The sequence below is a fragment of the Allobosea sp. WAO genome (genome assembly GCF_001509835.1).
In the GTDB taxonomy this organism is placed as follows: domain Bacteria; phylum Pseudomonadota; class Alphaproteobacteria; order Rhizobiales; family Beijerinckiaceae; genus Allobosea.
Map to the genome: position 1 here is coordinate 511244 of NZ_JXTJ01000004.1, position 57671 is coordinate 568914.

The following is a 57671-nucleotide window of genomic DNA, read 5'->3' on the forward strand; positions in this document are numbered from 1 at the left end:
CCCGACCTCTCCGTATCGCCGGCAGCTAAGCTGACCAAACGTTGAGTATTCGCAAATGCCAGCGGTATTTCTGCCGCCGGCCAGGCTGTCAGTCTGGTGTAAGCGGCCTTCGCTAGGATCTCCTCATCGAAACGGCGGGCACGGAGCCCGAACGATGCGGAGAGACCATGAACAGCCCGATCAACGGCGCCGCCCTGAACGACGAAGCCCTCGAGACCGTCGCCGGTGGCGGCCTGAAGAACGCAATCACTTTCGGCATGGCCGGCTCTCAGACCGGCGTAATGGGCGGCGGTTTGGTCGGCGGCCCGGCCGGAGCGTTGATCGGCGGGGTGGTCGGTGGCCTCGGCGGCGTGATCGGCGGTGCGCTGACCAATGACGATCCGAAGGGCACCATCCACGTCATGTATTGAGTGACCGGCAGGGCAAGCGGCCTGTGCCCGATCTACATTCGCGGCGCGGAAGGGACGGTCCGCCAATGCGATCCTCAAGCCCGCGCCGTGCCGCGTCCGGGCCTTTACCATCACGCTCTGGCCGGGCCAGCCACACCGGCTGCCGGATCCTATTCGTGCGCCTGCTTTTCTGGGACCGTGCAGCCAGAGCTAGAACAAAACTCTGGCTGCCAGGAGCAGAACTTTGGGTCCCGCATGTGATGAGGCGCGAAGTTCGCCGCACGAATCGGCGTAAGTCATTGAACTATTTGTCAAGCGATTCGCGATCCTAAGGCCGAACTGCCGATATTTGAATCAATGTTGTTCCGCAAACCCTGGGTTGGCGCTCGAAACGACTTGCCAGGGCGCATAAAAAAAGCCCGACAGGAGGTCGGGCTTTTCTTCGACGCTGAACGAGTTTCCGCCTACAAGTCGGTCGGAATATCCGCCCGTCGATAGAATGTAGCCGGGATCGTTGGCTTCCCAAATGCGGGCGCGATGCCGCGTGAGGTCATTTCTTTTTTGAAGCGGCTGAAATGCATATGCCTTTCAGCCGCGAGCTCATTGAGCGAGCCGTACATTTCACGAAAAGCAGCGAGGTCTTGGGCTCGAACAGCCGTGAAGGGGCACCTGTTCATCGGGCTGATCGCTCGTTCGGTTGGCAGTATCCCTGACCGGATCAATGACTTAACGACGGGGTACGTCGTCTTGAGGGACGACAGCACAACGTGCACTGGAAGCCAATTGCCGTACTCGCCTCGAACTAATTTTCGAACTTCGGCTACGTCGACGAGAACGGACATATACCCAGTCTCACCAGCAATCTGGCCAACCCACTTCAAATCGCCGTTCAAGATCGCGCGTACGATTTCTATAGCCGTGCAGTTTGAGCCCTTCGCCGCCTCGGGAATCCGACAGACCGGCTTTACGTGACCTGTTACGATCTCCGCTCTAGCCGTCAGGAGAACAAGAAACGCGTCGAGCTCGCGGGTATCATAGACAGCATTTCCGATGCTCTCCGGTTCGAGGTCAGTAAATGGCCGGATCAGGCCCTCACTGGCGAGCAACTTCGTATGGACGCGGCCAGCATTAAGGTAATCCTCGGCTTCTCGTCCGCTGATTGCATGCTTGGCCTTCAGAAGGATCTCCTCTGCGTCGGGCGCTGAAAAAAGGACCCTGTCGTCAGACAGACCACCATGATCCGGTCGGATCTTTTCACAGGCCGCCAGAATGCGCCGAAGGCGTTTCGGATGAAGACCTGTTTCGAGTGCGGCCGTTCGGATCGAGTGGAGCCGCCGGCGTTCGATGATCTGACGGCCGAATAGCCGATCCTCTGGACTGACAGGTGCGATATCTCGAACCATATCCACGACGATTTCGCGCAACGGGTCCAACCCCGGCGCGTTCGTGCCGGCAAGCCAAGTATGAAGGCGGCCAAACCAAGCCTGCGGCCCGCTCGGGTCGGTGCGGCTTTCGGGATATGTCGACCGCAGTTTATCGAGGCATGCGCGGATTCCGACTCCGCCATTAGCCGCGATCTCGAAGCCCGCCTCGCCGGCCTCCCGCCACTGCTCGTCCGTCATCCTCCTGATAGGCGCCTTTCGTCCGAAGACCACGACGGCGCCGACCATCTCGCAGGTCTTAGCCGCAGCATGCCAAGGCAAATTGTCCAGCCATGCTGGGCCCTTGTGACCATCGAGCCGGTCGAGGAGATATTCCTCTAGCGGTGATGGTGCCAGCTCGACCAATTGGTCAGCCAGCCAGCCGATCCGCTCGATCGCAGGAGTCACCAGACGAGCGAAGTCGTGCAGCATGCCGGGAGCATTCGCGTTTGAGACCTCGGTCAGCGCCACCCGATGGTGGCGGCAGGTTCGGATCGGATCAAGCGACCAAGAAACGCGTCCGCTTACCATCCATGGCTTCCGATCTTCGCTGAGATCGTTAGCGAGACAATGGGGGCAGACGACCACCCGAGCGCGGCGAAGCGTCGGCTTGACGAGTCCCTGACCGCGCAACGAAAATTCGCCGTCTTTTCTTACGATGGCGGCGTCCGAGATCGGCCCTAGGGACAGGTTGGCCAGGCTAGCGAGCCGGTCGAGCGCTTCTGCTTCTCCGTCTACGAGAGCTTGAAAGCCGATGTCCATATCCAGGCAGAATGTCCGAGCCGTCTGCGCCCGATGGAGGAGAGCCAGCCTGGAGACCAAGCTGGTAGGCGTTTCATCGGCGCGATGAGAGAGTGAGGGAAAAAGCGTCATTTCACGCCTTGCTCTTCCGCGCGCGCCTCTTCCGTGGCTTCGGATCCTCTGGCAAAACGGGTTCGACAGGCATCTCGTTGACCAATACGGCAGTGGCGTCGATATCCGGCCAGTCGGGTGCGATGAATGGGTTCATCCTATCCCCGCAGCCTGTGCGACCGGTATAGGCTGTCGCGAAATGCGCGATATCCAAGGTGTCGGCTCTATGAAGCAGAGCCGCTTCGATCGCTTCGTGGATGAGCTCTACAACTATTCCGTAGCGCTGGAGTCCAGCATGTGACAGGCGCGAGCCGGCATACTCGGTGAAGCCATCAGGCACCCGAATATCCGCGATCTTGCAGCATCGATTGAGCGCTTCATCGACGAGATCGGAATCCGTCGGCATCGACAACAGCGGGATGCGAATGAACCGCCCCCGACGGCGGACCTCATCAATTTCACGCATTGCTGGAACGAGGCTCGGGAGTCCGCTTATCACCAGACCGACCGGCCACTCGTGGGATACCAGGAGCGTCTTCAGCGATTTCCTGATAGCATCCAGTTCCAAGATGTTGGCCTTGTCGGTCAGATTATGCATCTCATCGAGATGTAGAACGATCTTTCCAGACGTCTGCAGAGCCTCGTGAACACGCCTCCAAATCGTGTGCTCCTTCAGATCTCGCGAGAGCGGATATCCAAGCGCATGCAGGATGGCGACACCAAGCGCCTTCAAGGTGCACGGTGCGGGGACGACGATGCGAGCAACCGGGCATCCCGAGTCGAGGATGTCGTAATTTCCCAAAGTGGGATGGGTCCGGAACATGCGATCGAGCGAAGAAGTCTTGCCGGTTCCCGCCTCGCCGACAACGACGAGCGCGAGCGTTTCGTCACGGCGCCTATTTTTCTCCGGCGCTCGGCGGCCGATCAGAGTCCGGAGCATGGCATCGATCGAATCGCGAAGGCGATCGTCGAGATCGGTTTCGATATATTCGGCGCGAATGAGCGCCATCTTGTCGGCGAGAGCAAGTTCCGCCGACGGCATGGACGCGCGAATTCGTTCAATGATGGAGCTATCGAGCACTTCACTGACTCCTCGGCTTGATGACGCGGGAGGGCTTGGTTGGCGCGATCGGCGAGATTTCGGCCGTTCGAGCACCTGATGGGATGGCCTGTGCCATGAGATCGGGTGCGGAAGGCGAGTTCAGCCGTTCGTCAGGCGCAGGGAAACCGATGCCGAGATGACGCTCGATGCGATCGAGTTCCTCAGTCGTCGGTCGTGTCGAAAGAATCCCAGTCCTCTGCTGGGCCTTGCGGGCCATGTCCCAGGCGTCGCGGACCGCCGCTGCTATGACCGCATCGTTCAATTTCGCCTCGGCGACAAAGCGACGCCTCAGGTCAGCAGTGGCAGCCTGCCAGATCGATGAGGGCAGGCCATCGGTGCCTGGCCGCATGCACCGCACCGGGATCCATCCGTGGTCACCCACGCGGGCAGAAATGTACCCGAGATCGTTTGGATCCAGCTTGATGTCGATTGCAACACCACCGACCTTTCGCCGATATTGCTGCAGCTCCAGGTTATTGAAAAAGAGCCCTAAGACGCGGACTCCCCGCGAAGACATCACTCGCCGCAGATCAATCCCGAAGATGGCCCTTCGGACGTGACGGTCTGGCGGCGGAATGATGCCGTATTTGCCAACCAGCCGTTGCCAAGCATTTGCGGGCGTTTCCCCGCCTAAGCCAGCATGTTGAGAGTTGTGGTAGATATCAACGACCCAGCGGACGAGAACGCGGCAGAGTTCGTCGACAGTGAGGCTCGCTCGGGCGGCCGGGTCATAGTCGCCTTTCTCGACGACATTCGAGAAGGATCTTCCGGTGAACGGCGCCAACGCCTGCTGGTCGATGGTGCGGAAGAACCTTTCGATGGTACCGCGCAGCCACGGCATCCCAGCCGGAGGAGCATCGGCGTTGCATCCCAAGTCGATGATCGCTCGCCTGAACGCGGAAGACATAAACGTTGCCCCCTGGTCGTGGCAGACCTCCTCCGGGGTGCCGTGCTGATACCAGCCACGCGAAGCATCCGCTCCGGCAGCAAACGCGTCCTTGGAGGTTACAACCATCTCAAGGGTCTCAAGCGCGAGGTTTGCACTGACGCTGGGAGCTATGCGCATCCCGAGGATGCAGCGTGTGCCGACATCGATGGCGACGCAGGCCCAGAAGCGCCGCCGGCGGAGCTCGTCCTGCTGCTCTGATGACAACGTCTCAAAGAGGCCGATGCCCTGGATGATGGTCATGAGGTTGATGCGCCATTCGTCAATCTCGACGCGTTGAAGGGGGCGCTCGATCTGGGTTCCGCTGCCGACGATCGCGAATTTCCGAACAGCTGCTGCCGTGCCATGCCGACCCGCATAGACCTCGAAATCCGGAATGGATCGGATCTCCCGAAGCACGCGGTCATAGCTGGGCTTGGGGAGAGGAGGCATACCCGCGAGCACTCGGTCGCGATTGATTGCCTCGATGTCCGCCACAAGGCGTCTGTGAACATCTATAGCCGACGGACGCGTTTCCGACGCATACTGGAGGGCGGCGAGCTGCAGCATCTTCCGCACCTCACCCGGAAACCGCTGGGTGTGACGGTCCCCGCAATGCCGGAACGCGGGCCGCAACCCGGTTGCGCGGAGCCCCGCCTGCTGAAACATTGTGAGCCAGGTCCGCAAAGTACGGGGGCTTGGAGGCTTCCGAACGCTCATTATGAAGCCGGCGCGAGCGACCGGAATTGTCCCGTTACTGCGTGGAAGCTGGATAAGCGCCGCCTCCTGCTCAAGGAGTTCGCCCTGCAGCTTCGCTATGGCTCGCTTCATTGATTTGTCGGAGCGCGACGCATTGCCTTCGGCCTCCATCTTCATGAAGCCCGCGCAAAAATAGCGGCGCCAGAGGACAATCTCCTGCTCGTTCAGCGATAGGTCGGACACAAAATTGGCGTCGCTGGCCAAGCGAGTTGCGACGGCTCTCACGTCGAAAGCGCCACGCTCGAACCGGAAATCCGGTTGCTGCGACAATTCATGCAGTTGTTCGTGCGTCACCTCCTCGACGATCTGCGGATCGTCGAGCCTAGCGAAAATGTAGCCTTTCGGCAGATGACGGCGGACGCGGTATTCGACGCCCCGCAGCACCAGCTTGTCTTCGGGAGCGATGCGGAAAGAGGGAGCAAGCTGGTTCATCGCGCGGTCTCCGCAACGTTAGAGGGAGTTGGAGCTACGCGGGTGGCGTAGCCAATGCGCGCGCCATCGAGCCTCTTCAGCATGCCGACGGAGATCATCCGCACGATAGAGCGAAAGGCGACGCCGCCGAGACCGCTCACACGGACCAGCTCGCCGATTGAAACGGTATGATGCTGCGTCGCGAGAGACAGCATGAGGTTATCGACCTCGGGATCCGGTGCTCGCCGGGCCTGGTGCATCAGAGCGGCGTCCGCAACGAGATCACGCGGAAGATCCGCGTCGGTCAGAAGCAGGATTCCATCGGCGAAAGTGACCGGAACCTGAGCCGCTATCATCGACAGCTGCTCGCTGAACCGTTTGCGCTCGGCAATGGCTTGCGGTTTGACCGCCACGGCGAGCCTGCGCCCATCCTTGAGGTCGGCAAGGAAGTCGAAGGTGTGCCGATGCCGAACACCAGCCATGTCGAGCCATTCGACCGGAGGCGGCTGTTCTCGGAGGCCGGTCACATGAGGATGCGTCAGAAGAAAGAGCGCCGCCTTTTTCTCCAAGCCGCTCTCACAGCGGATTTCGCGGGCACGGGCGCCACCTACGACGGACGGGCGGCAGGCGCCCTTGCTTGCCGCATGCACCTCCCGAGAGGCCGCCGATGGAAGAGGTGGAATCCAAGCGGCTCCCGCGGAGGCGGAGATTGCAGTGTCATGTTGCACGTTTGGTTTGTCCTGATCTGAAGAGCGAGCATCTATTCGGCGCGTGAAGACGTCGCGGTGCGCGCGGCTTCCAGTTGCCGCGAAAAGACGGCAGCATGGATGCTACGCAGCCACGAATGACTCGCTCGGTGAGTTGCTATGGGGAAGAATAGGGGCGTCGTGCCTATGACTTGGGCATTGGCGCCCCTACCGCCTCACTTGGCGCGCGGCGCAATATCGTGCCGGCTAGCTTTCATGCGCGGGGTACAGCGCGAATTTCCGCGATCGCGTTGCGTGATCGGCGGAATCGATGAACAGGACGAGTTCCTCGATATCGTACAGTTCCCCGGCATCTTCGAATTCGAGTTCAGGAATCGGCGTTTGCATATGTCTAACGTCGCCGGCGCTAGCGGGCATGGACCGATAAGCGCACGTACGTCGAAGCGCCGTGGTACCAATAAGGGCGTGAGTCATCGCTTCCTCCGACGAAAATCGGTTGAATTTCGAGGTGGACCCGTGTATAGCTCAAGCAGGTTCGTCGATTAATTCGACGTCCCTTTTGAACTTGGCGTTGTGTAGAAGATTTGGTTCTTCAGTGCTTCGTGTTCATGCTCGTCTCCGGGTTTGATTGCGAACGAAGCATTTGCTGCAGAGCAACGCCTCGTGGCCCTTGAGGGGCCGACGCGGTTGAGAGGTTGGCCCCTCTCAGCCGCGTTTCTTTTTGTTCGTGCCTTTAATCGCTAACGGGAGGTGATTGAAACATCGAACCCGAAGAATGTTATGGTGATTCTTGAAAATTTGCAATACAATCCTTGTGCACCATCGGATGAAGCTCCATAAAATCACGATCTTAAGAATTATTACTTCAATTCTTGTCGTGATGATGGATTGTATGCTTGATTCAACAACGAGCTATGGATTGAGGCGCGAAGTCCTTCAACCGGTCCTTGCAGGGACGGCCGATCGGCAAAATCAACGACTAGGACGGAGCTAACATTCCTTTTGAGAAACGGTCTTTTTTAGGATCCGAGGGGCACGCGAACCAGGTGTCTTCCGGCCCGTCAACGGCTGGCGAAATGATCATGCAGGTACGCCTGCAGACGAAGGAGCGGGCCAAGGTTACCTGTTATCATGAGGTCCAAAGGGCGCCGGCCGTCGAAAGCTGCATTTGGCGCCTTGACCCATCTGTAGCCCCGGCTCGGATCCTTGAAGAAGAGACGCAGCCCCGTGTGGATGGAGATCAATATCGACAGTCGAACTCCAAGTTCGTGATCGACTGCGTCCATTTCGTCACGCTTCCACCGTCGGTACGCAGCGCGGGGTAGTGGCCGCAGGATCCGGAGCGCATCCCTGTCAGAAACTTCCCATCTCTTGAAAAGGCGGATCACGGCACGGGCCGCGGCTTGGAGCTCAGTCCGCGTGAATGAGACCGATCCAAAGCCAGCGGCTTGCAGGTGCGGACCGGTCGTTGCGATATGACGCCGAATTCCTGTCGCTGGTCCTCTCCGAGCGGTCAGAGTTGTCCGGTTTCGCGATAGCTTTCTCGCCAGGAAGGCGCTCGGACGCGGGACCATGACGATGGCGAGTTCATTTTGAGCGATGCGTTCCTGGTCAACTCTTAGGATGTGGTCGGAAGGGCCGGGATGTTCCAGGTGAGGTCCTTCACCCTCGACGATGCAAGCGGGCGGGCTACGGGTGACTAGAAATCGAGAAAGATTGGGTATCCGGGCGCGTCTCTTTGTCGACAGCCTCACAACGATGACGTCTGCGCCGATGGCCAGAATTACGGGTAACGCATTTGCCGGGCTTAACAGGACGACCGTGCTGCGGCCGAGAACGACAAAAGACCTCATGGCCCGCCTGCCTCCGGCTCCGGCGAGGGCGCGTCAGTGGGCGGCGACGTGCATTTACCAAGGCGATACCAGCGACTCAGAGTGCGAGCGATCGTTCGATCCTCGCTGACCCAGATGAGCGGGCTTGTTGTGATCAGCCTATCGCCGAGGATCGGATGCCCGGTCGATCGGCCCCAGAACACCGTTTGACCGGTGAGCGGATCGCGCCCGATCATCCAGTCCTCGAGGATCACGGCGTCACGTAGGTCTGCGTCGGATGGAAGCCAGCCTTCTTCGAGCCGCCGGAGATCCGCAGCAGCGTCGGTAATCTTCTGCACCAATTCCCGCATGGACTATTCTCCCAGTGCGCGCGAGCAACCAGCCGGCCTCGTCGATCGGCCACAACGGCGTTGCAGTGACGGGGAAGCGGGGTTCAGGTCAGCGCGAGCGGGCGGTCATCTGCGTCTTGCCTATTCCTCTGAGCCGCTCGAAGTCGGCGCGCCGTTCGACGACCGATGCCAGGGCGCACAGTGCGTCCACGGGATCGACCCCCAACGTGGCTGCGAGATCATGGGTCGCCTTGAGGAGCCGGGTTTCAACTTCGGGCAAAGATTCAGCCGATGGGTCGTTTTTGAGCACTTCGTCCGGGTGGGTCACGCGCACCTCCCAAATTCGTCCTGAGCCTCACTGAGTTCGACAGGACCGACCTCGACAATGGATTTGATGTCGTCGCCGGACAGATAGCCCTGGGCAGCAAGCGCGTTGGCGAGCGCGATCAATCTGCCTCGCTTTCGATCCAGTAGGAGCCGAGCTTTGTCCTCGGCGTCGTTCAGGTGCTCGTTGACCGCTTTATGCAGCTCAGGATGCTGGGCAAGATTTCTGATCTCGGCGAGATAAGCGCTGCCCGAGATGCCCAGCCCGCACTGAGTCTCGACGAGCATCGCGAAACCGGTGGCTCGCGCCAGATCGGAAGAGATGCTCATTCCGGCACCTGCACTCGCATCCCCCAGGATGAGACGCTCGGCAGCTCGCCCGGCCATGAGGACGATTATCTCGCTTTGAAAGCGATCATAAGTTGCAGACCCCGTCAGGTTGCTTTCGAACTCGAAGAACCCACCCCGAGAATGGAGAGAGATGCCGCAGACCGACCCGGCCTCCAGCTCGTGAGCAGCCAAGGCATGGCCGCTCTCATGGACCGCGATGCGCCAACGTGCGTCCGGCGAGAGGGCCGGTGCGTTTGCAGCAATGGCAGACAGCAGCTCGTCGAGCGTGAGATCGCGCCTGGCGCGCCGGGCAGTGCCTTTGGCGCCACGAACGAGCGCCTCGACATCGGCGCCGGTCGCGCCACGAGAAGCCAACGCCAGCGGTGTGAGATTGGTGGATGGGGGAAGTGCAGCCCCGATGTAGTACCGGAAGATCTCGACCAGCGCCGCGGTATCCGGTCGATCGATCTGGATTTCTCGATCAAGCCGTCCAGCCCGCTTTATCGCGGCATCAATCCTATCGGGATGGTTCGTAGCGGCGATAACGACGACGCCAGGGCGTTCCTCGATGCCCGCGAGCTGTTCGAGCAGCAGGTTGACGATTTGCGTCCAGTACTCGACGTAATCGCCCTGGAGCTTCGATCGGTCAGAAATGCCGTCCAGCTCGTCGATGAACAAGATGCTCGGCGCCTGCCTGCGCGCTTGCGAGAAGGCATCGCGGATAGCCTGCAATGTGCCCGAAAGAAAAGGCGCAGCATTCCACTGAGCCACCGACGTCGAGACGAGCGGAACCCGCGCGGATTTGGCCAAAGCGCGCGCAAATTGGGTTTTGCCCACCCCAGGAGGTCCCGACAGGAGAAGGCCCTTGTGATCAAGATCAGCCCAGCTGAGTTTCCCCGCGCGATACTCGCTCAGATCGTCGGCCAGCTGCAGGCCCCACTCTCGGGCCGCTCCGTATCCCGCTAGCTCACTGAGAGAGGGTCCCTGGATCAGGTACTCACCCTTCTTCCTAACGACATCTTCGATCGCAGCGAGGCATGCGTCGCCGGCTCGTCCGAAGCGGAATGCCAATGGGAGATCATCGACATCAAGCAGCCGGATTAGGTCCGGGTCCATTGCGCGTGACGGTGCACGTCCCGTCACCACGTCAATGACCAAGGCCAGGGCGGTTTGATCCAGCGTGGGAAGAACAAGGCGAAACTCTGCCGTCCGCATAAGCGCCTGTGGCAGGTGCCGAGTCGGGTCGGGTGCGATACCCATCACCGGAATCCGACGCTGGAGCGCCGCTGTGATCTCCTTATTACCCTTCTCGGGGCGATCCTCTCTCGCCGAACCATCCCGGGCCACGAGGACAGCGCGGGTCTGCGAGCCGACAATTGAGCCGGCCTCCATCACTCGCGAGTGCGACGGCAGCACGCAGCTCTGCGCAACTTCCTTGGCCATTTCGACGAGGTTCGGGCTATGAGTAGTCAGCACGACGATCGGAGCGTCCCGGCGGATGCGACGCGCCAGGCCAGAGACGCCCTCAATTGCACGGGCTATCAGGACCGCGACAGCCGCCAGATCGGGCCTGAGGATCGAGACACCACCACCGTCGAAGCTATCCTCGAGGTCGTCGATCAGGCGCTCTAAAGCCTCATCAGTGCAATCGGCGCGGAGCATAGGCTGGATTTTTGCTCCCGCCTCGCGGGCAAGGATTTCGATGTAAGCCCGCGCTAGCAGGTCCTTTCGGGCTGGAATGGAGTGGCGGTCAGCTACAGACGGTTTTCCACGCGGCATGAATCCTCCCGTGCGATGTTGGCCAGAGAAGTCGATTGGAACGTGAGTGCCGACGGGGCAGCCGCTGAGCAGCCGTACGCCCGCTCAGTCGATCAGGGTTGGTTCGCCAGCCTCAACAGTCGCTCAGGCTCGCAAGAGAGCTCATCGAACTCTTCGTCTAGCAGCGCCGAGCTATCGTCGCCGCCGAAGAGGCCGGCGGCGCAATATATGCTCTTCGCCCAGGGGCGGACCCTAGAATGCGCTCCTCCGAGCGCGAAGCCGCCCGCCGCGGCAAAACTGCGAGATCCTCGGTAGGCCGAACCCAAGCGCTTCTGTTCCACCATGAATGGCTCCGCGATGTGGTCGAAGACAGCAGTCCTGGCACCTAAGATGTGGAAGGGGCTGCTTGGTCGATTGGATGGAGCGATGGCGGTAACCGGCCAGCAGTCGCGAGGCCGCATATGGACATCGGCAATCGCTGCCGCTGGTCGCCATCAGCGCGGCATTGCCATCAATTCGCGCTGAACGGAATATAATATACCAGGGGTATAAAAAATTTGATACAATTTGAGTGAAATATGGTTAACGCGACCCCGCCTTGTCGCGGTCGAACAATCAGCGGCGTTCGTCGCTCCTGGTCGTGTACACCACGACGCCAACGATATCCTCGCCGTGCACAAACTGCGCACCGGCCTGTTCGAGGGCTCGCCTGATCCTCAAAGTCAATGCAGTTTTTGGGGCGGCATAGCCATTTTCGAAGTCGTTGATCGTCTTTTTAGACACTTGCGCGTGCTCTCGCAGCCAAGACTGCGTCACATCCAGCAGCTCCCGGGCGGCCTGAGAGAGAAAACCTGGGAGCACACGATCCGGTGGCATCGGCATGAAACCTGTGGCGCTGATAGGAGAAGGAGGACCGTCTCCAAAGTGGAAAATCTTCATACCGCTGGTGTAATTCCATTCTCTGATTGCGTCAGATTTCCTGGCGTTGGGGCTAACGTGCTCGACAGCGCGGGCGCCGGGCTTCGCGCTCCGCACTTCCTTCAGATCCGCACGATTCGAAGCCGGATGCTGCGACTCATTAGTGACGGCTGGCTTGACCGGCATTAGGGGCGCCTACACGACCATTGGTGGCCGGTTAAATGGACTGACGCCTTGGATTGTAGGATTGCACAATCAGTTCTTGCAAACGGCAAAAATGCCGACACTCAGGGTGCCTTTGCCCAGCGGTTATCACGCTGAGCCCCAACGCATGGCAATAGCGCTCAAAATCGGGGGTACTTGGATTGATATCTTTCTTGAGGAGCTAGCCATTCCGAGAGAAATCGAAGGGGATCTTGCTCCCCAAGCATTGATCTGGCCAACGCTAGGCGGCCTTCAATATCGGGCCGCCGCTCGTCATCGATCTTTGCTAGGCGCGTTTCGGCTTCCTGAAAGAAACGTTCGACTGCGGTAGCGGCCGCCCACTTCTCCATGATCTCAGCGAGTTGCCCTTTGCTGTCCGCCAGCGCTCTCTCGACGGCCTTGCGATCCTCTTCACGGAGGTATCGTTCATGCGCCTCTGCCCACTCCTTGCGCCGTTGGGCAGCCGCCTTCTCCTCAGCCACGATCAACGCGCTAAGCTCCGCTTCGGAGCCTTGAAGCCGTGCGACTATCGAGGGTACGAGCGACTTGAGGTCTGCAGCTTGCGTGTCCTGCCAGTTCGCTGACCAGTCGATGTTCGCGAGGGGGCAGTAAGCGACGAACCGAAAGCGGCCGCAGGGTAGGTCTTGCTCCGTGGTCCAGGAGTGCGTGAGTTGCCAAGGCCGGGCGGAGCGGACCAGCTTGCTGTCCTCGCGCACATAGGAGCCGTCGAGGTACCGCATTGTCACGCGCTCGGTCATCTCGGTCAGCACGAGACCGACGGGGATCGAGCCGACGTAGGTGACCGTGGGACGGCGCGGCGACCAGATGCTGCCCGTCTGATACCGCCCATACTTGCGGTCTTTGCGCGGAACCTCCTGCTCGTCGACGTGTATGCGCCGCATCTCCTGGTCTACGGGCGCAAACATGACGCGATGCCCTCTCTGGTCGAGGGCGTTGTAAATCTCGTTTGCGATGTCGAGTGCGGCAGGCAAGTGGTCGGCCGAAGCCACGATATCGGGCAGGAGATACTTGTAGGGCCGCAGGAACTCGTTCTTTTCGTCGGTGCGCGACTTCCGGAAGGACTCGTCGACGCCGATCAGCATGGGGTGGCGCGTCGGCCTTCGAGGGCGATCGGCCGCTTTCGGCTCCACACGGCGGTACGCGCGCTTCGGCGGAGGTGCTGAGAGGGGTGTGCCTTTATCCCAACGGACTTGGTATCCAGGTAATGCGGCGGGCAGGTCGGGACGGGGCGCTTGTTTCCCAACCGCCTTCTTCTGCCAGTATCCAGCAGGTGGCCTCGGCACATTGAGCGCCTCGCAGACGCGCGCGAGATAGTAGTGAGTCACACCGAGTTCTTCGGCGAGCCGGTTGATGGGCTCGGCCCAAACGCGCTCATACAGGTCGTCGCGCGCGATGCTAGAGAAAGCAACTGGTGTGGTTTCCGTATCCATTTTCAGCTCGCTGCCGCACTAACGCCCCGCTCCGGTTGCGACATTGGCCTTGCTTGCACCTGAACGAAAGCGTCGTCGTACACTGCAACATGATTTCGGTGAGGGCGGCTTCGCTCAGCTTCAACGAAGCAATTAGTTCTTTAATGTGCGCGTCGGAACGGCAGCAAGTGAACGGCAAGGCCTACGCCGCGAAGAATTCGCGCCGCCGCCGCGATCGGCAATGCGACCGCGCGGACGGCTGAGCAACTCCACCCCTTCGTCGTCTGCGCTGGCCTCGAGGCCAGCCGGCACTCGCTAGGAGCGAGCAGACGACTGCGCATCCTCTCCCGCTAGTTGCGGTCGATTCTGGAGGATGTAAGTATAGATGTGCTCGTCCGTGCCGGACGCCTGACCGTTGCACGATCGAAGCCATTCAATGGACGGGTATGAAGTAGGCTTTGAGCCTGCATCGTACAATTATTATATAGAAGCACACGTTATTCGGGTAGTGGGCGCTAGCGCTTCGATTTAACGGAAGGTAACATTTCAACAGCCGCAACACTCCTTGATTCCCCAGCGGCGGGCGGACCAGAGTCGATCACGCGGTGGAAACGAAGCTGCTTTACGCGCATGTCAGGCTCCCGCGCCACGGGGGCGCGCACATGATTTACTTGGACGCTAACGCCACAACTTCTTGTTCGGAAGCGGTCACCGCGGAAATTGCGCGTGCTTTGGTGGCTGCGCCCGCCAATCCATCGAGCATCCACGCCGCAGGCTCGGAAGCTCGTTTTGCATTGGAGCGCGCGAGAGACAACATTTGCACCTTGATCGCGGGTGCCACGCCGGAGGGGGTTGTTTTCAATTCGGGGGGTACTGAGGGCAACAACGCGATTCTCAAGGGAATCGTTGGTGCCGCGATCGTCACGAGCAATGTTGAACACCCGTCGATCGCTTACCCAGCCCATGCCAGCGGCCGGCATATAAAGATACCTGTCAACAAGAATGGCTTGGTGGAGCCGCTCCAAGTTGCAGAGGCGATCCCTCACGACGGTCCTGTCATCGTCAGCATTCAATGGGCGAACAGCGAGACGGGCATCATTCAACCTATTGAAGCGATTGTCTCGGAAGTAAGGTCGAGGCGGTCGGATGTGTTCGTTCATGTCGACGCGGCTCAGGCAGTTGGTCGAGTGCGCGCCGATATGGATAGTGTGGATGCGCTGACGTGCTCAGGCCATAAACTCCACGGGCCGGCAGGCACCGGCGTCATTGTCTTTAGAGATCCTGACGAGGAGCGAATCGCGCCCTTTTTGCTAGGCGGAGGGCAGGAGCGCCGGCGTCGTTCGGGGACCGAAAACGTTCCAGGCGCGATCGGTCTTGGCTTGGCTTTCCAAGAGAGAGCCGCGTCCTTCGAACGGGATGTATCAGCAATGCGCGCGATGAGAGACGCATTCGAAGACCACATCCTGCGGAAATTCAAAGGCGTAAGGATCAACGGCGCTGATACCCTGCGTGTCGCCAACACTTCGAACATCATGTTCCCTTCGATCGAGGCGGCGGCGCTCGTTGCGCGTCTGGATCAGGAAGGGATTGCATGTTCGGTGGGGTCGGCTTGTTCGAGCGGCCGCCCGGAGCCCTCGCATGTCCTTCTTGCGATGGGGCTCACCGAAAAGGAGGCCTACCAAAGCGCCCGTTTTTCGTTCTCCGTGATGAATACTATGGACGAAGCACTGCGCGCAGCAGATGTGGTTGTCCGGACCGCGAGTGCCTTGAATTGACCCCTGCCAATGGCGCTTCCCGCATCCGGTTCGAATACAGCCGGCATGAGACCTTTGCGATCCGCGAAGGATGGATCCCGAAGGGGCTCGCTCTGCTTGAAGAACGCGATGGGGACTTCAGGCCCGATCTCGAAACGGCCGACGCGCTCGGGCTCGGCAGCAAGATGGTGAAGTCGCTCGGCTATTGGCTCGAAGCGGTAGGGATGTCCGAGACGACCGGTGTCAGGAAGGAGCGGGCAATTCGGCTGACCCCGCTTGCGCAGATGATTAGCATGCATGACTCCTACCTCGAATTCCCAGTGTCGTGGTGGATTATGCACATAATGCTGGCCCGCCGGGAGGGCAGCGTCTGGAACTGGTTCTTCAACGACTTCAACGAGCGTGTTTTCGATCGAACGACCTGCGTCGAGGCCTTTCTCAAGCACGTCCGAGATCGAGCGCTTAATCCTACTTCGCCCACCACCGCCCATCGCGACGTGGCTTGCCTCCTAAGCTCCTATGCCCTTGTCTCAGGGGGAGAGCAGCCGGACCCTGAGGACGCAACGACCTGCCCCTTCCGGTCGCTTTCGCTGGTGGTTAAGCATTCCGACACCGGGCGTTTTGAGAAGACGCGCTCGCTTGACCTGATTCCGGTCGAGGCATTTCTCGCTTGTGCCGGTCTTGTTGCGAGAGACATTGGCAACGATAGCATCACCTTTGTCGATCTCATGCGCCAACGGAACGCGCCGGCGCGGCTGCTGGGCCTCGATGGCGATGCAATTGATGAGCTCGCCACGGCGGCGGCGGCTCTTTATCGCAAGCACGGTGTCAGCATCTCGATGCTCGGTACCAACCGAACGCTCACGATTCCACGTCTGGAGCCAAGTGAATGGCTTTCCAGGCACTTTGCCAGGATCGGGGGAGCAGCGTGAGCCGCGCGATCCTGCGATCAGTCAATCTACGCGAAGACATCTCCGTCCCATCGCGCCTCGACCATTATCAGCCGACGAGCAGGTCGCTTCCGGTTGCTGCTGCCGTCCTGCAGGGCAATGCCAACATGGTCATCGCGGCCTATGGCAGTGGCAAATCACTCGCCGCTGGTATTGGGGCGATGGCCGTCGACAACGATCCGGTGAATAGGGACGTTCTTCGCGAGGTCGCGCATCGGATCTCGCAAGTCGATCGCGAGTTCGCGGCCGCCTATAGGGATCGAGTGGAGGACGGCCACAGAGGCCGCGTCGTGGTGCTCTCGGGCTATGTCCGGGACGTTGCCGCCTCGCTTGCGGCCGCATTGGAACTTGGACAGAAGGAAGATCTCGAAGAAGTAGTCGCCGCGATACGCAAGCGGCGCGATTTCGACCAACTCGCCATCATCTGGGACGAGTTCGGGCGGCATCTTGAAGGCCTGATCACGGAAGGCCGATCGCGCGACCTTGATCTAGTGCAACGCCTGGCCGAATTCGCCGTTCGCGCAAAGGCCCCGTCGGTTGGGCTGACTGTGCTGCTTCACCAGAATCTGCTGGCCTATGCCGGCAGCCTCAACCAGACGACCCGGAACGAGTGGCGCAAGGTCGAGGGTCGCTTTCGCCAGATCCGGTTCATCGAGGACAGTCGAGAGCTTTATGCGCTCGTCGCAGCGGTAGTCGATGCCAGCCGGCCCCGCCGCAAGGGCAATTTGGCAAGTATCTTGCCGATCGCGCATGGGGCGATCGAAGCGCGCTGGTTCGACGGCATGGAAGACCCGCAACGCGTCAGCACGATGTTGTCGATGGCGCATCCGATCAGTGGGGGCGCCTTGCAGGTCCTACCGAAGCTGGTTGCTCGGGTGGGACAGAATGAGCGAAGCCTGTTCGCCTTTCTGGAGACCATGGACACTTCAGCCCCGGTTGGGCTCGACGAGATCTACCTGTCGTTCTCCGAGTCCCTGCGATCCGATGTAGGCGTAGGTGGGCTACACCGGCGTTGGGTCGAAGTTGAAAGCGCGCGGAGCAAAGTGACGGATCCCGTCGAACGCGAGGCTTTGTCGTCTGCGTTCATGCTCCAGATCGGAGCTCATGGCGAGCGGCGCCACCTGCCGAGATCAGTGCTGGAATTAGCGATCCGCTCGAAGGGGTATTCGGAGTCCGCAGCCAAGAGTGCTGTCGATAATCTCGTAGATCGAAAGCTGCTGCTCTATCGCAAGCTCAACGACGATGTGTCGGTCTGGCATGGGGCCGACCTCGACGTTGCATCCCGGCTTCGTGATGAGCGGATGCGCCGCATCAATTCGTTCAACCTGTCCGCCTTCCTCGAGGCGCAGCACCCCGCACCGTTCCTGAGACCTGTGCGCCACAATTCGGAGCGAGGTACGTCGCGCTACCTGAAGGGCAGCTACATCCAGTTCGCGTCGCTACAGGATATCGAACCGAGAATCGAAGCCGGGGTTTGGGGCCGCGTCCTCTATGTCATCTGCAATTCTAACGACGATGTCCGCCAGGCTAGGCAGTTTGCCGAAGATGCGAAGTTGGAGCGCACAATCCTCGTCGTTCCGACCGAGCCGGTTCCTGCATTCGATGCCGCTCTTGAGATCGACTGCCTCGTGGCGTTGCGCCGTGATGCCGGCCTTCTGAGCGAGGACCCGCTCGTCGGCCAGGAATTGGACGAGCTCCTTGCCGTCGCTCGCCGGCAGTTGACGCTCGCCTTGCACCGGTTGACCAGCGACCGGACGGCCAATGCGAGCTGGTACTATCAGGGCAAGGTACAGGCGGTCACACCTGAGCGTCCGGCAGGCATCGTCGTGTCCGGCCTCATGGACGAGTGGTTCCCGCTTACGCCGCGCATCGTCAACGATCAGATCATGCGCGGGCAGCTCTCTCGACAGATGCAGACTGCGCGCATCAGGTCAGTGCTGAGACTCATGGAGCATTCCATGAAGCCGATGCTCGGATATAGCGACGACGATACGCAGCCTGAATCGTCGATCTACCGGACTATCTTCGCCAGGACAGGGCTTCACGTCCGGGACGGCGAGCTTGGGCGATTTGCGGACCCTAGTGAGCTCCACGATCCGGGTCTGAGTAAGGTCTGGGTCTTGGTTCGGGCCTTCTTCACTACGCCGGGCCGCAAGTCCCTCCGCGAGATTGTCGAGCTTCTGTCGAGCTCACCGTATGGTCTGGCGGCGGGCGTGATCCCGTTGATCGTCATGGGCGGATATCGTGCCTTTGGCCGAGCAGTTTCGCTCTGGACGGACGAGAAATATGTGCCCGACGTGCTAGGTTTCGACGCGGTCCGGATGTTCTTGGAACCCGACCGGCACGTCGTCGAGGTCCATTCGAACGATCCCGCGGTCCTGGCCTACCTGGCAGAGATCGCGGATCTTTTTGCCCACAAGCGGCCCGGCCCGCATGACGAGCTGGTGCGCTTTGCCCGGGACGCCCTACGCGTCTGGCGCTCCGGGATTGCCGATGGAGCCACCCGCTCGCGGCGGATGACCGATGATGCGCGGCTGTTCCTGCGGCGCTTCTCGGAGGCGTCGGACCCGGCAACATTCCTGATCTCGACGCTTCCGGAGACGCTAGGCGGCTCGCACAAAGGCGAGAAGCGTTACGCGCAGACGATCAAGTCGTTGGAGCGAGCTCGAAACGTCATCGACGGGCTCGTCGACGGCTATCTCCGGGATGCTGTCGAGGTGTTGACGGATGTCCTACGGGTCGGCGAAACCGGCCACGTCGTCGAAGGCGTCAGGGCCTGGATCGCGTGCCTTGATGTTACGGAACTGATGAAGCGCGAGGACCTGAAGTTAACAGACAAGGCGGTTCTGCGGACCGCGCGCGACACGCTGGGAGGTCGCTTCTCGCCGGAGACCCTCGCAAGGACGGTGAGCTCGGTCTTGCTCCAACGCGGAATCGAGAAGTGGCAGGACGACACCAAGGAGCAGCTTCGCAAGGAGCTGCGTGAATGCAAGCTGAGGATCGAGGCGGCCGCGATGGATGTCGAACATCCCTCGGAGAAGCTCGCGCCGGTCATCGAAGCGCGGATCCTACACCTTCAGCGGCAGCTGGAGCGTATCCGCAGCGGGCAAGTTTCAGGGGGCATTGAACGATGAGCACTACACCAACCCGGATGGTCGATGCAGCGCTCGATCGTGCCGCGCGTCACGTCGTCCCGTTGTCGGGAGGCAAAGACAGCACCGCGATGGCGATCTACCTCGCGAAGTCCTATCCGGACATGGAGTTCGAGTATGTATTCTCGGATACTGGCGCCGAGTTGCCTGAGACATACGAGTACTTCGAACGCCTGGAGCACGTCCTCGGCAAGCCCGTGACCCGAATCACGGCCTTGGAGATGCTCGGCGTCGAAGAGCGTGCCGGCCGCTCGCCATTTGACGTCGTGCTCTATGAGCACTTTGCTGGTTTCCTGCCAAGTCCGCGAACGCGGTGGTGCACCAGGATGCTCAAGATCCATCCCTATGAGAGGTACATCGGATCGGACAGGGCCTTTTCCTACATCGCGATCCGCGCCGACGAGAATCGTTCGGGCTATCTTGGGAAGGGCAAGCCCGTCTTGCTATCCGAAGAGCCGAACATCACGCCGGTTTATCCATTCAAGGATGACGGCATCACCATCGGCGACGTGCAGCGCCTGTTAGATGATTCCGGTATAGGTCTGCCGAAATACTATGAATGGCGGTCCCGCAGCGGCTGCTATTTCTGTTTCTATCAGCAGATCGCTGAGTGGCAGGGGCTGAAGGAGCGTCACCCCGACTTGTACGAGCTGGCCAAAACGTACGAGCAGGGCAAGAATGGCCGCAAGTACTCTTGGGTCGATGGCCGTACCCTCGACGATGTTGAGAAGATGTCCCGCCGGACAGTCAAGGCCAAGTCGGACGACGACGGCTGCGTGATCTGTCACCTCTAATGCCCGGGACCCAAGCAATGAAAAAGGGCAGTTCCTTCGTTGATTTCCTCAGAACCTATGGGCCTAGCGCTTCCTCGAAGGCGATGTACGACGAGCACGTCCATCAATCGTCGGTGGAGCACGGGGTCGAGCCGATCTACGTGGAAAGTGACCTAGTTCCACAGCTCATAACGAATTTCGAGAGCCAGAACCCTCGCAACGTCATCCTGACCGGAACGGCCGGCGACGGGAAAACGTGGCATAGCCGCCAGGTTTTTCTCGGGCTCGGGGGGGATATTGGCGCCTGGAACGCCAGCGACGGCATCGTCGAGCTGGTGTTACCTTCCGGGCAGCGTCTTTCGATAATCAAAGATCTCAGTCAGTTCCATGAGGATCCTAGGCAGGAGGCCATCCTGGGGGAGATGCTCGCGGCGATCCTGCGTCGGAACAATACGACCGCCTTTCTCCTCTGTGCCAATGACGGACAGCTCCTGAGGTTCTTCAGAACCTATATGACCCGCCATCCGGATGCGGTTGGGGTCGAAGAGACGCTCCGGACGATGCTGAAGGAGGACAAAGAGAGCGATCCATCGCTTCACCTCGACATGTTCAATCTGAGCCGGCGGCCACAGGATGATCTCTTCGACCGCCTTGTCGACGCCGTGGCGAGCCATTCGGGTTGGGAGGATTGTGACACGTGCCCCTCACGCTATCCGGAGCGTGATCCGATCCGTCGCAACTTGCATGTCCTGTCGAAGACGTCGATGCGTGACCGGCTGCGCGACCTGATCAGGATCGCCGCGGCCAATGACACGCATCTTCCGATGCGCCACCTTCTACTCCTGATCGTCAACATCATCCTTGGCGTGTCGGGCCAGAAGAAGACAGGCCTCATGACCTGCAAGCTTTCAGGCATTCTCGCTGACGATGACGAGGCGCATCTTTCTAACCCCTATGACAATGCGCTCGGGCTTAATCTCAAGCTCGACGGCAATCGCGACTACCTCGCCTTCACGGTTTTCCGGAATTTCGGCATCGGGCAAGAGACCAACAACCCGATCGACAGCATGCTGATCGAGGGCACCCCTGATGACCTCTATCAGCGCTATGTCGGCAGTGACGAACTGCATGGCTCGAAGCGCTTCGAACAGACCCGCCTTCAGTATCGACGCGGCGAGGCCGATAGCTTCAGTCGTTTTCAGCAGGCGTTGGAATCGCAACGCCGGCGTCTCTTTTTCGTCCTGCCTAATGACGCCAAAGGCAGTGAGTTGGATCCCTGGCGACTGTCCGTGTTCATGCACGGTGGCGCCTATGTCGAGTTCTGCGAAGCACTGCAGAATGGACAGCGAGCTGATCGAACCGTTGGCCGGCTCGTGATTGGCTTGAATCGCAGCTATTCTGGCGTGATGTGCGATGACGCCGATCGCGTCTGGTTCACAGCGCCAGCTGCAAACACCCAAAGCCGTGTCGGACGTGTGCTCGACATCGAGCTCCCGCTCGGCGACGCCCCCCGCAACATGATTTCTGTCAACTTCGATGCGGAAGGCCCTTATCGGCGTCCAAGGATCGTTGTGACGATGCGCGAAAGCATGGGGGCACCAGCCACCGTCGTTGAATCGAACCCTCTGCAACCGCTCCTCTTCGAGTATCTGCTCCGGGTTCAAGGCGGCAGCCTTCCAGGGAGCTTCTCCCGCCAATGCTTCGAGGAGCTTCGGCAGTTCCGACTGCGCGTCGTTGCCAAGCTCTCGCAACTCAAACTGATCGAGCTCGACAACCTGAGCCATATGATGATCGTCAAGCTCGGGATGGATGGGCGTCTCCAACAAGACAGCATCGGCGTGACGAGGACCGTCTGACATGCCAGCCAACGTCCTGCCAGGCTCAATGCCGCTGCCGGAGCAGCTCGAAATCCGCAATATCGAGATCTGGATCGAGCAACAGGTCTGGGGCCACCGCCTCATAGCCGACCAGACACCTTGGTTCCTCCTGCTGGAGGCACTTGGCGTCATGGCTTCGCGTGCTTCCGATAGGAACCACGACCGAATTTTCCCGGGCAAACCTGTCGACGGTAAACACGAAGACTTCAGCTACTCCATGGCGACGAGAAGCGCGCTTCGGATGCTGCTCTTCAAGGATCGCTACATCGACGAGATCGCCGATTCACAGGCTGTCTCGGATTCCTCGATGTGGACGAGATGGTTTGACCTGGTGCCTGGTGGCGAGGAGAAGTTCGGCTATCTGCGCGACCGCTTCACCCGCTTCTCCAGCTTCCGCAACGCGGTAGCATTACTGCGTGGCGCTGAGATCGAGAGCGAGCGTAAGCGCCGTCCAAACTCGAGGCATCTGGCGCCGCGCGGGCCGGACATGCTAGCCGCGGATTTCGGCGAACAGGCTAATGGAGGAGTGAACAAGGATCGGCGCTTCTTTGCCCGGGGCGGCGAGCTGCTCTATCTGATGCTCAACCGCAGCAACCTCAAAGACGCTCTCGAAGAGGCTGTGCGCGATCGCCTCTTGACGCCTGGCAGTCGTTGGAACGCCTTGGCCAGAATCCTGCAGCCCGACAGCCCCCAACCCGTAGCTACCTTCGAAAACGGCTATCTGCCTCTCGGCTATCACCGCGTCTACGACGTGCTCGCAGAAGACTGGCTCGCGCTGCTCTCCCTCAGAGGCCTTCCCGACGACAATCTCCCCGAACCCCTGATGCGCATCTCGGGGCTCGCGATCATCAATTACATGACGCTTCGCTCGGCTGAGATCCTTGGTGTCCCGCCGACTGAGTTCCCCGTCGACATGGTTAGCCTCGACACCCTTAGCGTACAGAAGATCTCGAAAGATTGCTTCCGGCGCCATCGAGACCAGTCCAGGCTCGCCATCTCCAAGATCGTGGACGATTTCTCAAAGAGCCCAGAATTCGCGGAGGCCTCGGGGCAAGCGAACCCGTTCCGGGCTGTGAAGGAACTCGTCAGCTCTCGGTTCAACTATGAGCTGGACGACACCCCGCTCGCCAAGATCCCGGCCGAGCTCAAGGAGCAGGCGATCTCGAACCACGATCAGCATCTTGGTCGTGTCGTCGGCTTCTATGCTGAGCAGATCGGGTTTGCCGTCGCCCGACGCGGCAACGGTCGTTGGTATGCGGCAAGCGACGGCCTGATCGAGGCGCTGGTGCTTGCCAATGTCAAACATCCCATGGAGTTCGAGACCTTCCTCGAAACACTTTGGACACGGTACCGGATGGTCGTAGGGAGCGAGGTAGGATGCCGCGAGTTCCAGACAGTCAATTATGCGCATCTGAAGGCCAATCAGCGGCTCCTGGAAGATCGTCTCCGGGTGCTGGGTTTGCTGAAACGCCTGTCTGACGATTGCGCCTTCGTCACCAATCCGTTCGTGGAGTGAGCTGATGGACGCCCGAGTGACTCATGCGGCCATCGAGCCCGATCTCGCCCTCATCGCCTCGGTTGCTGTGGTTCGCGCGCAGTTGGAAATTGGGGATTCCCTAGATCAGAAGTCTTTGTTCCGGATCGTCGGGTTCGACGCGAAGGTGACATCTGCCATTGCGAAAGCGCTCGCTGCCCTGCCAGGAGCAGAAGTTCACGTCCACAATGCCCTCGACGATGGAACTTTGCCGCCAGAGATGTTGACGACCAAGAGCGCGACGCATTTCCGGAATGCCGAGCGCAGCAGCGGTGGCGGGCTTATCGTCTTTGCCGTTCCGACGGACCATCTCGACGTCGTCGGCGCCACCGTAGGAGAGATCAAGCAGATCTCCCAGGAATCGCTTTGTGCCTCACCTGACGTCTGGTTTGATTGCTGCCCCGAGCTCTCGACCATGGATGAGCGCAGTCGGCTCAATGTCCGCAATGCTCTCCTAGGTGCACTGGCCGCTGGCCTGCTTACCGACGGCATCCGGATGATGGCTCGGTTCATGATCCTCCTCGACGCAAAATTCGTGTCGACTTCGATCGAACGCGCGCTCGACGAAGCGCTGCCAGCCTTCCACATCCCAGCTGGGGCTGGTCGCTTCAAGGATTTCGGCGCCAAAGGTCGGCTGAAAAGCAAGGAAGCCTGGAGTTCCGAACTCTTGGCATTGCACGACCGAGCCGAGGATGCGCTCTACCTTCGGAATGATCGCGGCGCGCCGCTTGATCGGAATGTCATCCGCAATCGGCTTGCGGTGCTCGTATCGGAGGCCAAGGTCACCACGGAGGATGCTGACACCTTCAACGCCCTTCTCGATGACGACAGCCTACAGGCAGGACGCTGGCGACCGAGTCAAGAAGGCGTCACCCATTTACGCTGGGAGGTGGTCGAACGGATACTAAAGGCGACGCGCGAGACCAAGAAGCCCAAGCTTGGAGAAGCGACGATCGACATGTTCCAGAGGCACATGCCGAAGGAACTCGATGCGGCCGACAAAGCCCTCCTGGAGCCGCTAACTGGAACGGAAGAGGCCGACGAGCACGAGCGCGACTTCTTCTTCCGGCACCGCGAGCATCTTCAGGAGGACAAGAAGCTCCTGAAGCAGTGGGAGAACTTCGTCTTCCACAAGATCGGAAACCACCCCGATCTGCTATCCGGCCTACTACTTTCGACCGCGGACCTGATCCGTGCGTCCGAACAAATCCCTGCGAAGCCGAAGATCGTCGTGCGCCTCGACGGTGCCGACAAACTTGCATTCTGGAAGGCGCGGAACACCGACATCGGTATGTTCCTCAGAGATCGCTATCGCGGGCTGAAGGAGTTGCTGGAGCCGACAGTCGAAATCGATTTCGGCATGTGCTGGACGCACACTCTCGACAAGGGCAAGGGCAGAGACAAGAGCTCCACAGCGGCCCGCTCCTTCAAGTTCGATATTTCGCTTGTCTCGGAGGACGATCCTCCCGGAAAACTCGCGACAAACACCACGCAGCTCACGTGGATGTTGCCCCCCAATTCGTTCGCCAATGCCTATTCGGAAAACATGGAAGAGATCGCCCAGGCGGAAGCACCAACGGCTCTCTTGGCGCGCGGACGTTTCTCGCGAGCGCAGCGTACCCAACGTGTCGTCGACGGGATCATCGACCTTGAGGACCGCTCGACGATCCAAGACGCTTTCGACAACCCCGACGGCCGGCTTGTCGACGTCAATGCTCGCGACCTGGACATGGGTGAAGCCTTCAAATCGGCGCTCGCGAGCGTAGAGGGAACACTTCTCGACAAGGCGGTAGCAGCTGAGATCCGGAGTGCCTTCGATGCTTTCCACGCCTCATACACGACCGCAGTTCGCGCTTTCACGTCCACAGACGGCAAAGGACTGATGGAAGATGCTCTAATTGAGCAATCCGAGCTTTACGGGAAGCTCCTCGCACTCCTACGTCGGAAGGCGCGCAAGGATGAGTGCCGCTCCAAGCTCTGGGAGCCAATGCTCTCGATCGGACTCGCACGTTCAATCGACAAGCCTACGGTTGCGATCTCGTGCCCATGGCATCCTTTCCGGCTGGCAGAGGCAAAGGCCAAGGCCTTGCGGCTTGCCAATGCTTTCAAGGCGATGGTCGCCGCCGGCGGGAATGGGACCGACCTCAGAACTTTTGCCCGCGAAGTGACGGCGTCTGTCGATCGCGGCTGGCATCCGTCTATGTCGTTGGTGCCAGACACTCCTCGTCCTCGGTTGTTGATCGAGACGGAACATTTCGCCGACTTCGGCCTGCTTGAGCCTCCGACTGCCGATGAAGGAGCGGAAGGCGCTTTTGACGGTTATTCGAAGGAAGCCACCGCCGAGTTCCTGAGTGTTGCTCAGGAGTACCTCGACCTCAATCCGCACGAGCGAGCCAACTTCTCGATCGTGCTGTACAACGCCGATAATCGCGACCTGCCGTCCAGACTTGCGGATCAGCTTGCACGAAAGATCGAGGCCGAGACGGACCTGCGTTGCGATCTCGTGCTCACGCACACTGATCAGAACCGGCTCCGGCAGATCTACTCCGAGCAGAACATCACGATCTCCCGCGAGATGGACGGAGTGCTCGCAACCGAGGCCGCGCAGACGTTCCTGTCGCGCCTACGTGTCGGTTTTCTCGACGTTGATACCGTGAAACGCGGCGCTCCAGAGGGGCGCAACTCCGACATGGTGTTTCTCCACGACGTGATCGCCCGCAATGCCCATGCAAGCTGGCGCAAATGCGTACCGCCCGAGGCTGGGTGGCCGCGGTTCCTTGATCACGTCCCGGATTCAGAAACACGGCGTCAGTCTTTCGAGGCTGGCACCCGTAAGACCGAGGTCCTGCTCATCCCTTCGGAGCGCCCGGCTGAGGTTCAGTACTACACGGACCTGATCCACGACCTTCATCGGGATCAACGGGATGCAGCGCTCGATCATTATGTGCCTGTCCGCGAAGTTTCTTTCGACGAGGACACGGTCAAGAATGCGATCGACCAGGCGCACGCTGTCGCCACCTGGGTCGTTACCTACGACGGGATCGCGGACCTGCAGCTGCTGCGAAACAACGGGGTCCAGATTGTCCGCTTCATCACCCGTCCGGGTTCAAGTCACAACCTCGTCGTCTCGACCAAGCAGAACAGCAAAACGCTACGCCAGCGTCTAGTCGATATCATCGGCCCGATCATCGGTGGGGTGGGGGCGCCAATCGATGCTCTCGCCGATACTTGCATTGAACACGCTGCTCACATTTCCGGACGGGTGGTCCTTCGCGCTGCACGCTTGGAGCGCAATGCGCTCGAACTCTTGGGGCTCGTGCTCAGCCGGCAGGTCGTGACCGACTCGCTCCCCGCCGGAATGGTTCCTGTCTGTTGGCTGCTCCTCGACGACTTCGCCGACTGGCTTGGCCACAAGGGAAAGAAGGCTGACATCCTTCTGCTCTGCATCGGCGAGCAAAACGGCAAACCGGTTCTTGACCTCGTTGTCATCGAGAGCAAGTTCGTCGGACAAGATGGCGAAGCTGCAGAATCGAAATCGTCCCTCGAACAGACGAAGGCGAGCACCAGTGACCTGCGAGATCGCATTGTCCAGGACGGCGACCATCTGAATAAGACAACCTGGCGCGGCCGGCTCGCTGACTTGCTCCTCGAACACGGCATCTTCCGTCAGCGCGTTGGCGAGCGAAGTCCAAAGGAGTGGGCGAGTCTTCTGCGGACCGGGACCGCCGCCATCCGCATCCGCGGCGCCTCGATGGTATTTATCCACGATTGCACTGACGAGAAGCCGTTGGCGATCGAGGCTGACAGCTCCGAGCAACGCCAGTACATCTTCGACCGAACGGAAATCGCGCGCGCCCTCCGCAGGGTCACTGACCCTAACGCCGGCGCGTTGACCGTCGACCTGGCCGCGCCCGTCTCAAGCCAGACCACTCCTGCTACTGAAGCCGAGTCAGCTGTCGAGACCGATGGCTCAGCGGCCCCGGAGCTGCCTCCAACGCCACTAAAGGCAGCGCCCGATCCGGCGGTCACGCCCCAACCCCAGCCAGCAGAGCTCACATTCAACGGTCCTGGCATGTTTCCAGCCTCCGTCATCGAGTTCATTCGTGAGAAGAGAGGGGAGACGGACGACAATTCGGTCCTGGAATGGTTGGAAGCCACCAAGAGCAGGCTGCGTGGGGCGCTGCGGGGATATGGTCTTACGGCCGAGCTCCTGGGAGATCGCCTCACGCCCAACGCTGCCCTCGTTAGGCTCAAGGGTTCTGACAAGATGACGGTCGCCGATCTTGAGCGGCGTAAGGGCGTTCTCCTGACCACACATCAGATCGACGTGATCGACATCCGTCCGGGAAGTGGTGAGGTGATCGCAACGATCTCGCGGCCAAAGCGTGCCAAGCTCTCGCTTGAAGACCTGTGGCGCAGGCGCAAACTTCCAGAGTCGGCACCGTTGCAGAACGGCAGTTTTCTAATCGGCGAGAAAGAACACGATGGAGAGCTGCTCTATCTGAACCTCTTCGAGGAGTTCAACGGGCAGCCGCAGCATGGCCCCCACACCTTGATCGCCGGCGAGTCTGGCGGCGGCAAAGGCATCCTCACACGGAACATCTTGCTCGACCTGTTGGCGACCAATTCGCCACGGAACGCTCGGGTTCGTTTCGTGGACCCCAAGTTTGGTGGCGACTATCGCTGGATCGAACAGATGCCTCATCTCGATGGTGGCATCATTTCGAACCAGGCTGATGCAATCGACACGCTCAAGGACTTGGTTGAGGAAATGGACCGGCGCTATGTCGAGATCACCAAAATCGCGTCGAACATCGATAAGTTCAACGCGAAGATTTCACCAGAGGCCCGACTGCCGCGCATCTTCCTATTCCACGACGAGATTGGTGATTGGTTGGCTGATGCCAGCTCGAACTATCGCCAGGCTGTCGAAACCTACGTGGTCAGGCTTGCATCCAAGGCTCGTGCTGCCGGCATCCACCTGTTCATGGTCACTCAGCGCCCGGACAAGGATGCCATGCCCGGCCAGGTGAAGGCCAATCTCGGCAACAAAATCTGCCTTAAGGTTTCATCCTCCGTGAATTCGCGGATCGTGCTTGATGAGAGCGGCGCAGAGAACCTGCTCGGGCATGGACACTTCATGGCCAAACTCGCAAACGAGAGGATCTCAAACCAAAGCAGCCTCATTTACGGGCAGGTTCCGTTCTCCGATGAGGACGAAGCCTGGGATCTAGCCATGGCCATCAAGGCACATTGGAAATAGGCTGGCCGTGAACTAATGCGGCTTGAACTCGATGCCCGGCACCTCGTCTCAAACCAAGCGTCAGGTGCCTGGCAAACGAGTAGGCGGGTTTCTCTATATCCACCGGACGGCAGTTGGCCTGCTGGATCCCGCGGACGCCAGTGCTATCGCCGACGCGGCGGGCCTTATCGAGAACGGCAGCTGGAACGTTGCCAAGATCAAAGGCTCAGATCTGTCGCTTCTGCTCTACGAGGAATTTGACGACGTTGCCTTCCCGGTACTCCTGACCTCCTGGAAGATCGATCGCACCTCGAGGACCGCCGCGCTTCGAGACTATCGCGGGCGGGCGAACCCGCCCATCCTCCACCGCAAAGAAGCGCTGCTTCGCTTCGACGATCCGCGGATCCCGCGCTTCACTGCTCTGACCCGCCAAGCAGAGGATTTTGGTCTCTTTTCCGACACCAAGACTATCGGAACACGAGCACGTTGGGAGGAGCTCATTCGAAAGCATGGGCTCTTGCTGCATGGGCACACATTGGTCAGGAAAGAGGAGACGGTCGTCGACGTCGAACGCCACAGGACAGCGATTGTTCGTCGGGATCTGTCGCAGCCAGTCGCGCTGATGCGGCGCCTTGGGATCATCGATCAAAACAGCTCAACCTTCGACTACGGATGCGGCCAGGGAGATGACGTCGCTGCATTGATCGAGAATGGCTATGACGCTTTTGGGTGGGATCCACACTTCGCTCCGAACGGTCTCCGGCGAGCAGCGGACGCTGTGAATCTTGGCTTCGTCGTCAATGTCATCGAAGACCCCAACGAACGGGTGGAGACCGTGCGGGCCGCATGGTTCTTCGCCAAGAAGGCCTTGGTCGTTTCTGCTATGCTGACGGGGAAAGCTCCGGTTTCCGGCCTGAAGCCCTATAAGGACGGCTTCCTCACAAGCCGCGGCACCTTCCAGAAATACTTCACGCAAGAGGAGCTTCGGGCGCTTGTCTCGACGGCTACAGGCCTGAACGCGTTGTCTCTCGGGGCCGGCATCGTTGCAGCATTCCGCGATAAGGAACTCGAACAGGAGGTCAACTATCGGAGGCGATCGAAAGCATCTATTCTGTCGGAACGCTTTAGGGTCCCGAGACGGCTTGATCAGTCGAATCCAGAATTCACCATCGGATCGCCAATAGCCTCTGAGCGCATTGCCGTCGAGCTGGAAGCCATTTGGCGTACAGCCCTCAATCTTGGTCGGATGCCAATTGCCGGCGAACTCCCCCCCGATATCCGGTCCGGGCTGCTTGGCGCTCGCGTCGCCGTGGACCGCGCGCTTGCAATCTGCCTGGAGACATTCGACCGAGCAAGCCTCGGCCAGGCAGCCGAAGCGCGCCGGGAGGATCTGCTTGTCCATTTCGCGTTGACACTGTTTCCTGGGGCCCCGCGCTACTCGACCTTGCCGCGATCAATCCAGCGAGACGTGAAGACGTTCTTCGGCAGCCATACGACGGCGATGCAGTACGCCCGAAATGCCCTGTTTGAGGTTGGCGAACCGGGAATGGTCAACAGGGCGGCCTGCCAGGCTGCGGACAAGGGCATCGGCAGCTTCGATTCCGCCTACCGCTTCCAAATGGAATCGCTCTCACGAACGCCAAGCCCAATTCGCATCATCGTCGGCTGCGCAGAGGTCATCGAACCGGACGTTGGGACTGCGGATTTCGTGGAAATCGACGCGCCACTGGGGATCGTGCGCACAATCCGATGCAGCGACCCTAACAGAACCATGCCGCTCGTCGTCGAGGTTATCGAGGTCGATCTGAAAGCCCTGAAACGCAAACGCATTCGGCCCAAGGACAGGATCCTCTATCTGAAGGCGCGGTACATGACGGCCGATGACCCAGCCCACGCCGAACAGACTAGCGTGGACGCCAAGCTCTTGAGGGCAGGGCTAGTCAGTTCAGCCGGGGATGGTCCGGACGCCCTATCACTCGCTAGGTTACTACTCAGCGCGAGCCCACTGTGATCGAGCAAATGCGGTGTTGGCGCAGGACCTCCGTCTGGCCGGCAGGAACAGCGACTAAAGCTTGTCGAAAACAGACCCCATCCGCGGGCTAAAGAGTCTATCATACGTTTTTAGCAGAAAGGCATCTGTCATCCCGGCTACGTGATCGCAGATCACTCGAATGTTCTTGCCGGAAGTTGTATAGTCAAAAAATGCGTCTTCCGGAAGAAATGCTTTAGGGTCGGAAGCTAGCGCCTCAAATACTGAAACTACCATTTTTTGACCTTTAAATTCAAGGTGTTGTACTTCAGCGCTTTTGATAACCTTTTGTACGACGAGCTCTTGCAAAGCGTCGAGAAAATCTCTTTGGCTTGGTGGTAGAACCGCTTTGTAACGAATCAACGGCTCGTTGAATTGCGGCAAAATTTCAATCCGAATGTTCGTTATGAAATGATGTACAATTCTACTAATATAGTGTTTCCGCGATTTTCCGCCACCAAATAGACAGCTGACGAGTGTGTCGTAGACGTTGTTCTGGCTCTCCGTTGGATATTTGAATTTCAAAGAATCGAGAAATTCCGTGCATTTATCCTCGCCGGCAAAAGACCTAAAATCCTTCTCGTCGAGCAAGCCTAGGGCGATAGCGTCTTCGAGGTCGTGAACGCCGTAGGCGATATCGTCCGCAATATCCATGATGCTGCAATCGAAAGACTTGAATAGTGGAGTGGCGTGCTCCGTTGGGACATTCTCGACGGATTGGAACAGCGCTCGATCTTTATCTGTCAGCAGTTCAAGGACCCAAGCGACAACTTCGCGCTCGCTATCCAGAAAGCATTTGGGCGGCTTCGATCTTTTTCGGTCAATAATCCGTATGGATTGGGGAGTGCTATCAATGGCAGGAATGATTTCTGGATTGGCGGCGATTCCAAAACCGACTGGGTACTTCAAAACTCCCAGAAGTGTTCGCCTCGCTAGATCAGCCCCATTCAATGCGGAGAAATTCTCTAGCCTTGAAAGTATACGCAACGTATGGCCATTTCCTTCGAATCCGCCATTGTCTCTCATGCAATAATTTAAAGCGATCTCACCGCCGTGCCCAAAGGGAGGGTGCCCCAGATCATGCGCCAAGCCGATGGCCTGTATTAGGCTAACTGGCGGAAGATAGGAGTGAGCCTCATGTGAGCTCAAGGTGCCAAGTTGGCGGACGATACTGCTAGCGATCTGCGCGACCTCCAGAGAGTGCGTCAACCTAGTGCGATAGAAGTCGCTATCGCCCAAGTTCAGGGTCTGTGTTTTGCCCTGCAGCCGACGAAAAGAGCCGGAGTGGACGATCCTCGCATAATCGGCATCGAACGGGGTTCGAGCATCCTCCGGGTGTTTCTTCCAACCACTCCGTCTTGCTTCCCATTCCATCATTCCGCTTTCTCCCCCTTTGGATCGGCGCTGAGCCAATTTGGATAGCATGCGATGAGCATGGCTTTCGTTCTCAGGCAAGGCCCTCTCTAAGTGCAGAGCGTTTGACGACATGCCGCTCACGTGTAGGGGGCTGGCGAGGCGGCCATCGCGATCCATTCCACTTCCATTGTGTCAAACCGCGAGTAAACAGACGCTCGATCGGCGTCATCGTTGTTCGGCTGGAGCAGTCGCGAGAATCGCATTGACCGGGCCAAGCCTCTGAACGGTATCGTCGCGCCAAAGAAAATGCGGGCGACCATGGCGCATACCTACACCCGCAAGGAGCTCTACGACCTGGTCTCGCCCGGGCCGCTGCGAACCCTGTGCACGCAGTTTGGAGTTTCGGACGTCTCCGTGGAAAAGGCCTACAAGAAGGCTGATATTCCGACACCGCCGCAGGGGTATTGGAACAAGGTCCAGGCCGGCAAGAAGGTGTCACGCATCACACTGTCACCGCGGGGCTTGGGGCAACCCGACGAGGTCGTCATCGGCGCCGGCCGCCGGGGATACTAAAACCACGATCCAATAGCGCCGATCCCGCCGGAGCCTACGTTCGACAACGACGAGGCGATCATCCGGAAGGTGGCGGCGAAGCTCGTCGGCACGGTCACCATTGCAAACGACTTCTCCAGGGCCCACTCCCCGCAGGCTGCGATGACGAGTCGTCCGATCGTCTTCAGAAAGGCACTAACGGCGCGGCCTATTGGTTCGGAAGCGGGACGACAGCGATGTGGGTTGGCTCGCGCGTCTTCGCTTATATCGGTATCACCAAGTCCTCAAAGAACCGGCGATACGTACCTACACAGAAGTTGAATTCATTTTTAGTGTGATGATATTTTTGTGCCACCTTTGCGTTTTTGTGGTTCACGCCGGAGCAGATGACCTCTCTCGCGCGGAGCATGTAGTCGCTCCAATTGTGTATGTAATTTGGAAAGAATTGGAATGGAAAATACCTCAGATAAAGGAAACCATCTTCCGCCATATCCATTGTGGGTGGATGGGCCGGAAATACTGATGGGAACGAATCATAGATCTCGGAAAGATTCTTGTCGAAAATAATACGTGGAACATCGGCGGTTGACTCTAGTTCATACGCGTTCATGTAAGCACTTCCCGCAATTATGTCCTGGTCGTGGATAAGCGGCCCTCCAGAGATGGCCCCGCGACATAGGTATCCATCGCAAAGAAGGTCAGTCCAAATCTTAGTAACTTTCTGGCATATGGATTTTAGACCATCTGCATTTCTTTCGGTAGAAATAATCAAGCAATCTGAGATATATGTAATCTGAGGATAACCTAGATCTTTATCTGTAAATATATTGTCGTTTTTTGTGTATATTGGTAGGTCTGGATCTAGATTCGATGTGTTCCGCTCTTCGCTCATAAAATTGAGGCAAGATCGGAGTCGTTCGTAAGTCAAATTGTCCCAATTTTTCTCAAGATCGAGAATTCGATTGGAGAATCCGAGAATGTCTATGAAGGCGCAGTATCTATCTTTGAACATCGGTTAAGCTCTTATCTGGATTCATTGCGAAATCGGCTTTATCACGTGAGAGGCGTCTGCAAAGATGTGAGCGTCGGCGAGCGATACGTGGTTAGGTCTTCGGCGATCAGGCTGTCGGGCCACGCTAGTGCTCGTCCGTTGCCGCCGGCCACGAAGGGAACGTCGAACTCGGGAAACTGAAGACACGGCCAGCTGCCGCCGCTCAATCTCGCTGGATGTTGCTCATGAGCTCATCCCAATAGTACTCTGCGGCCCCCTCGAAGGTCAGGTGTTGCCTTTCGCGCCCGACACCGAAACGCGACATGCCCATCATTGGCTTCAGGAACATTCCCTGAGCGTCGGTCTCAATGGAGAGGCTTTCGTTGCAGCTGTTGTCGGAGGCCTGGTCGTTCGAGGAATACGAGATACCGCGACCGAGCATTCCACCGAGCATGATTTTGCAGCGCGAGACGGCCTTGCCGTTCCTATAGATCACGGCGGTGAAGCGGTTCGCGTCGATGCGCTTGAAGGTGGTGTCGATCTCCGGATTGCGCGCCTTGAGCTCAGAAAGGGATCCCTCAAAGAACTTGGCCATGAAGTCGAAGGCTTCGTCCAGGAAGTGATCTTGATCGGCTTCGGTGAAGGTCTTGCTGATGCGAAGGTTGCTTGACCGGGGCCCGGCAGCCGCCACCTGAATGACTGTTGGAGCGTGCTCGCGATTAGCTGGGACGGGGGCAATCGGCGCCTTAGGCAGCGCATCCCGGATCTTCTTGGCCACGTCGAGGAAAGCCTCGTCCAGATCGGGCCAGGAGCGGATCGGCTTGCCATCGCGGGGGGCGGCCATAAGCTTTCCGAACGGCGTTGGATGCCAATCGCAGGCGCGCAGGATGACGGGGATCACCCGCGCCTCGCCGGTACGATGCCGTTCCAGGGCCCGCGTCATCTCGACATCGTAGCAATAATTCGAGGCGATGAAATCCGGCGATACCAGCAGAAGGATGACGTCGGCCCGCTCCAGCTCTTGTCGGATGCCGGGGTCGAACTCGTCACCGGCTCGCAGCATGCGGTCGTGCCACGTCTCGATGAGGCCCTGACGCTTCAACGTTGCAAGAGCCACCTCAAGCCTGTCTCGAAGCTCTTCGTCCTTGTGGGAGTAGGAGAAGAAGACGGACGCCATTCTTACCTCTTGGGATGCATGGAGGGGCGCAAGTCAGATGGCGCGCGCCCACGGCACGTTGCCGAGACGACCCACATTAATCCGAGCAGATCACCCGCAGGTCCACATCCACCGTCTGCTTGATGTAGGCGGCCGCGGCTCCCAGCACGATCGCCTGATCGTCGGTCACCCTCTGTCGGGAAACGCCTGGCTGAACGACGCTGATCTCAAGGACGATCGGCTTCATCTTGGCGCTTTTCGCGATGGCGTTCAGGCGACCGACCGTGCCGTGAACGAAACGGTCCCGCAATTCGCTGCCATTCCCGTTGATCTTCAGCCTCGCCATCATATGCCGGTGAAGGCGATCAAAGTTTCCGCGCCAGACCGCGGACCTGACCGCCTGCGAGGCAACCTCCACGACATCCTTTACGCGCTCGCCCGGGTCCGCTGCGCCGGAGTATTTGCAGTGGACCAGCGCCAGCCGGATATGGTCGTCCTCCTCCTTCAGGCAGATCAAATCCGCCGCCTCTCCCGCGTCGTCGTCGTTGAAGACGACATGGAAGCCGTTGTCGACGTAGTCCTTCGCCACGTGCGTCTGGACCGAGTTGGTTCGCTCGACGCCCTTCTTCCAGGTCGACTCGATCTTAATGTCCACGCCCGTCCACTTCCAGGGGACGAGCCGATCCTCCTCGATGCGGACCTCGGTCACGTCGTGCTGAACGTAGAGGAGGTTGCCGTCGAGCTCCTTCAAGCTGACGTAGCGAACCAGCAGCGGATTGTCGCGAAGATATTCTTCCAGGGGGCGATCCTCGCGGCCGCACTTCATCCGGAGCGTCTTCTCGTCGCTCTTGAACAGGTAGCCCTTGTCGGCATCGAGGTGCAGGGAGACACGCTCGTTCAGCTCGCCTGACGCGGAGACGAGGCGAAAGGCCAGTCGGTCAGGACCCGAGGCAGCCGGTTCATGGTGCCATTCGCAGGCGGCGAGAGGCACCTGTGCCACGTCCTTCTTCGACACGAAGAAGCGCTCATCGGTAGTCTTGAGCGTCTCGTGAGGCCATTCCACAGACAGGATGTGCTCGTCGGGAAAGCGATCGGTCAATTCAGTCGGGATGAGGACGTTTCGCAGGATCTGCGGCACGTCGATCGTCTCGTCGATCAGTTTCCGACCGAGTGGCCTGCACCACTGAAGCCACTTCGGGATGGTTCCCTGCGCCTTCGACCAGACCCGGCCCTTGGCCGAGCATCCCGGAGCGACGACGGCGCCGTTCTCCCAACCGCGACCATCCAGGTTGGACTTCGTGGCACCGCTCGTTTCCGTTATCGTGAGCGCCTGCTGGACGTCGGCGCCGGTGTACATGGCGAAGCTCATGTTGCGGCGCCCGTGCTTGCGCACGCCGATGTTATTGAAGACTAGGCGGTTGATCCTGCCCAGGGACCGAAACGTGTCCTCCTTGTCGATGAGCCTGCTTCCGCCGACGGCTTCGGCCAACCCACCGTGCATGCTGTCCTTGTCAGACGAATTGATGTGGAGCAGCGCGGCATCCTTGTCATGGAAGAGCACGAACAGATCCCACTGGCGATCTCTCAGCTTCTTGCCGCGACTCCAGCGGACCCGATCCTCCTTCCTTGTGACGAAGTAGATGAGGGACTCCTTCTCGTTCTCCCATGCTGCATGAACCTGGACGTCCTCGGACAGGCCGCGCTGGAAGGTCTTCGGCGAGAAGTCGCTGCAGCGGTAGACGATCGTGCTGAACTTCGGGCGCAAGAGGTTCTTCGATATGCGAAGGCCTTCGACCTCCTCTTCGTCGACCAGCGGCTTCGAATTCCTCAGGAACTCGACCAGCTCGGCATGTTCGCGGGCCGCCTGGGAACTCGCCTCGCTCAGCAGCTTGTTCCAGTCGGCGCTCTCGCTGTAGAGGCGCTCCAGTTTCGCGGATACCTGCGGATCGGCGATGTTGGCCACCACGGTAGCGTCCCCGATGTCGGACGCCGAGGTCCTGGTGAACCGGCCGGTGAACTGGAGCAGGACCGGCAGGCTCTTATGAAGATCGTGAAGGACAGCGATCTTGAGCTCCGGCAGATCGAATCCTTCGCCCAGCATGTTGACGCAGATGACGATCCTGCTCCGGCCTGCTCGGAGATCAGCGAGGGCGGCGTCGATCAAGCCCTGCGAGATATCCGAATGCACCAGGATCGGATTGTGGGCGGGGGCCAAGCGCTTGTATAGGGCCAGAAGTTTCTCGCCTCGGGGGATGCCGGCGCACCGCGCCATCATCAGGTGATTCAGCCCTGCCTTCAGATCCGCATCAAGGGCGGCGATGCCTTCGATGGCCATCTCCTCGTCGGCATCGTCCTTCTCGATCTGGAAGATCGAATGGAACCTGATCGGCTTGAAGTAGCCGTCGCGTTGTGCCGCCGCGAGCGGATAGCTGAAGATCACCCGTCCATCGACAAGCTTGCCATCCAGCCGGAATGGGGTGGCGGTGAACTGCACGATCTGGTGGGCCTTGAACGCCGCTCGGAATGCGCTCCAGCTGTCGGAGGGAACGTGATGTGCTTCATCGACGAAAAGGGTCGCAACGGCGTTGGAGATCTTGGGAAACAGGGGCTCGACCGACGATGCGCCCAATGATGCCATCACGCCGATGGTGACGTTCGTGCCCAGGAAGATGCTGAGATCCGCCTCAGACTTGGGTTCCTTGGTCACGACGGCGACGATGGGGTTGGGCGTGTCATCGTCCAGCAGTCCCAGCGGCTTGCGGAGAAGCCCCAGCGACCGGAACTTCTTCGCTGTCTGGTTCCGCAGCGCCTTCGAGGGGACCATTACGAGGGTCGGGCCGCGGCGGTAGTTCACGGCGGCGCTCAGCATCGTCTCCGTCTTGCCGGTCCCGGTCGGCATGACGACCGTCGCCAGCTCGTTGGCGAAGACGCTCCAATGAGCTCCGACCGCATGAAGGGCGCCGATCTGAGGAGGACGAAGACCTTCGTCGCCAGGAGCGACCTTTCCGTCTTCCCCGGCCACCTCGGCGCGGAACTTGAAGCGGTCCCGCCACGCGTTCTCGATGCCCTTGGCGACGGCGAGGGGATCGGCGGCGAAGTCGTTGCGGAAATTCTGGTGGCGACGGTGCCACTGCCACCTCAGACCGCCTGATGTGGTGATGAGCAATCCATCGATGCCGCCGGGGATCGATGACAGCCTCTTGTCGGCGACCGCGATGACCTCCCCATCGTCGAGCGTGAAGACGTCGACCTCCGTCTTCCCGGAAATCCGCAGCTTCGAGGCCGCGACGATCTCTCGGCGCTTCGCCGGCGTGAGCAGGCAGAACCGAAGGCCGATGGAATGCTTCTCCCGAAATTCCAGGTCGGGCAGATCGAGATATCCGACAGGCTTTTGGACGTCCGTGAGGACATCATCGGACTTGGCGACTTCCACGTGGACCTTGTCGAGCATCGTATCCTCGGATGTGAGAAAGACGGTCGGCGTAATGAGTATTCACGATTTGTTCGGTTCAGTGGAGGGGGGCGGCAAATGATGCCGCCTCCCAGATTTTGCGGAAGTTCATGTCCGATTGGGCGGAACTTCGCCCCTCATTTCACCGCATCAACACATTCGACCTAATCAGCTGCAGCCCGTGGTCGAGCCGCAGGTGTTGCACTTCAGGCAGGTGCCGTTGCGGACCAGCGTGAAGTTGCCGCACTCGCCGCAGCTGTCGCCGACATAGCCTTTCATGATCGCCTCGGCCCGGCGCTCGGAAGCGCTCGGCTGGGCGGCCGGTGCGGCGAAGCCGAGCTTGGCCATCTCGGCCTCGCCATAGGCCTCCGGCTCCTCCTTCAGCGCGGTGGCGCCGGCTGTGGCGAGCGCCGTGACGCTGGCACCCGAGCGGGCGACGGCATCGTTCGCCGCCGAGCCGCCCTGGATGGCGAGCAGGTTGATCGGCTTGCCGCGGCGGAAGCCCGATGAGGCCAGCGGGGTCGAGGTGATCGGACCCGCCGCTTCCGGCGCCGCCCTGCCCTGCTCGACGCCGCCGCCCATCACGTCATGACCGATCTCGCTGGGATCGACATGGGCGAGGTCGTGCCGGCCGAGATAGGAGATCGCCAGCTCGCGGAAGACGTAGTCGAGGATCGAGGTCGCGTTCTTGATCGACTGGTTGCCCTGCACGAAGCCCGAGGGCTCGAAGCGGGTGAAGGTGAAGGCCTCGACATATTCCTCGAGCGGCACGCCGTATTGCAGGCCGAGCGAGACCGCGATGGCAAAATTGTTCATCATCGCCCGGAAGGCCGCGCCCTCCTTGTGCATGTCGATGAAGATCTCGCCGAGGCGCCCATCGGCATATTCACCGGTGTGGACATAGACCTTGTGGCCGCCGACCACCGCCTTCTGGATGTAGCCCGTGCGACGCGCCGGCATCTTCTCGCGGTCGCGCACCCGCTCGACCCGCTCGACGATGCGCTCGACGATCTTCTCGGCGACCTGCGTGGCGCGCGCCGCCATGGGCTGCTGGTGCAGCGCCTCGATGGCGTCGTCAGCATCATCGTCGTTATCGGCAATCAGGGCCGAGTTCAGCGGCTGCGACAGCTTCGAGCCGTCGCGGTAGAGGGCGTTGGCCTTGAGCGCCAGCTTCCAGGAGAGCAGGTAGGCGCTCTTGCAGTCCTCGACGGTCGCGTCGTTCGGCATGTTGATGGTCTTGGAGATCGCGCCCGAGATGAAGGGCTGCGCCGCCGCCATCATGCGGATATGGCTGTCGACCGAGAGGTAGCGCTTGCCGATGCGCCCGCAGGGGTTGGCGCAGTCGAAGACGTTGTAGTGCTCCTTCTTCAGGTGCGGAGCGCCTTCCAGCGTCATCGCCCCGCAGACATGGACGTTGGCGGCCTCGATCTCGGCCTTGGTGAAGCCGAGGAAGGGCAGGAGCTCGAAGGACATGTCGGCGAGCTTCTCGGCCGGGACTTTCAGCGTGCCGGTGAGGAAGTCCTCGCCCAGCGTCCACTTGTTGAAGACGAACTTGATGTCGAAGGCGGCCTTCAGGTCCTTCTCGATCGCGTCGATCTTGTCCTGCGGGAAGCCCTTGGCCTTGAGCGAGCCATGGTTGACGCCCGGCGCCTGCGCCAGCGTGCCGTGGCCGACCGCATAGGCCTCGATCTCGGCGATCTCGCTCTCGCGATAGCCGAGCGCCCGCAGCGCGTCCGGCACGGCGCCGTTGATGATCTTGAAGTAGCCGCCGCCGGCGAGCTTCTTGAACTTCACCAGCGCGAAGTCGGGCTCGATGCCGGTGGTGTCGCAGTCCATGACGAGGCCGATCGTGCCGGTCGGCGCGATCACCGTCGCCTGGGCGTTGCGGTAGCCGTACATCTTGCCGAGCGACAGCGCCTCGTCCCAGACGATGCGGGCGCGCTCAGAGAGCTTGATGCTGGAGCCGCCGAGGCGCGCCAGCGTGCCGTGGTCGAGCGGCACCGGCGTGACCTGCAGCCCCTCATAGCCGTCGGCCTGGCCATGGGCGGCGGTGCGGTGGTTGCGGATCACGCGCAGCATGTGGCTGGCGTTCTTCTTGTATCCCGGGAACGGGCCGAGCTCGCCGGCCATCTCCGCCGAGGTTGCATAGGAGACGCCGGTCATGATCGCGGTCAGCGCGCCGGCGAGCGCCCTGCCCTCGTCGCTGTCATAGCCGAGGCCCATGGTCATCAGCAGGCCGCCGATATTGGCGTAGCCGAGGCCGAGCGTGCGGTACTCGTAGGAAAGCTCGGCGATCTCGCGGCTCGGGAACTGCGCCATCGTCACCGAGATCTCGAGCACGACCGTCCAGAGCCGGCAGAGGTGCTCATAGCCCTCGACGTCGAAAGCCTTGGTCTCGCGGTCATAGAACTGCAGCAGGTTGGCGGAGGCCAGATTGCAGGCGGTGTCGTCGAGGAACATGTACTCCGAGCACGGGTTCGAGGCGCGGATGCGTCCCGAGGCCGGGCAGGTGTGCCAGTCGTTCATCGTGGTGTTGAAGTGCAGGCCGGGATCGGCCGAAGCCCAGGCGGCGTAGCCGATCTTCTCCCAGAGATCGCGGGCCTTCAGCGTCTTCGTCACCTTGCCGGTGGTGCGGGCGACGAGGTTCCAGTCGCTGTCCGACTCGACAGCGCGCAGGAAGTCGTCGGTCAGCGAGACCGAGTTGTTCGAGTTCTGGCCGGAGACGGTGAGATAAGCTTCCGAATCCCAGTCGGTGTCGTAGGTGTCGAACTGGATGTCGGTATAGCCCTGGCGGGCGAACTGGATGACGCGCTTGATATAGTTGTCCGGCACCATCGCCTTGCGGGCGAGCTTGATCTCGCGCTTCAGCGCCGGGTTCTTCTCGGGATCGAAGCAGGCATCGTCCGCGGCCTCGCAGTTGACGCAGGCCTTCATCACGGCCTTCATCGCCTTCTGGACGATCTTGGAGCCGGCGACGAGCGCCGCGACCTTCTGCTCCTCCTTCACCTTCCAGTCGATATAGGTCTCGATGTCCGGATGGTCGACGTCGACCACCACCATCTTGGCGGCGCGGCGGGTCGTGCCGCCCGACTTGATCGCCCCCGCAGCCCGGTCGCCGATCTTCAGGAAGGACATCAGGCCGGAAGAGCGCCCGCCGCCGGCGAGCTTCTCACCCTCGCCGCGCAGCATCGAGAAGTTCGAGCCGGTGCCGGAGCCGTATTTGAACAGGCGCGCCTCGCGCACCCACAGGTCCATGATGCCGCCCTCGTTGACGAGGTCGTCGGCGACGCCCTGGATGAAGCAGGCATGCGGCTGCGGGTGCTCATAGCTCGACTTCGACTTCACCAGCTTGCCGGTCTTGAAGTCGACGTAGAAATGGCCCTGGCTCGGCCCGTCGATGCCATAGGCCCAGTGCAGGCCGGTGTTGAACCATTGCGGCGAGTTCGGCGCGACCATCTGCGTCGCCAGCATGAAGCGCAGCTCGTCATGGAAGGCGGCGGCGTCCTCCTCGGAGGAGAAATAGCCGCCCTTCCAGCCCCAATAGGTCCAGCAGCCAGCGAGCCGGTCGAAGACCTGCTTGGAGGAAGTCTCGGAGCCGTAGCGCTTGTCCTCCGGCAGGGCGGCGAGCGCCGCCTCGTCCGGCGCAGAGCGCCAGAGGAACGAGGGAACGTCGTTCTCCTCGACCTTCTTCAGGACGGCGGGGACGCCGGCCTTGCGGAAATACTTCTGCGCGAGCACGTCGCTCGCGACCTGCGACCAGGCCTCGGGCACCTCGATGCCCTCGAGCCTGAACACGATCGAGCCGTCGGGATTGCGGATTTCGCTGACAGCCGAGCGGAACGGAATCGCCTGGTATGGCGACTGGCCGGCGGCGGTATGGCGGCGCTCGATGCGCATGTCTTCATCCCCAATGCATGCCGCGGGCTCGGGAAAGCCTCGCGCGGCCGGTTGCTCACCGGCTCCTGATGTCAGCCCAACTCGGTTTGATGCCCTGGATTCCGCGACGGTGTGGTCCCGCCGTCGAAACGCCTGTAGCGGCCAGCCGGGACGCACGTCGCCGTTCGCCGTCGCCGATATCGGCGCGCCGCGGTGATCGCTTCGACCCGTCTGGGAACTCTTTTCGCGGGGATCGAAGGCGTCTCCGCCAGCCGTCTCGCGACCATCAAAATCTAGTCCCGACCGGGTCGCGCCGTCAAGGATTAGTGCGAGCCGATAGGTGTGGATACGACATCTGGTAGGAAGATGTGGATCATGGGGATAAGTTTCAAGCAACCGGCTAAACCCAAGGAATCGCATGGGGAATCGGCGCCGCGTTGCCAGATTGCAACGATCCGCCGCCTCGCGAAATCCCTAAAATCCACCGGACCATGGTTAACCAGCCCTCAACCGGAGCCCACCTGACCCACTAGTGGAAGCGCGCTCTGCAGCAGCCGCCACAAGTGCTTGAATCCGCGCGATGCTTGGCCGGCTGGCGCGATCCTGCGAGCGGCCTCGGCGCGTCGCGAACCGTGACCGAATCGTGGCGGAATTCTGGATGACGCTGCTGACGGAGTTGGGCAGCCCCGCTGCCTAGCGGAAACACCAGCGAGGGGAACGCCAGCCGAAGGAACGACATGACCGACACCGTCTTCGAACTGCGCCGCTACAGCCTGAAACCGGGCGCGCGCGAAAACCTGATCGGCGTCTTCGACACCTATCTCGTCGAGACCCAGGAAGCCGCCGGGATGAGCGTCGTCGCCCAGTTCCGTGATCCCGCAGCGCCCGACCAGTTCGTCTGGTTCCGTGGCTTCGCCGATCAGGATTTCCGCATTAGTGCCCTCGCGGCCTTCTATGGCGGCCCGGTCTGGGCGGAGCACGGCCCCGCGGCGAACGAGACCATGCTGACATGGCACGATGTGCTGATGCTGAAGCCTGCCGCACCCGGCCTTGGCTTCGACACGAGCGGGCTCAGGCGATTACCCCCGGGAACCGTCGATCGCGAAGACGGGCGCCCCTACCTCGTCGCCATCGACCATCTCTCACCAGACAGCAGCGACACCGAAGCAGCCGAAGCGGCGCACCAAGTCGCGCAGGCCGCCCGGGCCGCCGGCGGCGAGATCCTCGCCAGTCTGATCAGCGACCGCAGCGAGAACGGTTTCGCGCGCCTGCCAGTGCGCGAGGGGGAATGCGTCGCGGTCACGCTCGTGCGTCCAGCAGCCCCACAAGCGATACCGACGCTCGAAACGGCCTTGCGCGACATGCGCTCCGGCCTTGGCAGCGCTCTGGACATCGCCCGCCTCCTCCCGACTGCGCGGTCGCTGCTGCGTTAGCTCCGGAAGTCCGGCCCTGGCGCCGCATAGTCGCCGGGATTGCCCGGCCTGATGGCGCCGCGGACACCACGGACCCAACCGATGCAACACCTGCTCGCCATCATCGCATTCTGCCTTTGGGTGATGCCGGCGCAGGCCGAGCCCGGCCGGCAGTGGCGGAGCATCGACCCGGCCTCGGCCGGCTGGTCCAGCGCCGCACTGCTGCCGTTGCGGGACTATGCCGACTTGCGCAAGCCGACGGCCTTGATGCTGGTGCAGAACGGTGTCGTCGTCGCCTCCTTCGGTGAGCCCACCCGCAAGGTCGGTGTCGCCTCTGTGCGCAAGAGCCTGCTCAGCGCGCTCTATGGCATCGCTGTCGCCGAAGGACGGATCAGCCTCGACTCGACACTCGCTGAACTCGGCATCGACGAGAAATCGCCCGGCCTCACCGAGCAGGAGAAGGGCGCGACCGTCCGCAACCTGCTGACCGCCCGCTCCGGCATCTATCTCCCGGCTGCCCACGAGACGTCTGAAATCAGGGAGAAGCGGCCGGCCCGCGGCAGCCATGCGCCGGGGAGCTTCTGGTTCTACAACAACTGGGACTTCAACGCGCTCGGCACGATCTATCGCGAGCGCACCGGCGAGAACATCTTCGAGAGCTTTGCCCGCCGGATCGCGGGCCCGATCGGCATGCAGGACTTCTCCGCCGCGGACGGTCGCTATGCGCAGTCACCGATTTCGCGGAACCCGGCCTATCCGTTCCGGATGAGCGCGCGCGACCTCGCCCGCTTCGGCGTGCTCTTCGCCAATGGTGGCAGCTGGGAGGCGCGCCAGCTCGTGCCGGCAGCCTAGGCGCGCGAATCGACAACCACCCATGCCGCGACCGACCGGCCGGCGCGGGGTTATGGCTATATGTGGTGGACCTTGCCGGAAGACGGCTTCGGCAAGGGCGCAGCGCTCGCCTCCGGCTATGGCGGGCAGTTGCTCGCTATCGTCCCGAGCAAACGTCTGGTGATGGTCCAGACCGCCGAATCCGGGAACAGCCGAAGAGGAACCCGCACCCGGGACTTCATCGGCCTGCTGCGGCGGATCGTGGCGGCAGCGCCGTAGCGATGCATGCCTGCTGCGCCCGGCCGCACTGGACATCGCGTCCTCTGGACGACATAAGTCGCGCGAGCCCGAGCGCCTCCGGACACGAGCGATGAACCAGACCCTGCTTCAGATCTTCACCTGGTGGAACGGCCAGACCATGGGCACCCGTTTCCACACCTGGCGCTTCGGCGAGAAGGTCGGCGAGGACCAGTTCGGCAACGTCTATTACCGCACCAAGGGCGGCGCCAAGGACAAGGCCCTCGGCCTCCAGCGCCGCTGGGTCGTCTATAACGGCCCGATCGAGGCCTCGACGATTCCGTCGGGCTGGAATGGCTGGCTGCACCACACCGTCGACGTCGCGCCTTCCGAGGAAAAATATGCGGCCCGCGACTGGGAACAGCCGCACCAGCCGAACCATACCGGCACCGCCCTCGCCTACCGCCCGTCCGGCTCGACCCTGGCCGAGAACGAGCGCCCGCCCGCGACCGGCGACTACGAGGCCTGGACGCCGGGGCGCTGAGCGCCAGTTTGAATCTTGCCTGAGCGCTCATCCTGAGGAGCCATTCCGCGAGGAATGGCGTCTCGAAGGATGATTCAGGATCCTCTTCAGACGACCAGAACATCCTTCGAGACGCCGCTGCGCGGCTCCTCAGGCTGAGGGCCCATGGGTATTCGGGCGGCGGAGCACCGCGACGTGACCACTCAGGCCTCCCTCGCCGCTACCTCGCGTTCGATCCCGCGCAGCGTCTGGCTGCTCGGCCTCGTCAGCATGTTGATGGATATCTCCTCCGAGATGGTCCAGACGCTGCTGCCGCTCTATCTGGTCACCGGGCTCGGCGCCTCCGCCATCACGGTCGGCCTGATCGAGGGCCTCGCGGTCGCGACCGCGATGGTCACCCGGCTATTCGCCGGCGTGCTCTCCGACTGGTCCGGGCAGAGGAAGCCTCTCATCCTGCTCGGCTACGGGCTGGCGGCCCTGTCGAGGCCGATCGTGCCGCTCGCCGACACCGTCGGCTGGATCGCCGGCGCCCGCTTTCTCGACCGGGTCGGCAAGGGCATCAGGAGCGCGCCGCGCGATGCTCTGATTGCCGATGTCACGCCGCCCGAACTGCGCGGCGCCAGCTTCAGCCTGCGCAAATCGCTCGACACGGTCGGCGGCTTCATCGGCCCGCTGGTCGCGATCGCGCTGATGCTTCTGACCGGGAACAATTTCAGCACGGTCTTCTGGATCGCCGCGATCCCGGCCCTGATCGCCGTCGCGGTCATCGTCGTCGGAATCCAGGAGCCTATTGGCCGGTCTGCCGGGAAAGGGGGCGAGCGCCCTCGCCTCGCCGCGCTGATTCAGCTCGGGCCGGGCGTATGGGCCGTGATCGGGCTCTGCGCCGTCCTGACTTTCGCCCGCTTCAGCGAGGCCTTCCTGCTGCTCAAGGCCCAACAGGCCGGATTCGCCCTGGCCTGGATCCCACTGATCCTGGTGCTGATGCATCTGGTCTACGGCCTGACCGCCTATCCCGTCGGCGTTCTCTCCGACCGGATAGGGCGCAATGGCATGCTCGCTATGAGCCTCGTCTTCCTGATCGGCGCCGATCTCGTCCTCGCCTTCGCGCAAACGCCGGCTCTGCTGCTTGCCGGCATCGTGCTCTGGGGCCTGCATATGGGCTTCTCGCAAGGCATTCTCGCCACGCTGATCGCTGACAGGGCGCCCGCTGCCGCACGTGGCACCGCCTTCGGCGCCCTCAACCTCGCGACGGGCCTAGCCGTCCTCGCCGGCAACCTGATCGCTGGCATCCTCTGGGAGAGCTACGGCGCCGCCGCGACCTTCCTCAACGGTGCGGCCTTCGCCGCGCTCGCCCTGATTGGTTTCCTGCTGATCGGCCGGCGCAGGCATTGACCGCACCGGCCTGTCGGCGACCTGTCAGGCCGGCAAGCGCGCCATGAACGCGCGGATACGCTCGGCGATCTCATCGGCATGCGTCTCCAGCGCGAAATGGCCGGCATCGAACAGGTGCACCTCGGCGCCCGGCACCTGCTGCTTCAGATAATCGACGCCCTCGAGCGTGAAGAACGGGTCGTTCTTGCCCCAGACGATCAGCATCGGCGGCTGGCGTTCGGCGAGATAGCGCTGCCAGGCCGGATAGGCCGCGAAATTGCTCTGGTAGTCGTGCAGCAGCCGCAGCTGGATCTCGCGATTGCCGGGCCGGTCGAGCCCGGCCTGATCCACCGTCCAGGCATCGGGCGACAGGCGCTCGGCGCGGGTGGCGCCATGGGTGTACTGAAAACGCGTCGTCTCCGGCTTCAGCAGATCGGCGAAGGGCTTCTCGGTTTCGGCGTTGCGCTCGCGCCAGAACGGCCCCATCGACGCCGTGATCTCCGGGTTCCAGCCCTCGGCATTGGCGACGGCGTTCTGCACGATCAGGCCGCGCACGCGCTCCGGCCGGCGCAGCGCCAGGCGGAACCCGACCGGGCCGCCATAGTCCTGCAGATAGAGCACATAGTTCTTCAGCCCGAGCCGATCGACGAGTTCCTCCACCACATCGGCGAGACGGTCGAAGCGATAATCGAACTCGGCCGGCGACGGCGCGGCACTGTGGCCGAATCCGGGGTAGTCCGGAGCGATCACCCGGTACTGCCCGGCGAGGCGCGGAATCAGGTCGCGGAACATGTGCGATGAGGACGGGAAGCCGTGCAGCAGAAGGAGCGCCGGCGCATCCTGCGGCCCTGCCTCGCGATAGAAGATCTCGGTGCCGGCTATCGTGGCGCGGCGGAAATGGACCTGGGCGGGATCGATAGCGGCGACGGGCGTCATGGCGAGACCTCTTGAGGTGAAAGCGGCGGCTGCAAGGCGGCAGCGGGAACCGAGCGCCGTCAAGCAAGTAACCATTGTCCTTATGATTTGACGGTGTCATTTGATTTGAAACCTGTCAACTGATAAATGACAGGTTACAATCGACCTATCCGCAGAAGGTGCGAAATGGCGTCCGCGACCGAGATCTCCAGCGAGTTCCGCGAAGGCTTCCTTTTCGTCGGTGGCGCGACATGGCTCGACCTGCTGAACACCACACCGGCAGGCGAAGCCGGCCCTCAGGAGTTGATCGACAGCCCCGAGCGCGCGCTCGCCTGGCTGGCGGCGGCTGGACTCGGCGATGGCCCGGCAGACGGAAAAATGGCGATGCACGATCTGCGCGCGCTGCGCGCCGAGTTGCGGGGGGTCTTCGACGGGCTTCAGGCGGGCGAGCCGCTGCCCGATGCCGCTCTGGCATCAGTGAACCGCCGGCTGGCAGGTCTGAGCGGCCATCATGTCCTGCAACGGGGCGAGAACGGACCAGTCCTCACGCTGGCGCTCGCCCCGGTTGCCGACCCCGCCGCGCCGGTCGCGCTCGATTTCGCGCGCTTCGTCTGCGAGGCCGAGCCGGCGCGGCTGAAGCGCTGCGCCGCCGACGACTGCACGCTCGTCTTCTACGATCGCGGGCGCAACAATACGCGGCGCTGGTGCACGATGGGCCAGTGCGGCAACCGCGACAAGGTCGCGCGCTTCCGCGCCAGGCGCGCTGGAAGCTAGGCGACGTAGGCGGGACCGCAGCGTCGCCCTCAGCCTGCCCCACCGGCGAAGTCGACCAGCAGCTTGAGGTTCAGCGCCGCGATCACGAGCGCGATCAGCACGGCGAAGGCGACGAGCCAGCGCGGCGCGACGAGTTCGCCCATCTTCGTCCGGTCGGCGGTGAACATCACCAGCGGGAAGACCGCGAAGGAGAGCTGCAGCGAGAGCACGACCTGGGTCAGGATCAGCAGCTGCGCCGTGCCGCTGTCGCCGTACCAGATCGTCACCGCCGCCGCCGGGATGATGGCGATGCCGCGGGTGATCAGCCGGCGCAGCCAGGGCGGCAGCCTGATCTTGAGAAAGCCTTCCATCACGATCTGGCCGGCGAGCGTCGCCGTGACCGTCGAGTTGATGCCGCAGCAGAGCAGCGCGATGCCGAACAGGGTCGGGGCGATCGCCAGCCCGAGCAGCGGGCCGAGCAGCTTGTGGGCGTCGCCGAGCTCGGCGACGGAGGTCTGTCCGGTCTTGTGGAAGGTCGCGGCCGCCAGGATCAGGATCGAGGCATTGATGGTCAGCGCGAACATCAGCGCCACAGTCGAATCGATTGTCGCGTATTTCAGCGCCTGGCGCTTCTCCGGCAGGCTCTCGCCATAGGCGCGGGTCTGCACGATGCCCGAGTGCAGATAGAGATTATGCGGCATCACCGTCGCGCCGAGGATGCCGAGCGCGAGATAGAGCATCTCCGGATTGCGGACGATTTCGGTCGTCGGCGCGAAACCGCGAACCACCTGCCCCCAATCGGGATCGGCGAGCGCGATCTGGATCGCGAAGCATAGCGCGATCACGCCGAGCAGCGTGATCACCAGCGCCTCGACCCAGCGGAATCCGAGCTTCTGCAGATAGAGGATCAGAAACACGTCGAGCGCCGTGATGATGACGCCGAGCTCGAGCGGAATGCCGAAGATCAGGTTCAGGCCGATCGCCGTGCCGATCACCTCGGCGATGTCGGTGGCTATGATCGCGATCTCGGCCAGCAGCCACAGGACGAAGGAGACCGGCTTCGGATAGGCGTCGCGGCAGGCCTGGGCGAGGTCGCGGCCTGAAGCGATGGCGAGGCGCGCGCACAGCGATTGCAGCACGATCGCCATGATGTTGGAGACCAGCGCGACGACGAGCAGCGTGTAGCCGAACTTCGAACCGCCTGCGAGCGAGGTCGCCCAGTTGCCTGGGTCCATGTAGCCGACGGCGACGAGATAGCCCGGCCCGACGAAGGCGGCGGCTCGTCGCCAGCCGGGGCCGGTCGGGCGCACCGTGATCGAGCGATGGACATCGGAGAGGGAAGCTTCGCCCCGCTCGCTGCGCCAGCCGGGCTGCGGCCTGTCGACCCGTGCGTCCATTGCCGTCCAATCTGCAACTGCGATCTATTCGCAAGATAGACAATTGCGAATGGATCGCAAGAGCATTGTTGGAACACGTCGTCCTTCGGCTCTTCCCCGCCTTCCGCCCTTTTTCCGCTGCGATTGCCGTGCTACGTCCGCGCCGACGCGGCAGCGCCGCGCTGCAAGAGAATCGCAAAGCCAGCATGCCATCGCTCCGCAGAGTCATCGCCCTTGCCGCCCTCTCAGGCGCCGCGCTAGCGCTGGCTGCGCCCGCCAAGGCCGACCGCATCCGCAATCCGGTCGCGGTCTTCGCCGGGCTCGACAAGATCACGGGCCGGATCATCTCCTTCGAGGTGGCGATCGACGAGACCGTGCAGTTCGGCGCGCTGCAGTTGACACCGCGTGTCTGCTGGACGCGGCCGCCGACCGAGGCGCCGCAGACCACGAGCTTCACCGAGGTCGACGAGGTCACCTTCAACAACGAGTACCGGCGCATCTTCACCGGCTGGATGTATGCGGCGAGCCCCGGCCTGCACGGCGTCGAGCACGCGATCTACGACGTCTGGCTGACCGACTGCAAAGGCGGCACCGAGCTGGTGGTCGATCCGAAGGAGCCCGAGGCCTCCCCGCCGCCGACGGCCGGCCAGCGCCCCGAGCGTCCGGTGCGCCCGGCCCGCGAGACACTCCCCCCCGGCGTGCCTGGCGCGCCTGGTGGCAACCAGCGCATCGACGTCGCGCCGCCGCAGGGCGTGCCGGTGCAGCCGCGCGCGCCGACGCAGCGCTTCTTCCCGACCAACCCCACCGGCGGCGGGCGCGATCCGGCTGGCGGCAACTGAGCCATGGCGCGCGTCACCGGCATAGGCGGTCTTTTCTTCCGCGCCGGTGATCCGCAGATGCTCGCGGCCTGGTATGAACGCCATCTCGGCATCGACGACCTAGCCAAGGCTGTCTGGAGCCAGGACGCCGGGCCGACCATTTTCGGCCCCTTCGCCGCGACGACCGACTATTTCAGCCGGCCCGAGCAGCAATGGATGGTGAATTTCCGCGTCGACGATCTCGACGCGATCATGGCCTCGCTCAAGGCCGCCGGCATCGCCGTGGAAACCCGGACGGAATGGGATTCCGAGGTCGGCCGCTTCTGTCGCATCCACGATCCCGAGGGTAACCCGATCGAACTCTGGCAGCCCTCGGCCCAGGCGTTTCCGCCCCCGGATGCTCAGGCATAGGCGACCCAGCCGCGGAAGCTGAACCCCGCATAGAACAGGCCGACATCCGAGAAGCCCGCCGCGCGCAGGATCGCCTCGTCCTCTTCGGGGCTGAGCAGTGCGAGATGGGCTTCGATGGTGGCGCGCGCCTTCTCCACCTTGACCGGATCGGTGCCCGCGGCGACGGCGAAGGCGGCGTAGCGCGACAGCCAGCGCCCACGCTCGCCTTCGCCCTGCGGAAAGCTGGCATGGGCGACGACCAAGGGCGCGCCCGGCCTGAGCCGCCGCCGGATCTCGCTGGCGGTGCGCCGCCGTTCCTCGGGCGCCAGGAAATGCAGAGTCAGCAGGCAGGTGGCGGCATCGAACGGTCCTTCCGGCGCGGCGTCGATATAGCCCTCGTGCAGCCGCACGCGCGCGCCGAGCGGCCCCAGCGTCTCGGCTGCCAGCTTCAGCATTTCGGCGGCCGGATCGACTCCGTCGAAGCTCCAGCCCGGATAGGCCTGCGCCAGCGCTTTGAGCTCCAGCCCGCCCCCTGCCCCGAGAACAAGCACCCGAGCCGCCGCCGGAGCGCGCTCGGCCAGCAAGATGCCGGTCATGCGGTGCAGGTCGTGGAAGCCGGGCACGATGCGCGGTGGGCCCTCAGGATAGCGGGCAACTGCTGCAGGGTCGGAGAACGGCGCCAGCTGCGGGTTCTGATCAGCCTGCATGGACGGACTCCAGATCGTGACGGCCGCCGCGCGCGGCGAGGCGCTCCTGCAGTCCGGCGTTGAGGGCAGCGAGCGTAACCTCTCCCAACCGGGCGAGCAGCACCGCCTCCGCCTCCGCAAAGGCCTGGTCGAGTTCCGCATTCACCGCTTGCTCGACGACGCAGGCCGGGCTCTCCGAGCGATTGCCTATCGCCAGCAAGGCGGGGCGCCCGAGCGCCATGTAGATGTCGTGCAAGGTGACCTTCGAAAGCTCGCAAGAAAGGGTCCAGCCGCCGCCATGCCCCTTCTCCGAGCGGACATGGCCCTGCTCGCGCAGCCCAGACATGATCCGCCGGATCACCACGGGATTGGTCGCCATCGCCTTCGCCAGCACCTCGGAAGTCACTGGCCCGTCCTGCTCGGCCATGTGGAGCAGGACGTGCAGCACTCCGGACAATCGACTGTCGCGCTTCATGAAACTTCATATGTTGCGTGACATGATCAAGGTCAAGACCTCGCTGGCAGGCTCCTGCTGCAGCGCCGCCATGGTCCTGTTCACTCAGGGAGGCGGAGAAGCGCCTTCCAGCTCCGCCAAGGCCTCACTGCCGCTGACGCGCTTGTCCCGCGGCCAGCTCCACCACTGCGCCTCGACAGCGATCGCCGGCTCGAGAATGCCGCGATAGACCGCGCGCGGCAGCTCGCGCGTGCCGAACTGGGAGAGATGGGCGGTCTGGAACTGGGCGTCGAGCAGGTGGTATCCGCCCCGCCGCAGGCGAGCCACAAGATACACCAGCGCCACTTTCGAGGCGTCGGTCTCGCGATGGAACATGCTCTCGCCGAAAAAGGCCCCGCCGAGCGAAAGCCCGTAGAGCCCGCCGACCAGTTGCCCCTCGCGCCAGCATTCGACCGTATGGACGAAGCCGAGCGCGAACAGCTCGCCATAGAGCGCCCGGATGCGCCGGTTGATCCAGGTCTCCTCGCGGTCCGGGCGGCTCTCGGCGCAGGCGGCGATCACCGGCTCGAAAGCGTGGTCGACCCGGATCTCGAAACGGTCGGAACGAACCGTGCGCCGCAGCCGGCTCGGCACATGGAAGGCGTCGAGCGGGATGATGCCGCGGATCTCGGGCTCGACCCAGAACAGGCCGGGATCGTCGGCGCTCTCGGCCATCGGAAAAACGCCGCCCGCATAGGCGCGCAGCAGGATTTCCGGCGTAATCGTGGGCGCGCGCACGGGGGTGGAACGGGCCTTCATGCAGTGATGGGAGCGCGGGCGCGCGAGCCTGTCAAACCGTCGGCGTCCTTCTCGGGTGGAGCGAAGCGCAAACCCGAGAATCTCGTGCAGGAAATCTGCCGCTAGAAGCGCCCTCAGGCCCATCATGCTCGGGTCAAGCCCGAGCATGACGTAGCGCCGGGCCTCAGCCCTCGCCGGGCTGCCCCATGCCGCCATTGGCCAGGAATTTCTCGAGCCAGTGGATGTTGTAGTCGCCATTCAGCATGTCCTGGTTGCGCACCAGCGTGCGGAACAGCGGCAACGTCGTGTCGACACCGTCGACGACGAACTCGTCGAGCGAGCGGCGCAGGCGCATCAGGCACTCGTCGCGATTGCGGCCGTGCACGATCAGCTTGCCGACCAGCGAGTCGTAATGCGGCGGGATGACATAGCCCTGATAGGCCGCCGAATCGACGCGGACGCCGAGGCCGCCCGGCGTGTGGAACGAGGCGATCTTGCCGGGCGACGGCCGGAAGTTCGCGGGATGCTCGGCATTGACGCGGCATTCGATGGCGTGGCCCTCGATGACGACGTCTTCCTGGCGGATCGACAGCGGCGCGCCGGCAGCGATGCGGATCTGCTCGTTGACCAGATCGATCCCGGTGATCATCTCGGTGACCGGATGCTCGACCTGGATACGGGTGTTCATCTCGATGAAGTAGAACTCGCCGTCCTCGTAGAGGAACTCAATCGTCCCCGCCCCGAGATAGCCCATGTCGGCCATCGCCTTGGCGCAGATATTGCCGATCCGGTCGCGCTCGCCGGCGTTGAGGGCCGGTGACGGCCCCTCTTCCCAGACCTTCTGGTGGCGGCGCTGCAGCGAGCAGTCGCGCTCGCCCAGATGGATCGCCCGGCCCTTGCCGTCGCCGAGCACCTGGATCTCGATATGGCGCGGCTTCTCGAGATATTTCTCGATGTAGACGGCGTCGTCGCCGAAATTAGCCTTGGCCTCGCTGCGGGCGGTGGCGAGCAGGACGGATATCTCGTCCTCGCTGCGCACGACCTTCATGCCCTTGCCGCCGCCGCCGGACGCCGCCTTGATGATGACGGGCAGGCCGATCTCTCTGATGATGCGCAGCGCCTCCTCGTCATCGGCGACGCCGCCTTCCGAGCCCGGAACGCAGGGAATGCCGAGGCGCTTGGCGGTGCGCTTGGCCTCGATCTTGTCGCCCATGCTGCGGATATGCTCGGCCTTGGGGCCGATGAAGGTGATGTTGTGCCGCTCGAGAATCTCGGCGAAGCGGGCATTCTCGGAGAGAAAGCCATAGCCGGGATGGACCGCGTCGGCGCCGGTGATCTCGCAGGCGGCGATCAGCGCCGGGATATTGAGATAGCTCTCGCGCGCCGGCGGCGGACCGATGCAGACGCTCTCGTCGGCGAGGCGCACATGCATGGCGTTGGCGTCGGCGGTCGAATGCACCGCGACGGTGGCGATGCCGAGCTCCTTGGCGGCGCGCAGCACCCGGAGCGCGATCTCGCCACGATTTGCGATCAGGATCTTGTCGAACATCTTCAGCCCGCTCCCGTCCGGCGCCGGCCTCACTCGATCACCAGCAGCGGCTCGCCGTATTCGACCGGCTGCCCGTCCTCGACGAGGATGGCGATGACCTTGCCGGCGCGGGGCGCCACGATGTCGTTGAAGGTCTTCATGGCCTCGACGAGCAGGACGCGCTCGCCGGCCTTAACTTCCTGGCCGATCTCGATGAAGGGCTTGGCCTCCGGCGAGGGCCGGCGATAGGCGGTGCCGACCATCGGCGAGTTCACCGTGCCGGGATGGGCGGCGGCGGCCTTGGCCTCGAGCGGCGCTGCGGCGACCGGCGCCGGCGCGGCAGCATAGGCCGGAGCCGCAGCGACGGGAGCCATCACGGTCGCGGTGATGGTGCGCGCCACGCGGATGCGCAGATCGCCCTTCTGCACCTCGATCTCGGTCAGGTCCGTCTCGTTGATCAGCTGCGCCATTTCGCGCACGAGTTCCGGATCGATGGGGCTTTTGGTCGCCATGGCGGACTTCACCGTCTTTGTGAGCTCGATGGATGGGACGGCACGTCCCGAAGGAGAAGCGGATATGCGAATGAATGGCGCCGGATCAAGCCGGCGGCCGCGCCGCGTCGGCGGGTATTAACCGGAACAGCGGTTCAGGGAAAGGGAGAAGGCGAGCGCTTTCCCCCATTTGCAGGCCGAAAGCCGCCGCCGCACCCCAAAAAGGCGCGGCGGGGGTTCCGATCCTTCCCCGCTCGGCTGGCTCTGCCGCTCAGCCGCTGCAGGTCGCCTTGCCGCATTTGCGGACCGATTCGATCTTCTGCTTCAGCGCGGGAGCGCCGACCGCGCCGAACACCACCTCGTCGCCGATCACGAAGGCCGGCGTGCCGGTCAGGCCGAGCCGGTCGCCGAGCGCCACCGTGTGCTCGATCACGGCGCGGGTCGCCGGCGCATCCATGTCCTTCTTCAGGCGCTCGATGTCGGCGCCGGCCTCCTTGGCGATCTCCATCGCCTTGGCGCCGTTGATGCGGCCCTTGGTAGCCATCAGCTTGAGATGGAAGTCCCAGTACTTCTGGCCCTGGAGCTGCGCCTTGGCGGCGATCGCGACCCGGCTGGCCTCGACCGAATCCGGCCCGAGGATCGGGAAATCCTTGATCACGACCTTCAGCTTCGGGTCGGCCTTGACCAGGTTGTTGACGTCTTCCATCGCCCTTTTGCAGAAGCCGCAATTGTAATCCATGAACTCGACGATGGTGACGTCGCCCTGCGGATTGCCGGCGATGACCGAGGTCGCGGGGTCGACGAGGCTCGCCTTCTCGGCCGAAAGGGCGTTGCGCTGCGCCTCGACCTGGGCGAGCTGGTTGCGGCGCTCCAGCTCGACCATCGCCTCCTGGATCAGCTCCGGGTTCTTCAGCAGCGTCTCGCGGACGAGATCGACCACGGCCTGGCGCTGCTCGGGCGTCAGCGCCGGAGCCTGGGCCTTGGCCGGCATGGCACCGAGGCCGAGCGCGGCCGCAGCGAGGCCGGCCATGGCGAGGCGGCGAAGCGGGGAAAGCAGCATTGGTGAAGGTCCTTTCAGGGCTGCGGCGGCTGGCCGCTAGCGTTGCTTGTCGGGAGGAACATAGTCGACGATGTCGCGGGCGCGTAGCGCCGCCGGCGAACCCTTCGGCAATTTGCCGAGCGCCCGGCTGGCTTGCGTATGCGCGACCGTCCAGTCGCCTTTGACGAAGGCATATTGCGCCGCCGAGAGTTCCGCCATCGCGATGTTGCCCTTGGCCGCGTAGGCGTTCGAGAGATGCTGGTGCGCGTCGGCGGAATCGGGCTCGCGCGACGCGGCGTTCGAGAGTTCGCGGATCGCTTCGTCGAGCAGGGCCGACTGCCCGGTCGAGAGCAGCGCATGGCCGAGCATCTGCCGGATCAACCCGGCATTGGGCGCGAGCGCGACCGCCTGGCGCAGCACCGGCACAGCCTCGCGGGCGCGACCCGCCTCGAGCAGCGCCTGCCCCTTGAGCTCGAGGAAATAGGCGTTGCGCGGCTCTTCGGCGCTGAGCTGGTCGATCGCAGCGAGCGCCTGAGCCATCCGGCCCGAGCGGTAATCGCTGATGGCACGGGCGTAGCGTGCCGCCATCGAGCGATCGGCCATGCCGTAGCGCCGGGCCACGCCGGCCTCGCGCTCGACGAAGCCCATCAGCTTGGCGCGCATCAGATCGTGCCGCGCCTGCAGCTCCGGCGGATCGAGCTTGTTGAAATGCGGGCTCGCCTTGGCCAGCGTCTCGAGCTGGGCAATGCGCTCGGTCGGCATCGGATGGCTGAGCGTATAGGGATCGATGTTGCGCGACAGGAAGGCGCTGTTCTCGGCGAAGCGCCCGAAGACGGTGAGCATGCCCTTGGCCGACATGCCGGCAGCACCGAGATAGCGCACCGCTGCCCGGTCGGCCGCCTGCTCCTCCGAGCGCTGATAGGCGAGCAAAGACCGGCGTACGAGTTCCTGCGGCCCGGTCAGGGCGCCCATCGCGCCGATGCCGGCATTGCCCATCGAGCCGCCGCCGCTGCGGGCGCCGGCGACCACGGCCCCCGCGCCTGCCAGCAAGCCCGCGATCGAGAGGATCTGTGCGCCCTGGATCTCCTGGCGCAGCCGGGCGAGATGCCCGCCGGCGAGGTGGCCGCTCTCATGCGCCAGCACGCCGATCACCTCGTTCGGCGTCGCGGCATCCATCAGCACGCCGATATTGACGAAGATCGACTTGCCGTCGGCGACGAAGGCGTTGAAGGCGCGGTCGTTGATCAGGATGATTCGGGTGCCGCGGGCATTGATTCCGGCCGCCTTGAAGATCGGCGCCGCGTAGTCGCGCAGCAATTGCTCGATCTCGGCATCGCGGATCAGCGAGATCGAGCGCTTCTGCGCCTCGGCCGCCACCGGAACGATGGCCGTAAGCGCGCCGCTCAGCGCAGCGACGATGCCGCGACGCGCGGAAGCCGGCAGGCTCCGTGCGGGCGATCGTGGCGGACTGAGGGTTCGCGCAGCTGTCATGACCTTCGATTCTTGTCGTCCGGCGCGGGGCGCGCCGTCAATTCACGGCTTTGCCAGCCCTTTGCAGCACGATCGTGATGCAGGCATGGCAGCCCGGCAACCGCCGCAGCGAAACCCCGGCCCTGCCAGCGAAAACCCTTGTGACGTACACAAGGGAGCGACCACTATGCAGCTCGAACCTTGCGAGGCCCACCA

At 62.1% G+C, this 57671-nt stretch carries 41 protein-coding genes (1 of these 41 cut by a window edge); 19 read left to right on the forward strand and 22 right to left on the reverse strand.

Annotated elements, in window-relative coordinates:
• The first annotated feature begins 167 nt into the window (after positions 1-167).
• Positions 168-410 carry a hypothetical protein gene (locus tag DK26_RS06780; protein ID WP_066469629.1) on the forward strand — a complete coding sequence of 81 codons (243 nt, stop codon included), beginning with the start codon at positions 168-170 and terminating at the stop codon, positions 408-410.
• Positions 411-853: 443 nt separating this feature from the next.
• On the opposite strand, the gene DK26_RS06785 is transcribed toward DK26_RS06780, so the two are convergent.
• The 9 genes from DK26_RS06785 to DK26_RS06835 all read right to left on the reverse strand — a co-directional run bounded on the left by DK26_RS06785 (position 854) and on the right by DK26_RS06835 (position 13712).
• A complete protein-coding gene (locus DK26_RS06785) occupies positions 854-2683 on the reverse strand; it encodes a TniQ family protein (protein ID WP_066469631.1) in 1830 nt (609 codons plus the stop codon).
• 1 nt (position 2684) lies between these two features.
• Positions 2685-3743, reverse strand: a complete 1059-nt coding sequence (locus DK26_RS06790; RefSeq protein WP_157089542.1) for an ATP-binding protein — start codon at positions 3741-3743, stop codon at positions 2685-2687.
• 1 nt (position 3744) lies between these two features.
• Positions 3745-5880, reverse strand: coding sequence for a DDE-type integrase/transposase/recombinase (locus DK26_RS06795; protein WP_066469635.1), 2136 nt, complete (start codon positions 5878-5880; stop codon positions 3745-3747).
• Complete coding sequence (locus DK26_RS06800; protein ID WP_066469637.1) at positions 5877-6428, reverse strand: TnsA endonuclease N-terminal domain-containing protein; 552 nt, start codon at positions 6426-6428, stop codon at positions 5877-5879. Before DK26_RS06800 ends, DK26_RS06795 begins: the two co-directional genes overlap by 4 nt.
• 1987 nt (positions 6429-8415) lie before the next feature.
• Entirely contained in the window at positions 8416-8748 is a 333-nt protein-coding gene (locus DK26_RS06810) for a DUF6634 family protein (RefSeq protein WP_066469641.1), read from the reverse strand.
• Positions 8749-8836: 88 nt separating this feature from the next.
• Complete coding sequence (locus tag DK26_RS06815) at positions 8837-9055, reverse strand: hypothetical protein (protein ID WP_157089543.1); 219 nt, start codon at positions 9053-9055, stop codon at positions 8837-8839.
• Entirely contained in the window at positions 9052-11160 is a 2109-nt protein-coding gene (locus DK26_RS06820; protein ID WP_083533019.1) for an AAA family ATPase, read from the reverse strand. The genes DK26_RS06815 and DK26_RS06820 overlap by 4 nt, the downstream gene beginning before the upstream one ends.
• Before the next feature lie 594 nt (positions 11161-11754).
• Positions 11755-12243, reverse strand: coding sequence for a helix-turn-helix transcriptional regulator (locus DK26_RS28900; RefSeq protein WP_157089544.1), 489 nt, complete (start codon positions 12241-12243; stop codon positions 11755-11757).
• A gap of 158 nt (positions 12244-12401) precedes the next feature.
• The gene (locus DK26_RS06835) at positions 12402-13712 is read right to left on the reverse strand and encodes a hypothetical protein (RefSeq protein ID WP_066469653.1); all 1311 of its coding nucleotides are present in this window, start codon (positions 13710-13712) and stop codon (positions 12402-12404) included.
• Positions 13713-14353: 641 nt separating this feature from the next.
• On the opposite strand from DK26_RS06835, the gene DK26_RS06840 reads away from it, so the two are divergent.
• From DK26_RS06840 to DK26_RS06875, 8 genes are read left to right on the forward strand one after another with little or no spacing between them, the layout of a single operon-like run.
• The gene (locus DK26_RS06840) at positions 14354-15466 is read left to right on the forward strand and encodes a cysteine desulfurase family protein (RefSeq protein WP_157089545.1); all 1113 of its coding nucleotides are present in this window, start codon (positions 14354-14356) and stop codon (positions 15464-15466) included.
• Positions 15463-16377 carry a DUF4007 family protein gene (locus DK26_RS06845; RefSeq protein WP_066469657.1) on the forward strand — a complete coding sequence of 305 codons (915 nt, stop codon included), beginning with the start codon at positions 15463-15465 and terminating at the stop codon, positions 16375-16377. Before DK26_RS06840 ends, DK26_RS06845 begins: the two co-directional genes overlap by 4 nt.
• Positions 16374-19529 carry a hypothetical protein gene (locus DK26_RS06850; protein ID WP_198162292.1) on the forward strand — a complete coding sequence of 1052 codons (3156 nt, stop codon included), beginning with the start codon at positions 16374-16376 and terminating at the stop codon, positions 19527-19529. Before DK26_RS06845 ends, DK26_RS06850 begins: the two co-directional genes overlap by 4 nt.
• A complete protein-coding gene (locus DK26_RS06855; RefSeq protein WP_066469662.1) occupies positions 19526-20341 on the forward strand; it encodes a phosphoadenosine phosphosulfate reductase family protein in 816 nt (271 codons plus the stop codon). The genes DK26_RS06850 and DK26_RS06855 overlap by 4 nt, the downstream gene beginning before the upstream one ends.
• Positions 20342-20358: 17 nt before the next feature.
• Positions 20359-22176 (forward strand): hypothetical protein, encoded by a 1818-nt coding sequence (locus DK26_RS06860; protein ID WP_157089546.1) that lies wholly within the window; start codon positions 20359-20361, stop codon positions 22174-22176.
• A gap of 1 nt (position 22177) precedes the next feature.
• Positions 22178-23713, forward strand: a complete 1536-nt coding sequence (locus tag DK26_RS06865) for a hypothetical protein (RefSeq protein WP_066469666.1) — start codon at positions 22178-22180, stop codon at positions 23711-23713.
• A 4-nt stretch (positions 23714-23717) separates the two neighbouring features.
• On the forward strand, positions 23718-28994 hold the full coding sequence (locus tag DK26_RS06870; protein ID WP_066469668.1) for an FtsK/SpoIIIE domain-containing protein: 5277 nt from the start codon (positions 23718-23720) through the stop codon (positions 28992-28994).
• Positions 28995-29025: 31 nt separating this feature from the next.
• Positions 29026-30984, forward strand: coding sequence for a DNA phosphorothioation-associated putative methyltransferase (locus DK26_RS06875; RefSeq protein WP_066469670.1), 1959 nt, complete (start codon positions 29026-29028; stop codon positions 30982-30984).
• Positions 30985-31038: 54 nt separating this feature from the next.
• On the opposite strand, the gene DK26_RS28470 is transcribed toward DK26_RS06875, so the two are convergent.
• The gene (locus DK26_RS28470; RefSeq protein WP_248309882.1) at positions 31039-32535 is read right to left on the reverse strand and encodes an anti-phage deoxyguanosine triphosphatase; all 1497 of its coding nucleotides are present in this window, start codon (positions 32533-32535) and stop codon (positions 31039-31041) included.
• 54 nt (positions 32536-32589) lie between these two features.
• Between DK26_RS28470 and DK26_RS06880 the strand changes: the two genes are divergently transcribed.
• The gene (locus DK26_RS06880) at positions 32590-32931 is read left to right on the forward strand and encodes a hypothetical protein (protein ID WP_157089548.1); all 342 of its coding nucleotides are present in this window, start codon (positions 32590-32592) and stop codon (positions 32929-32931) included.
• Between the two features lie 1193 nt (positions 32932-34124).
• On the opposite strand, the gene DK26_RS06885 is transcribed toward DK26_RS06880, so the two are convergent.
• From DK26_RS06885 to DK26_RS06895, 3 genes are all read right to left on the reverse strand, one after another.
• The gene (locus tag DK26_RS06885; protein WP_066469674.1) at positions 34125-35078 is read right to left on the reverse strand and encodes a toll/interleukin-1 receptor domain-containing protein; all 954 of its coding nucleotides are present in this window, start codon (positions 35076-35078) and stop codon (positions 34125-34127) included.
• A 76-nt stretch (positions 35079-35154) separates the two neighbouring features.
• On the reverse strand, positions 35155-38508 hold the full coding sequence (locus DK26_RS06890; RefSeq protein WP_083533021.1) for a DEAD/DEAH box helicase family protein: 3354 nt from the start codon (positions 38506-38508) through the stop codon (positions 35155-35157).
• A 168-nt stretch (positions 38509-38676) separates the two neighbouring features.
• On the reverse strand, positions 38677-42405 hold the full coding sequence (locus tag DK26_RS06895) for a vitamin B12-dependent ribonucleotide reductase (RefSeq protein ID WP_066469676.1): 3729 nt from the start codon (positions 42403-42405) through the stop codon (positions 38677-38679).
• A 716-nt stretch (positions 42406-43121) separates the two neighbouring features.
• Between DK26_RS06895 and DK26_RS06900 the strand changes: the two genes are divergently transcribed.
• The 5 genes from DK26_RS06900 (at position 43122) to DK26_RS06915 (ending at position 46779) form a co-directional block, all read left to right on the forward strand.
• A complete protein-coding gene (locus tag DK26_RS06900) occupies positions 43122-43817 on the forward strand; it encodes an NIPSNAP family protein (protein ID WP_066469678.1) in 696 nt (231 codons plus the stop codon).
• Between the two features lie 81 nt (positions 43818-43898).
• Complete coding sequence (locus DK26_RS06905; protein ID WP_248309883.1) at positions 43899-44648, forward strand: serine hydrolase; 750 nt, start codon at positions 43899-43901, stop codon at positions 44646-44648.
• Positions 44649-44708: 60 nt separating this feature from the next.
• Positions 44709-44906: a hypothetical protein gene (locus DK26_RS29610; protein ID WP_248309884.1), complete on the forward strand. Its 198-nt coding sequence runs from the start codon at positions 44709-44711 to the stop codon at positions 44904-44906.
• A 91-nt stretch (positions 44907-44997) separates the two neighbouring features.
• Positions 44998-45408: an NADH:ubiquinone oxidoreductase subunit NDUFA12 gene (locus DK26_RS06910; protein WP_066469679.1), complete on the forward strand. Its 411-nt coding sequence runs from the start codon at positions 44998-45000 to the stop codon at positions 45406-45408.
• A gap of 249 nt (positions 45409-45657) precedes the next feature.
• Positions 45658-46779 (forward strand): MFS transporter, encoded by a 1122-nt coding sequence (locus DK26_RS06915; protein ID WP_349236323.1) that lies wholly within the window; start codon positions 45658-45660, stop codon positions 46777-46779.
• Between the two features lie 24 nt (positions 46780-46803).
• On the opposite strand, the gene DK26_RS06920 is transcribed toward DK26_RS06915, so the two are convergent.
• Complete coding sequence (locus DK26_RS06920; protein ID WP_066469682.1) at positions 46804-47694, reverse strand: alpha/beta hydrolase; 891 nt, start codon at positions 47692-47694, stop codon at positions 46804-46806.
• Positions 47695-47859: 165 nt separating this feature from the next.
• Here DK26_RS06920 and DK26_RS06925 point away from each other — a divergent pair, with 165 nt between their 5' ends.
• Positions 47860-48447 carry a CGNR zinc finger domain-containing protein gene (locus DK26_RS06925; protein ID WP_066469684.1) on the forward strand — a complete coding sequence of 196 codons (588 nt, stop codon included), beginning with the start codon at positions 47860-47862 and terminating at the stop codon, positions 48445-48447.
• A 29-nt stretch (positions 48448-48476) separates the two neighbouring features.
• Here DK26_RS06925 and DK26_RS06930 read toward each other — a convergent pair whose 3' ends face one another.
• The gene (locus DK26_RS06930; protein ID WP_066469685.1) at positions 48477-49823 is read right to left on the reverse strand and encodes an Nramp family divalent metal transporter; all 1347 of its coding nucleotides are present in this window, start codon (positions 49821-49823) and stop codon (positions 48477-48479) included.
• A gap of 185 nt (positions 49824-50008) precedes the next feature.
• Here DK26_RS06930 and DK26_RS06935 point away from each other — a divergent pair, with 185 nt between their 5' ends.
• Both DK26_RS06935 and DK26_RS06940 read left to right on the forward strand, forming a co-directional pair.
• Complete coding sequence (locus tag DK26_RS06935) at positions 50009-50641, forward strand: DUF2155 domain-containing protein (RefSeq protein ID WP_066470204.1); 633 nt, start codon at positions 50009-50011, stop codon at positions 50639-50641.
• 3 nt (positions 50642-50644) lie between these two features.
• On the forward strand, positions 50645-51031 hold the full coding sequence (locus tag DK26_RS06940) for a VOC family protein (protein ID WP_066469687.1): 387 nt from the start codon (positions 50645-50647) through the stop codon (positions 51029-51031).
• Here the strand turns inward: DK26_RS06940 and DK26_RS06945 are convergent.
• From DK26_RS06945 to DK26_RS06975, 7 genes are all read right to left on the reverse strand, one after another.
• Positions 51022-51717, reverse strand: a complete 696-nt coding sequence (locus tag DK26_RS06945; protein ID WP_066469688.1) for a class I SAM-dependent methyltransferase — start codon at positions 51715-51717, stop codon at positions 51022-51024. The two genes, DK26_RS06940 and DK26_RS06945, sit on opposite strands and share 10 nt — an antisense overlap.
• On the reverse strand, positions 51707-52171 hold the full coding sequence (locus tag DK26_RS06950) for an Rrf2 family transcriptional regulator (protein ID WP_066469690.1): 465 nt from the start codon (positions 52169-52171) through the stop codon (positions 51707-51709). Before DK26_RS06950 ends, DK26_RS06945 begins: the two co-directional genes overlap by 11 nt.
• 84 nt (positions 52172-52255) lie before the next feature.
• Complete coding sequence (gene aat, locus DK26_RS06955; protein WP_066469691.1) at positions 52256-52948, reverse strand: leucyl/phenylalanyl-tRNA--protein transferase; 693 nt, start codon at positions 52946-52948, stop codon at positions 52256-52258.
• A gap of 163 nt (positions 52949-53111) precedes the next feature.
• A complete protein-coding gene (gene accC / locus DK26_RS06960) occupies positions 53112-54476 on the reverse strand; it encodes an acetyl-CoA carboxylase biotin carboxylase subunit (RefSeq protein WP_066469694.1) in 1365 nt (454 codons plus the stop codon).
• A gap of 29 nt (positions 54477-54505) precedes the next feature.
• Entirely contained in the window at positions 54506-54967 is a 462-nt protein-coding gene (gene accB / locus DK26_RS06965) for an acetyl-CoA carboxylase biotin carboxyl carrier protein (protein ID WP_066469695.1), read from the reverse strand.
• A gap of 250 nt (positions 54968-55217) precedes the next feature.
• Positions 55218-56006: a DsbA family protein gene (locus tag DK26_RS06970; RefSeq protein WP_066469696.1), complete on the reverse strand. Its 789-nt coding sequence runs from the start codon at positions 56004-56006 to the stop codon at positions 55218-55220.
• Between the two features lie 36 nt (positions 56007-56042).
• Complete coding sequence (locus tag DK26_RS06975) at positions 56043-57476, reverse strand: M48 family metalloprotease (RefSeq protein WP_066469697.1); 1434 nt, start codon at positions 57474-57476, stop codon at positions 56043-56045.
• Positions 57477-57670: 194 nt separating this feature from the next.
• Between DK26_RS06975 and DK26_RS06980 the strand changes: the two genes are divergently transcribed.
• Position 57671, forward strand: a 1-nt sliver of a protein-coding gene (locus DK26_RS06980; protein WP_066469700.1) for a YARHG domain-containing protein. 281 nt of this gene lie beyond the right edge of the window; a 1-nt sliver of its 282-nt coding sequence is all that appears in the window; only part of the start codon is in view: it crosses the right edge, with 1 base visible at position 57671; its stop codon lies beyond the right edge, outside the window.

What these genes read in the sequence shown, in the direction of transcription:
- DK26_RS06780 (WP_066469629.1), top strand. Translation starts at nt 168, where the DNA reads ATGAACAGCCCGATCAACGGCGCCGCCCTGAACGACGAAGCCCTCGAG.
- DK26_RS06785 (WP_066469631.1), bottom strand. Translation starts at nt 2,683, where the DNA reads ATGACGCTTTTTCCCTCACTCTCTCATCGCGCCGATGAAACGCCTACC.
- DK26_RS06795 (WP_066469635.1), bottom strand. Translation starts at nt 5,880, where the DNA reads ATGAACCAGCTTGCTCCCTCTTTCCGCATCGCTCCCGAAGACAAGCTG.
- DK26_RS06810 (WP_066469641.1), bottom strand. Translation starts at nt 8,748, where the DNA reads ATGCGGGAATTGGTGCAGAAGATTACCGACGCTGCTGCGGATCTCCGG.
- DK26_RS06820 (WP_083533019.1), bottom strand. Translation starts at nt 11,160, where the DNA reads ATGCCGCGTGGAAAACCGTCTGTAGCTGACCGCCACTCCATTCCAGCC.
- DK26_RS28900 (WP_157089544.1), bottom strand. Translation starts at nt 12,243, where the DNA reads ATGCCGGTCAAGCCAGCCGTCACTAATGAGTCGCAGCATCCGGCTTCG.
- DK26_RS06835 (WP_066469653.1), bottom strand. Translation starts at nt 13,712, where the DNA reads ATGGATACGGAAACCACACCAGTTGCTTTCTCTAGCATCGCGCGCGAC.
- DK26_RS06840 (WP_157089545.1), top strand. Translation starts at nt 14,354, where the DNA reads ATGATTTACTTGGACGCTAACGCCACAACTTCTTGTTCGGAAGCGGTC.
- DK26_RS06855 (WP_066469662.1), top strand. Translation starts at nt 19,526, where the DNA reads ATGAGCACTACACCAACCCGGATGGTCGATGCAGCGCTCGATCGTGCC.
- DK26_RS06860 (WP_157089546.1), top strand. Translation starts at nt 20,359, where the DNA reads ATGAAAAAGGGCAGTTCCTTCGTTGATTTCCTCAGAACCTATGGGCCT.
- DK26_RS06865 (WP_066469666.1), top strand. Translation starts at nt 22,178, where the DNA reads ATGCCAGCCAACGTCCTGCCAGGCTCAATGCCGCTGCCGGAGCAGCTC.
- DK26_RS06870 (WP_066469668.1), top strand. Translation starts at nt 23,718, where the DNA reads ATGGACGCCCGAGTGACTCATGCGGCCATCGAGCCCGATCTCGCCCTC.
- DK26_RS06875 (WP_066469670.1), top strand. Translation starts at nt 29,026, where the DNA reads ATGCCCGGCACCTCGTCTCAAACCAAGCGTCAGGTGCCTGGCAAACGA.
- DK26_RS28470 (WP_248309882.1), bottom strand. Translation starts at nt 32,535, where the DNA reads ATGGATCGCGATGGCCGCCTCGCCAGCCCCCTACACGTGAGCGGCATG.
- DK26_RS06885 (WP_066469674.1), bottom strand. Translation starts at nt 35,078, where the DNA reads ATGGCGTCCGTCTTCTTCTCCTACTCCCACAAGGACGAAGAGCTTCGA.
- DK26_RS06890 (WP_083533021.1), bottom strand. Translation starts at nt 38,508, where the DNA reads ATGCTCGACAAGGTCCACGTGGAAGTCGCCAAGTCCGATGATGTCCTC.
- DK26_RS06895 (WP_066469676.1), bottom strand. Translation starts at nt 42,405, where the DNA reads ATGCGCATCGAGCGCCGCCATACCGCCGCCGGCCAGTCGCCATACCAG.
- DK26_RS06900 (WP_066469678.1), top strand. Translation starts at nt 43,122, where the DNA reads ATGACCGACACCGTCTTCGAACTGCGCCGCTACAGCCTGAAACCGGGC.
- DK26_RS06905 (WP_248309883.1), top strand. Translation starts at nt 43,899, where the DNA reads ATGCAACACCTGCTCGCCATCATCGCATTCTGCCTTTGGGTGATGCCG.
- DK26_RS29610 (WP_248309884.1), top strand. Translation starts at nt 44,709, where the DNA reads ATGTGGTGGACCTTGCCGGAAGACGGCTTCGGCAAGGGCGCAGCGCTC.
- DK26_RS06910 (WP_066469679.1), top strand. Translation starts at nt 44,998, where the DNA reads ATGAACCAGACCCTGCTTCAGATCTTCACCTGGTGGAACGGCCAGACC.
- DK26_RS06915 (WP_349236323.1), top strand. Translation starts at nt 45,658, where the DNA reads ATGTTGATGGATATCTCCTCCGAGATGGTCCAGACGCTGCTGCCGCTC.
- DK26_RS06920 (WP_066469682.1), bottom strand. Translation starts at nt 47,694, where the DNA reads ATGACGCCCGTCGCCGCTATCGATCCCGCCCAGGTCCATTTCCGCCGC.
- DK26_RS06925 (WP_066469684.1), top strand. Translation starts at nt 47,860, where the DNA reads ATGGCGTCCGCGACCGAGATCTCCAGCGAGTTCCGCGAAGGCTTCCTT.
- DK26_RS06930 (WP_066469685.1), bottom strand. Translation starts at nt 49,823, where the DNA reads ATGGACGCACGGGTCGACAGGCCGCAGCCCGGCTGGCGCAGCGAGCGG.
- DK26_RS06935 (WP_066470204.1), top strand. Translation starts at nt 50,009, where the DNA reads ATGCCATCGCTCCGCAGAGTCATCGCCCTTGCCGCCCTCTCAGGCGCC.
- DK26_RS06940 (WP_066469687.1), top strand. Translation starts at nt 50,645, where the DNA reads ATGGCGCGCGTCACCGGCATAGGCGGTCTTTTCTTCCGCGCCGGTGAT.
- DK26_RS06945 (WP_066469688.1), bottom strand. Translation starts at nt 51,717, where the DNA reads ATGCAGGCTGATCAGAACCCGCAGCTGGCGCCGTTCTCCGACCCTGCA.
- DK26_RS06950 (WP_066469690.1), bottom strand. Translation starts at nt 52,171, where the DNA reads ATGAAGCGCGACAGTCGATTGTCCGGAGTGCTGCACGTCCTGCTCCAC.
- aat (WP_066469691.1), bottom strand. Translation starts at nt 52,948, where the DNA reads ATGAAGGCCCGTTCCACCCCCGTGCGCGCGCCCACGATTACGCCGGAA.
- accC (WP_066469694.1), bottom strand. Translation starts at nt 54,476, where the DNA reads ATGTTCGACAAGATCCTGATCGCAAATCGTGGCGAGATCGCGCTCCGG.
- accB (WP_066469695.1), bottom strand. Translation starts at nt 54,967, where the DNA reads ATGGCGACCAAAAGCCCCATCGATCCGGAACTCGTGCGCGAAATGGCG.
- DK26_RS06970 (WP_066469696.1), bottom strand. Translation starts at nt 56,006, where the DNA reads ATGCTGCTTTCCCCGCTTCGCCGCCTCGCCATGGCCGGCCTCGCTGCG.
- DK26_RS06975 (WP_066469697.1), bottom strand. Translation starts at nt 57,476, where the DNA reads ATGACAGCTGCGCGAACCCTCAGTCCGCCACGATCGCCCGCACGGAGC.